The organism is Flavobacterium sp. MMS24-S5, from assembly GCF_050320125.1.
Lineage (GTDB): Bacteria > Bacteroidota > Bacteroidia > Flavobacteriales > Flavobacteriaceae > Flavobacterium > Flavobacterium tyrosinilyticum.
The window spans coordinates 519,043-576,713 of sequence record NZ_CP190016.1 but is presented as its reverse complement, the minus strand read 5'-3'; the positions used below and the strand labels follow the sequence as shown (position 1 = coordinate 576,713).

The following is a 57,671-nucleotide window of genomic DNA, read 5'->3' as shown; positions in this document are numbered from 1 at the left end:
GCGGTTTTCAATGCAACCGGAAAACGTGTTAGAGATTTACCAATTACATTAGATAAAATTATAGAAACCGCAAAGGTTTAAGCATAAAAAAACAATTACAATAATCCCTTTGAGAATAAGAACTTAAAGGGATTTTTTTTGTGAAATAACCTCATTTTTGTCATTTCGACGAAGGAGAAATCTTCGCGAGAAACTCGACAAAGAATGGATTATTACTGCGGAGCTACTTACGGAGATTTCTCCTTCGTCGAAATTGTAAAAGTTACTTATTTCGGTAACGTATTTATCATTTCAATTGGCTTTTTTCCATCAATTCCCTGATGTGGTCTTTCATGATTGTAATAATATAAATATTGCAGCAGTTCCTCTTTTAGTTCTTCTTGAGAATCAAAGTCAGTATCTCGTAATAAATCCTCTTCCAGAGTTCTCCAAAATCGCTCTACTTTACCATTTGTCTGCGGACGGTAAGGTCTGGTGTATCTGTGTACGATCCCAAGTTCCATAAGCATTCTTTCAAAAGGATGCTGATTTTTTACCTTGCTTGTTTTAATTCCAAATTCAGCTCCATTGTCAGATAATAACTCTTCAAATTTTATTTCATAATGGCTGCTTAGAATATTTAAGCATTTTAATGAAGCAAACATTACGGTTAAACTGGTTATATCGGGAACCAATTCTGCCCAGGCAATCCGGCTGTAATCATCAATTACACAGACTAAATACAGTTTTTTGTTTTCTCCGCGAATTATGCTTTTACTTAAGTAATGGCAATCAATATGACCCAGCTGTCCCATTCTTTCTTTGATTATTTTCTGATGATTCTTTTTAATCTTCGGAGTTAATCTATTTATTTTATGCCGTTTTAAAATATTATAAACTCCAGAATATGATGGTGTATGTTTTCCTAATTTGGGATTTAAGATACTAACAATTTCATATTTGTTGTTTCCTTTTTCTCTTAATTCAACTACTTTTTGCTCTATAAAAGGCAAAGGGCGCCTGGTTTTATATTTTGGACCTCGCTTTTGAGGCAATAAATCTACAGCCTTACCACTTTGCTTATAGCGGTTATAATACTTTAAAAAACTTTTTCGGCAGGTATCATTTGCTGTGTAAAAATCCATTGCTTTTTTATGCACTGGATGAGTCTTGTTTTTTACCTGCTCGTATTCTCTTATTAAAAAACGATATTTCTCTAAATAGTTTCTCTCTAATGTCGAATCCTGACTGTTATTTCTCATCGCAACAAAATTTATTAAAGTTAAATTTTGTTACCGAATTATCTAACCTTTACAGAAATGACAAGATTGCGTGATAAAGCTTTGAGATCTTGCATAAATCTTAATGTCTTTTGAAATTAAACAAAAAAAGTCGCAAAGCTTAAGAAAACTTTGCGACTTTGTGCCTTCGTGGCATATATCATTAAAACTTATTTAATCGTAATTGGTAATTCAACAGTTGTTTTATCCCATCCAATAACAAGATTTGTTACATTACCTTGAGTTGTAAATGCAATAGATAAAGCTTCAATCGTTTCGCTTACAGATTTAACAGGAACAGAAACTCTTACAACGTCTTTGCTTTCATCATAAGCATAACCACCCCATAAATCCAATTCTTTATTGATAATGATCGTCCATTTATCTTTTTCTGGAATAGCAAATAAACTGTAATATCCTGCAGGAACTTTTTTACCGCCAATAGTTACATCTTTGTAGAATTTAATCTCTGTATTTTCATTAGCACCAACTCTCCAGATTTCTCCAAACTTTACAACATCGCCAAAAATAGTTCTTCCTTTTGCGGAAGGTCTTGCGTAAGTAACTTTGATAACCGGATTTGGATTATCTGTTTTTTTAAATTTAACCGCCTTGTTTGGGAAATAAGAAATATCAACAGGGCTGTTGTCTAATGGAGCAAATTTCACCACTTCTTGTGCCTGAACTGTAAAGGCAGCAAACAATGTAACTGCCAGTAAATAAATTTTTTTCATAGGATTACAATTTTTAGAATAACTACAAAGTAAGTTAATAATGAAGAAAAATCATATAATTTACAGTTTGTTTTTTGTTAATGAATTGGTAACAGTTTTGATAAAACAATTCTATTTCCGATCCTATTTTCCGTAGAGGCGCACTGCAGTGCGTCTACACAGCGGCATTTACAATACGTTAGACGCACTGGAGTGCGTCTTCTACAGATAAACGTTCTGCTAGAATAATTTTTTAATATTCCTTTTTCTTTTTTGCATACCAATCCTGCATAATATAAAACGCTTTTTTCTTTTCACCATCATTTGAAATTAAGCCTTTACGATTGTAACCGTCCTGAATACCTGGAAGCAATCTTTTCGGAGATCTAAAATCAACCAAAATCCACGGACTTGTCCCGCTTAAGTGAGGAATTTTTTCAATCATTTTTAGATTCTGAATGTATAAATATTCCTGATATTCCTCTGTCCAACGTTCGTTTTTCTCTCCATGAAAGCCCGCTTTTGCATCACCTCCAAATTCAGAAACGAAAACAGGTTTGTTGTATGGTGTAGTCCAGAATGTTTTTTCAGCATTTTCTAAGTTACCGCCATACCAGCCTAAATATTGATTGAAAGCAATAATGTCAAGCGATTTGCCAATTTCGTCGTCAATCTTTCCGTTATGCGTTAATAAAGCGGCGCTAATTAACCTTGTATTATCCAATGATTTTGTATGATTGACCAAATTCGTGATAAAAGTATTTCGAGCGTCAGAAACTGGAGTTTCATTTGCCATAGACCAAATCACAATACTCGCTCTGTTTTTATCTCTTGTAATAGCAGCCGTTAATTGATCTTGGGCATTTTGATACGTATTTTTATTAGTAAATTCAACAGTCCAGTAAACCGGAATTTCTTCCCAAACCATTAATCCCATTTTATCAGCTTCTCTAACCATGTTTTCGTTATGCGGATAATGCGCCAAACGAACATAATTACAACCCAATTCTTTTGCCGAATTTAGTAAACGCAGCGCATCTTCTTCAGAATTAGCACGTCCGCCTTTTGCATTTTCTTCGTGAATAGAGATTCCTCTTAAAAAGACTGCTTTTCCGTTTAATAAGATTTTATCACCTTGCGTTTCAATTGTTCTGAAACCAATTTTGTCATTTAATTTTTTTCCGTTAAAGTCAATGGTAACATCATATAATTTCGGACTTTCTGGCGACCAGTAAGAGATCTTTTTCGCTGGAATTTCGAAGTTTAAAACTCCATTACTATCCGCTTTTCCTTTAAAATTGATTTTCAATTCAGGAATAGAAATTGAAATCTGATTTTTTGATGCATTCAAATTATTGATTTTGATAAAACCTGAAATCACATTTGCATTACCTTTTTTAAGCTGAATGTTGTAATCTTCCACAAATGAAGATTCCTCTTCAATTAAAATTACATCGCGCGTGATGCCGCCATAATTCCACCAATCTGTATTCACAGTCGGAACATCTTCTTTATGGCGTGTATTATCCACTTTTATAACCAAATAATTGTCTTTTGGCTGAACAATCGAAGTCACTTCGTAGTTAAACGGAGTAAAACCGCCTTCGTGAGTTCCTAGTTTCTTTCCGTTTAAATAAACATCAGCTTTATAGTTGATAGCGCCCAAATATAAAAACAGACGTTTGTTGGCTGCTAAATTATAATCGAAAGACTTTTTAAACCATACATTTCCTTCATAATATTTCAGTTCTGTAACCTGCGAATTCCAATCGCCAGGAATCGTAATTGTTGGCGATTTATCAAAATCATATTCTACCAATTCCTGTTTGTTTTGAGCATGGTAATTCGTAAAAAAGGCTCCTTTTGCTGGTTTTTCCTGTTTATCGTATTGGTCAAGGTGAAAGCTGTAAAAGCCAGTTTGGTAAGGATCGATAATGTAATTCCATGTTCCATTTAGCGAAGTGGTATTTCGGTTTTGAACATTGGAAATTAGATTTTGTGCAAATCCCAAAACAGAAAAGGTTAGGAGTAATGCGGTTAATAGTTTTTTCATTTTTGGTATTAATTTGTATTTGTTTGTTTTTGCCACGGAGATTTTTATTTATAGCCACAGATTATAAGGATGAAAATGATTTTATTTCACGCAGATTTTAAAAGATTTCAGCAGATAAACACAGATATTTATAATAATAAAATCTGCTATAATCTGCCAAATCTGCGTGAAATGAAAAAAAACTTTGCGCCTTTGCGCCTTAGTGGCTAGAAAATCTTTTTACTCAACTGGAATCTTCAAATATTCCCCTTTAAAACTCTGGTTCAACGCCGTCATTTCAATCGCATTGGCAGAACCATCAGGAATAACTTCGATAGAAGCCTTTCCGTTTGCCATTTTTATAGATTCGCTGCCTGTTGGAGTTCCTTGGTTTTTTAATGTTTTTCCGCCTTTTAGACATTGAAAATAGACACTCGCTTCATAATCCAAACAGCGTAAATTATTATTATCAATTGCAATTGCCGTAACCAGATAATTGCCGTTTTTTAATTTTTCTGATGATAATTGCAGCGAAGAAGCCGTATCATTTTTATTGAAACGATAATTGACTTTTATGGTATCAGAAACTGTTTTCCCATCTTTATTTTTACCAATGGCAATTAGGACATTTTCTCCTTTTTTAAAATTGACATCCCAAGTTAAACCATTTGCAGGATAAAGGGAAAGATTACGCTGTTTTTCTCCCAAAGATTTACCATCATGAAATAGCGTTACTTTTTCGCAATTGCTGAAAACGCTGATTGTTCTTGGCGTATTTTCTGGACCTTGACGTTCTGTCCAAGTATGCGATTCGATGTAAGCGAAAGGTGCTACCGCCCAATAACTTTTAAAAACATAATACGCATCTTTCGGAATTCCGTTTCGATCCGTAAGACCTTTTTGGTTCATATACGGAATATCATCTTCCGGACGTAGCGGCGTTGCAAAATCCTTAAATGCCCACTGAATATTTCCCACAAACGTTGGATCATTGTCGGATATATGCAAATGCCAGTCAAACAAATCAACTATATAGTTTTCGCTCCAATCACCAATTTGAGCAATGTTAGCGACTTTAGTCTGTACAATCGCTTCTTCCCAACCTTCAGCTTTTATTACATTTTCGCCAGTAACAGGATTTTCACTGTGACGCCCAACATGACTGTCTCCACCATATTCGGCATGAATAAAATGCTTGTATTCTTTTTTATAAACATCTATTGCTTTTTGGTAGCTTTTGTAACTTCCTGAATACCAGCCCGACCAAATAGAAGGAGAGAACACGTCTACAATATGTGAACCTTCATAATATTTTCTAATAGCCGTTTTTCTTGTCGGATCAAGTTTATGAGCAATATCATTCAATTCATTTAAAAACACATTGGTTTTATCTGCGTTATCTCCGTCAGGAAAATCAGGAAGCCAGTTGATTTCGTTTCCTAAAGACCAAATTATAATACTCGGATGGTTGTAATTTTGATTGATAATTTCCTCAAGCATATTTTTCGTATTCGTTTTCCAAACTTCATTTCCAATTCCGCCACGGCACCAAGGCAATTCATCCCAAACTAAAAGACCTAGTTCGTCACAAGCTTTGTAAATCTCAGGATCTTGCGGATAATGTGCTAAACGAACAAAATTAGCGCCCATTTCCTTAATCGATTTCATATCTGCCCAATGCTGTTCGTTGCTCATAGCAGCGCCAACTCCAGCTTGTTCTTCATGACGATGTGTACCGCGAATTAACAAACGTTTTCCGTTAAGGTAAAAATGGCCATGATCTTTAAACTCAAACCATCTAAAACCTACTTTTTCGGAAACGCTATCTCTAATTTGATTTTTTTCTGATAAAACAGCGGTTAATGCATATAAATTTGGTTTTTCAGTATCCCAAAGTTCAGGGTTTTTGATGTTTTCGAAAGTAATTGTCGAAGTTTTATCTGAAACCAAAACGGTTTTACTTGCCACTTTTTTCCCTTTCGGAGTTTTAAGTGTTACGGTTAACGATAAATCTTTTGAATTCTCAGGGTTTACAAAAGTAGAAACAATTTGCACCGAAGCTTTTTTGGCAGAAACCTGAGGAGTTGTAATTTTGATATTTTCGATATGATTTTTGTATTTCGAAACTAGCCACACATCGCGCGTGATTCCTCCGTAAATAAAGAAATCACTTTTTTGAGACGGAATAATTTCAATATCATAACTATTATCCACACGAACAAAAATATCGTTGTTTCCTTCTTTAATAAAGTTGGTAATGTCTATTGAAAAGCCAATATAACCGCCAATATGCGAACCAGCTTCTTTGCCGTTTACATATACTTTTGTGGTTACATTTGAACCTTCAAAGTATAATGAATAAACACGGTTTTTATCGATTTGCTCAATATTTAATTTCTTCTGATACCAACTGGCATCGCGTCTGTAACCAGGGTATAAATCGGTTGCATCTTCGGCGTTCCAAGTATGAGGTAAGTTTAAAGAAGTCCAGTTGGAAGCTTTTTGCGCTTCGTTTAGTTTTTGAGTGTCATTTTCTAAATAAAGCCAATTGTCATTGATGTTCATCTTTGTCTGAGCAAAACTGCTGCTCAGACAAATTTGAAACAAAACAAAAAGCGCAAAAATTGAAAATGTATTGTGTTGATATTTCTTCATGTGTGTTTAGGTTCAGAGGTTCAAAGGCTCAAAGATTTCAAGGTTCAGTAGTACAAAGGCAGAAAAGCTTTGCTACTTTGTTACTTTGCCACTTTTTCTTAATAGAGCTTCCAAAAAATAATAATCGGCGTAGATTATAGGTTCGTCAATTTCATCGTGTTTTGGCCAGTTTCCTGTACTGTGGTCAAAAAGAAAAGGTGCTTTAATTTTAGTATCTAAAATATAGTTATCCGTTTGTACCGAAGCCATCAGTTTATCGGCGAAAGCCAGATAACTGTCATTTTTGGTATAACCATGCAATTCATATAAAGCAGATGCCATCACCATTGCAGCCGAAACATCGCGTGCTGAATTTGGTATACTAGGATCTTTAAAATCCCAATACGGAATTCCGTCTTTTGGAAGGTTTTTATTTGTCATAAAAAACTTCGCAGTTGCTTCTGCTTGTTTTAGATAAGCAGGATCTTTTGTATATCTATACGACATAGTAAATCCGTAAACTGCCCATCCTTGGCCGCGTGCCCAAACCGAATCGTCATTGTAACCTTGAAGTGTGGTTTTCTTTCTAACCTCGCCCGTATTTGGGTTATAATCGATAACGTGATAACATGAATTGTCTTCTCTAAACTGATTTTTCAAAGTTGTATTGGCGTGTTTAATCGCAACATCGCGGTATTTTGGATTTCCAGATATTTTGGATGCTTCAAAAAGCAATTCCAGATTCATCATATTGTCGATGATAACTGGATAATCCCAAATTTCTTTGTTGAAATCCCAAGAACGGATAGAACCCACTTTTGGATTAAACCTTGTGCATAAAGTTTCAGCACCTTTAACAATTACCGCTTCGTATTCTTTCTTGTTTTCCACTTTCAGCGCTTCTCCAAAACTGCAAAACACTTTAAAACCTACGTCATGCGAATTACTATTGACACTTTCTTTTTTGCTGAAAGGAGTCCATTTTTGAGCTTGTTCTTTATATTTTGAATCGCCTGTTAATCGGTATAATTGCCAAAGATTTCCAGCAAAAAAGCCGCTTGTCCAATCTCTCGACGGCACTTTGCGAATCTCAAGAGTTTTTATATTCATACTTCTCGGCATAGACATCGAATCGACTGGATAATCGAGTAACATTTTATAACGCGTTTCTAGTTTTTCTGTCGCTGCTGAGATAGTTTTTGTTTGAGTATTAATTCCGGATTTGCACGCTGTTACCAGCGATGCAAACCCAAGAATTAAAGAAATGAAACTGACATTCTTCATATTAAAATAATATATATATATTGTGATCTTGATATTTAGACGCGGATTTGACGGATTCGCTATCGCGAACACGCTGATTTACACGGATTTTTTTATTTCACGCAGATTTGTACAGATTGAAGCAGATTTAAAATAGATTTTTTTGAATAATCTATGTTTATAAGATTATTGAAATTTTAAAATACGTTTAAAAATCTGCGTTCTCTGCTAAAATCCTTTTTTGATCTGCGTGAAACTAAAACATGATAATCATTGCAATAACAAATCAGTGGCATCCGCGTTCAATTAATAACCAGGATTATTTGGTTTTAAATTCGGATTAATAGCCAATTCGGTTCCTGGCAACGGCCATAAGTAATCTTTTTCAGGATTAAAATTAGCGTGAGGCTCTAAACCACTTGCTCCAAATACTTCAGGTCCCATTTTTAATCGTTTAATGTCATACCATCTAACGTACTCAAAGGCTAGTTCTAATCTTCTTTCATCAATAACCATTTTTCTAAAAGCATCTTTAGATAAACCTGGAGTAACATTTGCTGGGAAAGAAACCAGTTTTCCTGCTTTATTTCGAGCTCTTGCACGAACACGGTTTACATAACCATTAGCTTCTGTTGTTCCCGGATTAATTTCGTTTAAAGCTTCTGCTGCCGTCAGCAAAACTTCTGCAAAACGCATGGTAATGTAGTTGTGCTGCGAAGTTCTTCCATTAGCACCTGCTTTTCCTGGAAAACGGAAATATTTGGCAATGTGTGGGCGAGGTGCTTTTTCGTTATCGCTTGAAGGAAAGACTTGTAATGCTCCTCCCGGTTCGGTTTTCTTTCTGATGATGGTATCAAAACTTACCGCTCTTCTATAATCTCTCTGATCCCAAGTATTGAATACTTTTAAAGACGGAACGGCAACAGAGAATCCTTGTCCGTAACTATAACTGTCATCTTTTAACGATCCTGTAAAAAACGCGGTATAATCCTGACCGTAATTTCCTGATGTTAAGTTATTAAAGTCAATTGTAAAAAGAGGCTCTTTTAAAGAAGCTGTTTTAGTAGCGTTAAATAAATCCTGAAAATCAGCATCCAAACCTAAACCAAATTTAGCTTCGTTGGTAATTACAAATTTTGCTTCATCATATGCTTTTTGAAAATTTCCTAAAGTCAAATAAACAGACGCTAAATATCCTGCAGCAGTACCTTTTCCAGGAACAGCTTTTACTTTTGGTTTATCCTCTAGCCATTGTTTCGCAAATTCTAAATCGGCAATAATTTTTGGGTAAACATCTGCTTCTTTTGTTTTTCCAATCGAGTTTACCTGATTCACATCATTCACCACAAAATCAACATACGGAATATCACCAAAAAGGCGTACTAAATGATAATAAGCAAAAGCTCTTGCAAAATACGCTTGAGCCGCAATAGCGTTGACTTTTGCTGGATCGCCAGGTGTTTTTTTAGCGCCTTCAATCGCCTGATTTGCGGCTGTGATAATTACATACGATTGAGGCCAAAAGTTTGCCACAAGCGCATTGGTGTCATTCATTGACATATCGTTTACATCAATACGAGCCGCTTGCGTTGTTCTGTCGCCAATATCAGACATGTCGTCACGAAGCATAAGGGCAATTGTAAATTCTCTTCCCCAATAATTATTGTGACCAATGTTGGCAAAAGCACCATTTACAGCAGCCTGCAAATCGTCTGTATTATTAAAAAAGTTCTCTGGACGAATAATTCCTATTGGTTTTTCTTCTAGATCAGAACAGCTAAAAAACGCCATTGTTCCAAAGCAAAAAAGAGCTATATATTTTTTCATAATTGTTTTAGATTAAAATTTTAAATTGAATCCTGCTGTAAATGTTCTTACGTTTGGATATCCTCCATAATCCAATCCTAAATTGGTATTACTTCTAGAATTCGTGTCGTTCAAGTAATTCGTTTCAGGATCTGTTCCTGGATAATCAGTAATGGTCCAAAGGTTTTGTGCACTGATGTAAAAACGAACTTTGCTTAATCCCATTTTAGAAACAACTTTTTCATCTAAACTATATCCAATAGAAACGTTTTTTAAACGGATATAACTTCCATCATAAACAAATCTTGAAGTGATTCTTTTTGTTCTCGCTGCATTTGCAGGAACATTTGTATCGGTATGAGTTGGTGTCCAAGCATCTAAAACTTCAGTTGTAGCGTTGTTATTTCCAGAAGCTAGTTCCATCAAAGTATAGTTTAAGATTTGACCTCCTTGCGAACCTTGAAAGAAGATATTCAAGTCAAGATTTTTATAAGTGAAGTCATTGTTGAATCCGAAGATGAAATCTGGGTTTGGATTTCCGATGATTGTTTTATCTTGAGAATCCAATTTTCCGTCACCATTTACATCTCTAAATTTTTCACCACCTGCAACAGTTTCAAAGTTTCCTGGCAAAACTGCTTCACCTTGCTGAATTACGCCATCATAAATAAATCCGAAGAAAGAACCTACTGGCTGTCCAACTCTTAAAATTTGCGATTCTGTTGCTAAGAAATGCCCAGGAGCAGAGTTGATTAAAAGATCTTTGTTATCAGCCAATTTTAAAACTTTGTTTTTGTTTGAAGAGATATTAAAGTTTGTTGACCAAGTAAAATCAGAACCAATAAAGTTTCTGGTATTAATTCCTAATTCCCATCCTTTATTTTCTAATTCTCCCACGTTTTGAAGCTGAGAAGCAATTCCAGAAATTCCAGGAAGTGGCCTGTTGAACAATAAATCTTTAGTAATCGTTTTATAATAATCTGCTGTAATGCTGATTCGGTTATCAAACAAACCTAAATCAATTCCGTAATCTTGTTGGTATGACGTTTCCCATTTTAAATTCGGATTATCTAATGAAGTTAATTGTACCGCATTTGTAATCACGTCGCCACTTACGTAATAGATTTCAGAAAATCTAGAAAGAGTAGAATAAGCTCCAATCGAAGGGTTTCCTGTTGCTCCGTAACTTGCTCTTAATTTTAAGTTTGAAACCGTTTTATTATCTTTTAAGAAGTTTTCTTTACTGATATTCCATCCAATTGCTCCTGAAGGAAAAGTTCCGTATTTGTAGTTTTGACTAAAACTTGAAGAACCATCTCGTCTGGCTGTGAATGTCAATAGATATTTGTCGGCATAATCAAAATTCAACCTTCCAAAAGCAGAGATTAATTCAGTTTCAGATAAACCAGAATCAGGTTTCAAGAAAACAGTTCCAGCACCTAAATTTCTGTATGAATTCGTATTCGTCAGAAATCCTCTTGAAGCGGCATACGAATTTTCGTTTTTATTTTTCTGGTAAGAGTATCCTCCAAGAACTGTCAGCATTCCTTTGTCGATAATTTCGCGTTTGAAAGTCAAATAGTTCTCTGTCAAGAAAGAAGAAAATCTTGTGTTGTTTACAGAGGCTTCTCCTTTGATGTTTTTTCCAGCAATTAAAGTGGAAGGAATAAATCTTCCTGTTTGCGAATTATTATCGGTTAAACCTAAAGTAGTTTTAAAATCAAGATCTTTAGTAATTTGATATTGAGCGAAGAAATTGTTTCGGTTTACGATAGAAACAGTTTCCAAAATATTTTCCATTGCCGTTGCGTATGGATTATCAATATCGTCACCAATTGGAGCAGTTGTTGTATAAGTTCCGTCTGCGTTGTAAATTCCTTTATCTGGCATAAAACGATATGCAGAAGCAATTACACCAGCCGCACCAGTTCCTCCAGCACTTGTCTGGCTTACGATTCCTTCTTTGTTCTGCTTGCTTGTAAAAGTGTTTAAGCCTACTTTAAATTTTGGAGTTAAATCGGCTTCAAGATTACCTACAATCGTGTATTTGTCAATTCCAGAATTGATTACAACTCCATTTTGATTGAAATACGTTCCAGAAACATAATATCTTATATTTTCAGATCCGCCTGAGAAAGACAATTGCGTATTCGAAATCATTCCTTCACGATAAATTTCATCTTGCCAGTCTGTATTTGCAGTGCACCTTGCGTGTGCGTAGTAAAACTTTTTCTATAAGCCGCAAATTGATCTGCATCTAATAAATCTAATTTATTATTTACGGATTGAATAGAAGTCGAATTGCTAAACTCAATTACTGGTTTTCCTGGTTTTCCTTTTTTAGTTGTTACCATGATAACCCCGTTAGATCCACGAGATCCGTAAATGGCAGTTGCCGAAGCATCTTTTAAAACTTCAATAGAAGCAATGTCCTGAGGAGCTGGCATAGAAACACCTGCAAAACCATCTACGACAATCAGTGCATCTCCGCTGGCATTAATAGAAGTTCCTCCACGCACTCTAATTTTTGTTGGAGCTCCAGGTTCGCCACCATTATTGGTCATTACCGAAACACCGGCTGCACGACCTTGTAAAGCTTGTTCTGCATTTAAAACAGGAAAAGCCGTCAGTTCTTTTGCCGTTACAGAAGATACAGATCCCGTAATATCACTTTTCTTACGTGTTCCGTAACCTACTACAATAACCTCGTCAAGCGCTTTTGTATCTGGTTTTAAACTTACATTGATAACATTTTTGGTTCCAACTGGAACTTCGACCGATTGAAATCCTACGAAATTGAAAACTAAAACAGCATTTTTCTCTCCTACAATTACAGTATAATTTCCATCCATATCGGCAGAAGCGCCTACAGAGGAGTTTTTGATATAGACATTAGCACCAGGAAGCCCGAGCAAGTCTTCGCTGGAAGTTATTTTTCCAGTTACTTTTCGTTCCTGTGCATGCATCACGATATTTACCAGTAAAAAAGATACTAGAAAACACCATTTAAACGATTTGTTTTTGTGGTTTGTAAACATTCATTTTTTGGTTTTAGGGTTAATAAGTTAGATAAAGTAGAAAAGCAATAAACTCATTCCGATTATGATGATGACAAAGAAAATTTGCAGCAATAAGAATTTTGTTTTTTTGATTTTCATACCACAAATGTATAGGCCGAAAAAGAAATAGAAATACAAAAAAGGGTATCTAAAAATACAGATACCCTTTTTTAAGCCTTTAAAACACTAGGTTTTTAAAATTTATGATAATTAACCCTGCAAGGTTTTCAAAACCTTGCAGGAATACATCAGAAGGTTTTTTCGTAAAATTTGTCAGCATATTGAGATGGAGTTTCACCGTACTTTTTCTGAAAGCATTTGCTAAAGTATTTTGGATTGTTGAAACCGACTTTATAACTGATTTCAGAAACGGTTAATTTATTTTGTTCTAATAATTGAGCCGCACGTTTTAATCTGATTTCATGTATGAATTCATTTGGCGTGCAATTGGTCCAAGCTTTGATTTTTAAAAATAACATCGTTCGGCTTACGCCTAATTCTGAACAGAAAAACGGAATATCAAATTGTTCGTTTGAAATGTTTTCTTCTACAATCTTGAATGCTTTTTTCAATAATTCTTCATCTAGAGAAGAAACCGTAATTTCTGACGGAATAAAACTGTCTTCGCTTGAAAATTTGATTCTCAAACGTTCCGTTGTATTCAGAAGATTTTTAACGCGAAGCTTGAATTCCATTAAATTGAATGGTTTGCTAATGTAATCATCGGCACCACTTTCTAATCCTTCAAATTTGTAAACCAATGAAGATCTTGAAGTCAGCAGAATAACTGGAATATGACTGGTTTTGATGTTTTCTTTGATTCGTGAACACAATTCAGTTCCCACCATTTCTGGCATAATTACATCGCTGATAATCAGATTTGGAACAAATTTTAAAGCTTTTTCTAAAGCAATTTTACCATTTTCGGCTTCGATAATATTGTAGTCTTTTTTGAGTAGGTTTTTCATGAACTTTCTCAAAACTTTATGATCTTCAACAAGTAAAATAGTCTGTTTTTCTTCGTTGACAATTAAATCTTCGAGATCATCATTTTCTACAATTTCTGAAGTTTCTAATTGGGCTGTATATTGTGCAATATCGTCACTGATTTTAAAATCAGGAATAATTTCGTCGTCCAGAAGATGTTCACGCCCAAGCGGTAAAGTCACTTTAAAAATAACTCCGCCAGAAGGTTTATTGGTAACATCAATTTTTCCTTTATGAAGTTCAACAATGTTCTTAACGATCGAAAGCCCGATTCCTGTTCCTTTATTGTAATTCTTCTGAACCTGATTATGTGTCGGAACTTCAAAAAAGAGATCGAATATTTTGTCGATATGTTCCTCGGCAATTCCTACGCCCGAATCTTCAACGGCGATAAAAAGATTCTGCTGATTGTGGTTGATTTTAATTTTGATTGAACCGCCTTTTGGAGTATATCTAAAAGCATTTGAAATCAGATTATAAAATACGCGTTCCAGTTTATAGCGGTCAAAATAAACTAGAATCTCTTCGTTTTCAGTTTCAAACAAATACTCATAACCGCCATCTTTGGCGTATTCGATAAATGAAAGAAAGATTTCTTTGGTAAATTTGACAATATTTCCGTTTGCAGATTCCAGCGTAACCTGATGATTTTCCAGTTTTCTAAAATCCATTAAACGGTTAATCAAACTCAAAAGGTGATTCGCGCTTCCTTCAATAACCAAAAGCTTTTTATACATTTCGTTGGTTCCATTGTAATCGGCTAAAATTTGCTGTAACGGAACTTAAAATCAAAGTTAAAGGCGTTCTAAATTCATGCGAAATATTGGTAAAGAAATCTAGTTTCAGCTTGTTGTTTTCTTCAATACGCTGCGTTTCCAGATATTCTAGTTCGAGTTTTTGTTTCAATCTCGCTTTCGATTTCATAATCCAAATCAAGCCATATAAACCTAAACCAATTATGATTCCGTAAAGCATAAATGCCCAAATACTGCGCCACGGAGCAGGATTTACAATAACGGTTAAAGTCGTTGGAGCCTGATTCCAAACGCCGTCATTGTTGGCGCCTCGAACCTCAAAAGTATAAGTGCCCGGATTTTGAATCGCAAAATTAGCTTCACTGTTTTTAGTCGTTGTCCAGTTATTTTCCAAACCAACCAAACGATAACTGTATTGGTTATTTTTGGATCGAATGTAATTTGGAATCGCAAAACTGATCGAGAAATTTGCCTTATCATAATCCAAAGTGATCGTTTTAGTATAGCCGATGCTCTGTTCTAAGATTCCGTCTTTATCATGCGCATTTACTGTCTCGTTTTTAATTTTCAAATCGGTAATTAAAACCTGTGGAGCATACTTATTTAAGGAAATTTTTGTGGCATCAAAAAAAGTTGCACCCGACGGACTTCCAAAATAAAACTGATTGGAACCTACTTTTAAAGCCGAATTATCGTTGAATTCATTACTTGCCAAACCATCTTTCTGATCGTAAATAACAACCGATTTTTTAATTGTATTGTACTTGATAATTCCCTGATTAGTACTGATCCATAAGTTTTTATCATCATCTTCTAAAATCGAATGAATAGAGGTAATAACTGTATTTCCAATTCTAAGATTGATTCTGGTGAACTTTTTTCCGTCAAAAACATGAAGCCCTTTAGCTTTTGTTCCTACCCAGATTTTATTCTGAGAATCTTCAAACAAAGTCAAAATATCATCTCCCGACAAAGCCGAATGATCATAAAAGAAATGTTGTATTTGGTATTTCTTAGAATCAAAATTTTGAAGCGAAATACGATTTAGACCATTTTGTGTTCCGAGCCAGATTGAATTTTGTTTGTCGATCAAAATACTACGAACCATATTATTGGTCAGAAAAACAGGTTTAGAGATGTCATTTCCAATAATTTGGTAGGTTTTGTCTAATGTGTTGTAACGAATTAAGCCTTTGCCAAAAGTTCCAATCCATAAGATTTTATTTTCAGCTTTAAGAGAATAAACACCGCTTTCTTTCAGTAATTCGGTTAAATCAGATGCAATTCGGTTATCTTCGATTCTTTTTGAAATGGTATTGTAAGCCGATAATCCTTTCGAAAAAGTTCCAATCCATAAAATATGATCGTCTGCAAGACACATGGCCTTGATATCATTTTTATGAGTTTGTCCAGTTTTACTATTGATATAACTTACAGCTTCGGTAGTTGTATTGTAAATGCTAATTCCACCGCCTTCAGTTCCAAAATAAATGTTTTGGTTTTTATCTGCAATAATCGAACTCACCACATCAAAACTCATCGGAATCTTTTTAGAATTCTGATTGTAATTGGAGAAATTGACATTCGAAACGTCCCAAAGATTTACGCCTTTGTAATAACAGCCAATCCAAATAGAACCTTTTTTATCCATAAAAATAGATTTTACTTTGTCGATTCCGTTCGCATTATTGCTATTATTGATTTTTTGAATATTTTTCTCTTTACCTAAAATATAAATTCCGTCATAAGCGCCAACCCATAGAGAACCTTGATTGTCAATCACTAAAGAACGAATGTCGGTATTGATTTCGCGGTATTTTTCAGCCGGTAAAAAAGAAACAAAAGCTTTTTCTTTTAGATCGAATTTTAAAAGTCCTTTGTTTTTTGTCCCAACCCATAAGCTGTCATCTTTGTCCTCAATAACCGATTGAACGTTTAGTAAGTCAGTTGTGTTTAATGGATAATTTTTAAAAGATAATTTACCATTTTTTCGACTGGTCAATTGGCATAAGCCTTTTGTAGTTCCAATCCAGATTTCACCTTTTTTGGTTTTTAAAATGCTGAGAATATTATTGCTTGGAAGAGTAGAAGCATCATCATCAGAATGAAATACGGAAGTAAATAATCCTGATTTTTTATTAAAAATCGTTAATCCTTTTGAAGTTCCAAACCACATTTCGCCACCAATTTCTCTCATGCTCCAAACTGCATTATTGCTAATGGTATGATTGGCTTTGGTGTGAAGATATCTTGTAAAACGGTTTGAAATTGGGTCATAGCAATTTAGTCCATTATAAGTTCCTACCCAGATTTTTCCTGAATCGTCTTCTTCAATGGCTAAAATATCATTATTGCTAATCGAAAATTTATCAGTAGTATCGTTCCTGAAAATCGTAAATCGGCTTCCGTCATATTTATTAAGACCATCGCGGGTTCCAAACCACATCTGGCCAAATTTATCCTGATGAATGGCAATAACAGAACTCTGCGAAAGCCCGTCTGTTGTAGAGAAATTTTTAAGACGGTATTTATTTTGGGAAAACAAATTTCCGAAAACAAATACAATTGCGAGAAAAGCTATTTTATATTTCATAGCGTTTAGTTTTGTTTTTTTGCCACAGATTTCACAGATTATAAAGATTGTTTTTCTGTGTGTTGAAAATTAGCCACGAATTCACGAATTGTTCGAATTAATTTTTTTAATAATTCGTGAATTCGTGGCTAAAAAAAATCATTTTAATCTGTGGCAGATATTTTAGCCTATTTCAAACGTTTATTTAATTGATAATCGTACAAAGAAGGAATCTTCTCAATTGGTACATTCAAAAATTCAATATACGGATCTATGTCGTATTTGATTTCAAATTTTGAATTTCCGTGAACACCAATAATTCTGGCTAAAGCGCCGTCTTTCATCCCGTACAATAAAACTGGTTTTGATGTATCTGGATTTTCAACCTGAACATTTAAATTCCAAAATGTACTGAAAGGCCCGTGAGAAGGTTTCCAATAATCGGCTCCTCCGCCGCCAAACAAAGCGTAACTATTATTTTTGTCTGTTTTTACGTGAACGGTAATATTATCAAATAAATTTTGATGATTGGCTCCAGAGTGCTGATCTAGAAGTGGGTCAGTAAATATCTCGCAGTTTTGATACACATTTTTAGTCGCAAAAGTGTTGAAACTTAAAGGGTGAACGGCAGAATTATAGATTTTGAGATTCTTAACCAAAACATTATGCACGCCGCCTAAAGTTACGGTGTAATGCGATAAATGCGGTCCATCGGTTGTGATGTCTTGAATGGTAACATTAGCAACTTCTTCGGCTAGAATTCCGCTGTCGGCATTGGTAATTTTCACATCTTTAACCCAACTATTGAAAAGACGAGTCAAGAAAATACCATTATTGCCAGGTTCAACATGATGTGCAACTCTCGGAATATCAGGAAACGTAAAACGGAGATGCTCGATACCGACTTCATTTAAATGTTTCCACTCAACCAATTGTGCCTGATAACTTGGTTTAATTGAAATGGTTAAAGGTGTTTTTAAAGTAATTTTTGAACCAGAGATTTTAGTAATTACAACCTGTTGTCTCACAATGGGAAGTTTTGGAAATTTCCAATGATGCGAACCCGGTTTTACTTTTGCTCCTTGATATAAATCGTTGATGATTTCGCCATTTTTGCCATCTTTATTAAAAAGTTGCAATTCTACAATATCGCCGACTTTTAAACCTTTTATGTCAGAAACCGTAATAATATGTTCGCCCATTTTCCCCGAACTGACTTTCGCCAGCGGATTAGATTCTGGTTCGTATTTATCCAGATATGATTTTACACGTTCGCCCGGAACTTGTGTCCAAATAAAACCTCCAGACCAAGCATATTGCGAGAAAGGCAAATCAATATTGTTTTCTGCTTCACGCTGTCTTTTATCAAAAGTGGTTAAATATTCGCGAAGTTCAGCCAAAACATCAGAATCTTTAAGATACATCATCGGTCTTGGACAATAGATTTCAGTTCCGTTTTCGTTAGAACCTGCGCCACGAAGTACAAAATTGTTTCTTTCGATATAGAGAATTTCACTTAAGATAATGCGTCCAGCTGGTAATTGCAGAATGACATTTCCCTCAGCATCATTCGCGGCTTTAAAGGCTTTTAAAAGCGCTTTTGAATCGTCTAAATCGTCATTTGCTTTTACGCCAAAATCAACTGCATTGATAACTTTTCCATTAGTTTCAGGAATCTGGCTTTCGCCGAAATGATACCCCGCATAACTAAAATCTGGCAGATAATTCGTTTTTGAAGTAATAATTTTAGGTATTTCCTGTGCCAGCAAAGTATTTATAAAAAAGCCACAGGATATAAGAATGGCTTGGCGAATCATGGTTTTGTGGTTGTTTGTGGTTAGTTAGTTTTTTTTTGTTTTGCCACGAAGGCTCTAAGACGCTAAGATTTTTAAAGCTTTGTGTTTTTAGTCTCGCAAAGTCGCTGAGACGCAAAGTTTTTTGTTTCACGGAGATTTACAAAGATTTAAGCAGATAAACGCAGATAATTTATTCAAAAAAAATCGGCTATAATTTGTCAAATCTGCGTAAAAAAAAATCCTTTTAATCTGTGACTTTAAAAAAAAATGCGTCTTAGCGCCTTCGTGGCAAACAAATTATAAAGATCGTTTGATCCCTAATTCCAATCCTCGCAATTCTGCCAGACCTCTTAAACGGCCAATTGCAGAATAACCTGGATTTGTTTTTTTGTTTAAATCGTCCAGCATTTGATGTCCGTGATCTGGGCGCATTGGCAATTGACTGTTATTTCTTTTTTCAACTTCCAAAATGGCTTTTACCACTTCGTACATATCAACATCACCTTCTAAGTGATTTGCTTCGTAAAAACTTCCTTCTTCATCACGCTGCGTGCTTCTTAAATGAATAAAATTCATTTTATCGCCATGACGTCTCACAATTCCAGGCAAATCATTATCGGCACGGACACCGTAAGAACCTGTACACATTGTAAATCCGTTTGATGGAGAAGGAGCGGCGTTCATTAATTCCATCAAATCTTCTTCGGTACTTACGACTCTTGGCAAGCCTAAAATTGGGTAAGGAGGATCGTCTGGGTGAATCGCCATCAAAACGCCTTTACTCTCAGCAACTGGAATAATTTCTTTCAGAAAATGAAAAAGATTATTCTTTAAAGCCTGTCTGTCAATATGATTATAAGCACTTAAAGTAACCAAGAAATCTTCAACTGAATAAGCTTCTTCAGCCCCTGGAAGTCCAGCCAGAATGTTCTGCTGTAATTTTACTTTATCTTCGGAAGTCATGGCTTCAAAATAGCTTTTTGCTTTTTGTTTTTGTTCTTCAGAATATTCGTTTTCTGCACCTGGTCTTTTTAAAATAAACAATTCAAAAGCAGCAAAAGCATTAATGTCAAAACGTAATGCTTTTGACCCGTCTTCAACTGTATACGATAAATCGGTTCTTGACCAGTCTAAAACAGGCATGAAATTATAACAAACACATTTTATACCGCATAAAGCCAGATTGCGAATGCTTTCTTTATAATTTTCAATATATTGAAGATAATTTCCAGTCTGTTTTTTAATGTCTTCATGAACCGGAATACTTTCTACAACCGACCAAGTTAACCCAGAAGCACCTTTTTTAGGATCACCGTTTTCGTGTTCGATTTCAACTTTTCGCTTAATAATTTCGTCAATGCTCCAAACTTCTCCATTTGGAATATGGTGTAAAGCCGTTACAATTCCGGTTGCTCCGGTTTGTTTGATATCTTGTAAAGAAACAGGGTCATTTGGTCCGAACCATCTTAATGTTTGTTCCATTTTTTATGTTTTTTTATTTCCTGCAAGGTTTCTAAAACCTTGTAGGTATTTTAATTTATAATAATCTACAATTTAAACCTACAAGGTTTTGGAAACCTTGCAGGAGAGGGTTGAAATCTTAAATGCTTGTTGCAGCAAATCCGCCGTCAACTTTTAAGATTGTTCCAGTAACAAATTTTGACATGTCGCTGCACAAAAATAAAAGCGCACCGTCAATATCTTCTGGAGTTCCGAATCTTCCCATTGGCGTATGATCGATAATTTTTTCACCTCTTGGAGTCAGTTTTCCTTCTGGAGTCAATAATAAAGCACGGTTTTGTTCGCCAATAAAGAACCCAGGAGAAATAGCGTTTACACGAAGTCCTTCGCCATATTTTTGAGCCAATTCCACCGCCATCCATTGTGTAAAGTTGTCGATTGCCGCTTTTGAAGCAGAATAACCTACAACTCTCGTTAAAGGTCTTTGTGCTGAAGCCGATGAAATATTGATGATGTTTCCTGATTTCTGTTTCGCAAAAAGTTCGGCAAAAACCTGAGTTGGAAGCATAGTTCCGATAATATTTAAATCAATGACTTTTTGCAGATCATCGCTTTTCATATCGTAAACCGCTTGATCAGGCTGAATCGTTGCACCTGGCATGTTTCCTCCTGCAGCATTAATTAGAATATCTAGACGGCCGTATTTTTCAACAATAAAATCTTTGGCTTTTTCTATTTCTTCCTTATTTAAAACATTCGCCTGAACTGCAAAACCTTGTCCGCCGTTTGCTTCTATGGCTTTTACTGTGTTTTCGGCTTTTTCCAATGATTGAGAAACGATTCCGACAATTACACCTTGTTGTGCCAAGGTATTTGCAAATCTGCTTCCTAGAACTCCAGCACCACCTGTTATTAAGGCAATTTTTCCTTTTAAATTAAATATTGAATCCATTTTAATTTCTAATTTTCAATACTTTAAAATCCAAATTCCAATTTGGAAATAAAGTACATTTTTGTATAATTAATTTTTACTTTTTTGATTTATTTAGCCCCATCAGTTCGTATTGAGTTTGGAATTTGGGTTTTTAAATTTGGAATTTAACTTTTGATTGTTTCTATCAAATCCAAAACCCTTTTGGTTTCTTTTTCGATTGTCTCGTAAGCACCATATTCCATTACTTCTTTACTAATTAATTTGCTTCCCATTCCTACAGCAGACACACCCGCGTTAAACCAAGTTTCAATGCTTTCGCGTGTTGTATCAACGCCTCCAGTTGGCATAAAAATTAAGTTTGGAAAAACATCTTTGATGGCACTCATAAAATCTGGCCGTAAGATGTTTCCAGGGAAAAGTTTAATAAATTTTACTCCTGCATTTTCGGCTACGATAATTTCAGTCGGCGTCATGCAGCCTGGAGCGTATAAAACTTCTTTAGAAATTAAAAACGAAGCAATTTCAGGAACAAATCCTGGGCTTATAAAAAAATCGGCTCCTGTTAAATGATACGTTTCTGCTTGCGCTAAATTTTTGATAGTTCCAATTCCTAAAAGCATTCCTGGCATTTCAGCGTTTCTTACTTCAACCATTTTTTTGAAATTAGAAAGCGCTTCTGGACCGCGACTTGTATATTCTACTGCTCTAATTCCAGCGTTATAAAGTGTTCTTAAAATCGTGATGCTTTTGCTTTCCTTTGCATTAAAATACAATGGAAGCATTCCTTGTTTTACAATGACCTCAATCGAATTCTGAATAGTGCTCATGACTTATATTTTTACTTTAATAACGATCTTTTTCAGTGTTCCTTCACCAATCATTGCGGTATGAACATCTTCTGGAAACAGAATCGCAAATTGTTTCTCCTGCATTTCAAAAAAAGTATCTGGTGCATCATGAAAAAAACGAACGTCTCTTTCATCGTTATAATCGCCATTTGGGTTTACACATTTTTCTCTCGGTTTCCATGCAAAAGTTTCAGGTCCTTTAATCGAAATTTGAATATCGATGTTTTTATCGTGACATTCAAATCCTTTTACGGCTTCTTCTTTTGTATTTCCTTGTCCAACAATTACAATTAGTTTTAAACCTTCGCCAATTTCAAAAGCTCCTTCTTCTAGATTAGCAATGTCATTTTGATTTACATAATCAAAAGCTTTTTTGAAATTTGGATGCAGACCGTAGTATTTTGGTGCATTTTGTAATGAGTCTAGTATCATTTTAATCGATTATTATTTTTATTTTTCAGTGTTATATGTATATTTGCGTGTACGCACACGGTGTTTTACAAATGTATGCAAAAAGTGATGTAAAACAACTTATTTTTAATAAAATAAATTAATTTTACCCGACTGCTTTTATTTTTTTAACTTAAAAAGAATCAATATCATAACAATTAAAAAAATTGCCGAACTAGCTAATATTTCTGCCGGAACTGTCGACAGGATTATACACAAACGCGGACAAGTAGCGCAGGAAACCGTAGATAAGGTGAATGCAATAATTGAAGAGTTTGGTTATACCCGAAATATTTTGGCAAGTAATCTGGCACTGAACAAAAAGTTTCATTTTGCAGTTTTCCTTCCAAAATCGGAAACTTTGGAATATTGGAAAAGTCAAACTGACGGAATAGAAAAAGCAGCTTTGGAATTCAGTAAATTCGGAATCGTATTGGATTATTTTTTCTACGATTATAATTTGGCATCGTTTAAAGAATCGGCTCATAAAGTATTAGAATTTGATTGCGACGGACTTTTGTTTGCACCAATTTTTTACGAAGATTCTGTTCAGTTTTTAAAGGAATATGAAAAAAAGAATATTCCGATTGTGATGATCGATTCGAATATTTCTGAAGAAAACGAACATGCTTATGTAGGGCAAGATGCTTTTCAGAGCGGTTATTTAGCCGGAAGATTAATTAGTTTTGCGGTGAAAAATGAGCGACAAGTTTTAATTTTTAAGATTACTAGAGAAATCGAAAGCACTTCTGTGTATCAGCAACGTATAAAAGGTTTCTATTCGTATTTTCAAGACCACGATGAATTGACCAATTTTAAATTTTCTGAATTTACCTTAAAAGATTCCGGAATCGATCAATTGAGTTTAGAAATGTTTTCCGGCGTAAACAGCGTTTTTGTACCCAATTCTCGAGCGTATATTGTTGCCGAATTTTTAGAAAAAAACAATATAAAAGGTGTTAGGATCATTGGTTTTGATTTGCTGAAAGAGAATATCGAATATTTAAACAAAGGCGTAATTGATTTTTTAATCAATCAGAGACCGGAAGATCAAGGTTATATGGGTATTAATTATTTGTATAAGAAATTGGTTCTGCAAGAAGAGACGGAGCGAACGCATTATATTCCGTTAGAAATTATTTTGAAGGAGAATTATTTTCCTGTTAAGCGATAGTTTTTTTGCCACTACGGCACTAAGTTTTTTTAGTTTTACCTTTTAATCTCGCAAAGTCGCAGAGACGCAAAGTTTTTTGTTTCACGCAGATTTAAAAAGATTTAGGCAGATTTGTTTTAAATTAAAATCTAAATTAAATCTGCTATAATCAGCAAAATCTGCGTGAAATAAAATCATTTTAATCCTTTAATTTGTGGCTTAAAAACTTTCGTGTCCTAGCGCTTTAGAGGCATAAATAATTATTTCTTCACCTTCACAATCAAAGGATTATTAACCTTTTCCGCAAAAGAGCTTAAATATTTTTCCCATTCTTGTTTAGTTTGAAACGGACTTCCTTTTTTCCATCCAAAGCCAACATAATAAATAGCTTTATTGTTCTTAACAGCAATATTTCCGTACAGATTACTTAGATCTTTTTCGTCTGTTACATGATTGTCAAAATTGATTAAATTGCCTTTAGGAACAACCAATCCTGTGCCAATTTCAGAATCGTCGATTGGCTCCCAATAGCTTAGCCAGCCTTCTTTTAGATTTGTTCCGATTGTTCCTTTTTTGTCATGAAGCGTTAATCCAGCAGCAATTTGCTTGGTTCCCGTAATATTGATTTCAAAGCGAGAAAGCTGACTTCCGTAATCTAAACTGATTAATTTTGATTCCGTTATTTTATTGCCTTTTGCATCCCAATCGGCATAAGTCAGAATAAAACTCGTTCTGATAGGCCCTGTTGTAATGGTTTTCCAGCTGATGAAATTTTTAGAAAAATAATATTTTCCATCAACATTTACAGCAATTCCGCCCACACCGCGACTGTCACCTACGTGAAAATTATCCAAACCTTCGCCAGTATCTTTATGATACGTTCCGGTTCCGTTTGTGGCTTTTTCGTACCATTTATTAATAATTGGATAATCGACTCTTTTTAGCCAAGCATCGATTCCGCTAGTTAATGTTCCGCCTGGAATCTTATCTTCAACCATTTTTTGAGCCACTGGCCCGTAAGTTCTAAAAGCTACTTTGTTGTTTTCCCACGCATAGTCATCTGTGCGTTCTGGAACAAATCGGGAGTAGCAGCTAACGACTTTTGAAGCATTAGGGTTTGTACCAACTAATATTTCAAAATCCTGTTTAGAAGCAGCTTTGATTTTGGGCTGAAAAAGCAAAACATCTGCATTTCCGTCGCCATCATTATCTACGGTTTGAGTTTCTAAGAAAGTATTATTGCTAATGTCTTTTACAGTATAATTTTCAAGTTTCGAATCGGCATTTAATCCAAGTGACTTTTTAGTCAATTCGATGGTTTCAAATTCTCTGTCCACTTTTAATGAATTTGAAATTGTGATGATTTTATTCTGAGAAAAAGCAGCAAAATTAGCTGTCAGAATGGTTATGATAAAAAGATGTTTTTTCAAAATTCTTTGGTTTTAATATTTTAAAAAATAGGTTTGATAGGATTATAAAAGTACAAATTGAAACGGAATTGAAAATACAGAATAGGAGTAATTCTGTACAGAATGCTGAAAATGAGCAGAAAAGCTTTAGGAAAGAACTAGATTATTTTTTGTAATTTACATTTCCTGATTTTACTTCAGGAGGAATTTATAAATAAATGAAAATCAACAGAAATGGTTAAATGCATAATTTTCGATTGTGATGGGGTTTTGGTCGATACTGAGAAAATCGGCAACGGAATACTGCTGGAAATGGCACAGGAACACGGATTTGAAATGGAACTGGAAGATGCTTACCGTCATTTTAATGGCAGAAATCTAAAAGATTGTTTCAGACATATTGAAGAAACAATTGATCAAAAGCTTCCTGAAAATTTTGAAACAGAATACCGCGAAAAGAGTTTTGAAGCTTTTAAAACTCAGGTAAAACCAATGGATGGTATTGTAGAATTTATCGAAAAAATTGAAAGATTAAAAATTCCATATTGCGTTGCCTCTAGCGAACTAGTAGATAAAATTCGTTTGAATCTTGAAGTGGCTGGATTGCTGGATAGATTCGAAGATAGAATATTCAGTTCGTACCAAATTGGGAGTTGGAAACCCGAACCAGGAATATTTCTTCACGCTGCTGAAGTAATGGGTTTTGAGGTAAAAGAATGCATTGTTTTAGAAGACAGTAAAGCTGGTGTAAGAGCAGGAGTAAGCGGAGGATTTAAAGTGTACGGCTTTGCAAATGGTTTCAATAATGAAGATTTAAAAGAGGAAGGAGCAGAGCTTTTTAGCTCATATGAAGAATTAAGTGATAAGCTTGGAGTTTAAGATTTGTTTGTTTTGTTTCAAGTTTCACGTTTCAAGTTAAACCCGACAGGTTTTCAAAACCTGTCGGGTTTATTTGTACGAAGGCAGATTCTTAAGAACTTTGTCAAAGTTCAAAACTTTGACAAAGTTTAATTATCTAATTGGCAAATTTTCTAATTATCAAATTCTCTCATTAAAATGTAATTTGTTGCATTAAAATAAATTTTTATATATTTGAGTTTCGACATTCTCTTTTTTGGTTTGGTAATATTGAATAATTGTTATTACTACATTTAAAAAGGAATGTTTTTTTACCTAGAAAATGGCTTTTCCCAAAGAGTCTTTTTTAGGCAGTGATTTCCCAAAGTCACTTACTAACCTACAGACACAAACAGAATGATGAAATTTAAAACTAGAATTTTACTTCTATTCCTATTATTTTCTCCAATTATCCATTCCCAAATTAAAAAGATTGGTGTTCCTTTTATAGCCAATTATAGTCCGAAGACCTATAAAGCTGCGTCAGAAAATTGGGATGTTTTGCAAGATTCCAAAGGCATGATGTTTTTTGCCAATCATTTTGGTGTTATGCAATTCGACGGTGTGCGTTGGGCTATTGTAACACAGCCAGAAAACCGAAGCATGGTGCGGTCGATGACAATTGATAAAAGCGATAAAATGTATGTAGGCGCGCAAGGTGATTTCGGGTTTGTGATTCAGCTCCCAAATGGGCAATATCAATATACTTCTTTAGTAAAACTGCTTCCTAAATCGGCTCGAAATTTTGGGGATGTACTTCATACAGTCATTCGAAATAATGAAGTTATTTTTTTCTCTTATGAAAGGATTTTTATTTACAAAAACAACACAATCAAAGTCATAAATGCCAAAACCTCTTTTGATGATTTCTTCGAAGTGGGAAAAGAAATCTATGTTACAGACAATGGAAAAGGATTGTTAAAGCTGAAAGAAAATGAATTAATTCCAGTTGAAAATAGCCAGCAGTTTGTTGGATTGCAGGTTCGAAAGATTTTTCAAACCAAAAATGGACTTTTAGTATTAACTCAAAAAAATGGTCTTTTTACTTTCAATGAAAATCAAATAAAGCCTTTTGTAACCGAAGTTGATCCTTTATTAAAACAAAATCAGATTTCGGCAGGAATTGAACTTTCTGATGGATATTTCGGAATCGGAACCCGTCAATCTGGGTTGATAGTTATTGATAGTGAAGGACATTTGATTCAGCATATTGACAAACAATTGGGACTTCAAAACGAATATGTGACCAATTTTAAAATCGATAAGGAAGGCAATCTGTGGGTCACACTCAAAGGCGGAATTTCATTAATTCAGATTTCATCTCCTTTATCAAAAATTATAGATAGTTCTAATTCTGAAACCAAAATTTACTGCAGTCAGATTTATCAGAATAAATTGTATATCGGTACAGACAATGGTGTATTTTGGCTCGATTGGGAAGCTTATAAAAGTGGAAAAAGAGAAAATGTGACGTTTCAGTATGTTTCTGGAATGTCTGAAAATGTTTGGAATGTTGGTGTTTTTGGCAATTCGTTGTTAGCATTTGAAAAAAATGGCATATTTAAAATTAGTAGAAATTCCGCGAAAGCGTTGGCTAAAATTGATGGCGCTTGGCAAGGAATTCTAGTTCCGAATCGTCCTGATTTGCTTCTTGTTGGCGGTTATACTGGATTGTATCTTCTAAAACAAATAAACGGTTCGTGGGTTTTTCAGCATCGAATAAAAGGTTTTGAAGAAAGCAGCAGAATTATGGAAACCGATAAACAAGGAAACATTTGGATTGCGCACGGCTACAAAGGAATTTATAAATTGAAATTCAATGCAGTGTATGATTCAGTTGCTGATATTCAGTTTTATAATGATAAAAATGGATTTCCGTCGAGTTTGTTTTTGAATACCTTTAAAATCGATAATCAGATTTTGTTTGGAACCACAAAAGGCGTTTACAGACAAGATGTATCTTCAAAAAAAATGATTCCAGATCCCGTTTTCAAGAAATATTTGGGATTAGAAAATCATATCCGATTATTAAAACCAGATCAGCAGGATAATATATGGTACATTTCTGGTGAGAATACAGGAAAAATGAGCAAACAGAAAAACGGAAGTTTCAAGACAGAAGAACTTCCCTTTCGAAAACTTCGATACTTATATGTTCCTGGATTCGAAAATATTCAAACCACAAAAAGCGGTGATGTATTTTTTGGAACGCAAGAAGGTTTGATTCATTACAGTGCCATTAAAAACAAAAAATATCAAACGAAATATAAAGCGGTTATTTCAGAAGTAAAATGCATTTTTCCAAAAGATAGTTTACTGTTTTCCAGCCGTTATGATGTCCTTCCAAACAAAACGGGATCGGTAAATGACAAGCTTTCAACCGTATTAGCGTATTCTAACAATGCACTTCATTTTTCTTTTGCATCGCTTTGTTTTGAAGATGCTGATGCTACGAAATATGAATATTGGTTGGAGGGTTTTGAGCCAACGTGGTCAGATTATAGTCTTCAGACCGAAAAAGAATATACCAATTTGCCTGAAAACGAATATGTTTTTCATGTAAGGGCAAAAAACATGTATGATGTGGTCAGCGAAGAAGCTGTTTTTCGATTTGAAGTTTTACCGCCTTGGTACAGAACTTTTTGGGCATACTTATTTTATTTTACGCTTTATAGTATTGTAATTTATTTAATTGTGAGATATCAGAAATCTGTTGCTGAGCGTCAACGCCGTCAATTAATAGAGAATCAGGAAAGAGAATTGCTTCGAAGCCGTGCAGAACTTAACGAACAGAAACTGACATTCGAACAACAGAATATGGCTATTGTGCGAGAGAATCTCGAAACGACAATAAATCTTAAAAATGCTAAAGTAGCTTCAAATACAGTCAATTTGATTCATTTAAATGAAATTCTACTTTCTATTAAAGAATTGATCGGACAGATTGATAAGAAGAATGATCCGAATGTAAATTTCAGTTTGCTGACGAAAATCAATAAATTGATTGACCACGAATTGCAGGGAGACAAACATTGGAATGAATTTGAAGAAATCTTTAATCAATTGCATGATAATTTTATGCAGCGATTAAAATCGAGTTACCCAGAATTGACTCCGCGCGATATGCGATTGTGTGCGTATTTGCGAATGAACTTCAATACAAAAGAAATTGCTCCGCTTTTAGGAATTTCTGTTCGTGGTGTTGAAGATACCCGTTATCGCATTCGTAAAAAATTGCAGCTTCCATCAGATACAAACATCACGGAATTTATTCTCAATTTTTAATTTTTCTCGTTTAAGTGAAATTTTAAGTTATTTTATGCATTTCATCGATGATTTGTTACATTTCTTCGATAGTACCGTAGTCAAACCGTACTCAAAAATGTAAGTCTTGCCTGATTTTTTAGTTAATATTGCTTTGTTATTGTCGGAAAATACAAACTATTTTTTTTAAATGATTTGTATTGAAGAAATAACATTTACTAACTAAAACCTATTTAAAATGAAGCAAAAAGACTTTTTTTTCGGCCGACCACCGAAAAGTAATTCCTATTTATTAAAACAATTTTGCGTGGCAGTTTTATTCTTACTGCTGCCATTTCTTAAAACTCAGGCCTAATGTAATACGCTTGTCTGGTCTGATGAATTTAATGGCACCACGGTAGATTTGACCAAATGGCAAAGCATCTCAGGAAATGGCTGTCCGTCGCTCTGCGGATTTGGAAATGCCGAAGCACAGCGCTATGATCCGAATCAGGCGACAATTGTAAAAGAAGGTGCAAACAGTTATTTGAACATTCAGGCAAAGTATGAGCCGAATGCTTCATTTCCAGATCAGCCGTATGCTTCTTCAAAATTAACTACAGAAGGAAAATATTCTCTAAAATATGGAAGGGTTGAAGCCCGTATGAAGTTATCTAACGGACAAGGCGCGTGGCCCGCTTTTTGGATGCTTCCTGTAAACGGAAATTGGCCGTTTACCGGTGAAATTGATATTATGGAAGCCAAACACAGAAATCCGCAATCTGTAGACGGAACGATTCATTATGATGGAAACGGATATCATTTTACGGGTAGAAGCTATAGTTCTCCGACAGATTTATCATCAGATTTTCACGTTTATGCGGTAGAATGGGAACCAAATTTTATCAAATGGTTTGTTGATGATGTTTTATTTCATACAGCAACTCCAAATACGACGGTTAATGGCGGATGGCCTTTTAACGATAGTCAGTTTTATATCATTTTAAACCTTGCTGTTGGTAGCGCAGGAACGCCTTATACCAGTGTAAATGGAGCGGGAGTAGCGCCAGTTCCAGGTGATTTCCCAGCAAAATTACAAGTCGATTATGTTCGTGTTTACGATGGGAGTTTTAAATATGCGGTAGCAGGAGATAACAAAGTATACCAAAATGAAACTAGTAAAACCTATTCTGTAAATGCAATTGCGGGGGCGACCTATAACTGGACAGTTCCAGCAGGAGCAACAATTGCATCAGGACAGGGAACAAATTCAATTACTGTAAATTGGGGAACTACTGGAGGAGATGTTTCTGTGGCTGCAACGGTTTCTAGCTGTAATGTCAATACTTACAAACTAGCCGTTACAACCGAACCAGCATTGCCAGTAGAAAAAATACATGAAGATTTCCAGAGTAATCGAAATGTATTGTATCCTGTAAAAACGGGAGTTTTGACAGAAGCTGTTGCGAATCCTTCGGCTACAGGAATTAACACTTCTGCTTTGGTTGGAAAATACGTTCGAAATTCAAGCGAATTGTACGATGTTTTGAATATTAGAAACGTAACCATTACCAACGCGAATGATTATGTGTACGGAAGAAAAAGACTTTCGTTTGATATTTATACTTCGGCTCCTGTTGGAACAAAAATTTCTATGCAGTTAGAAAACAGCAATGTTACGACGGCAACCAATTATCCTTCGGGAAGACATAGCGGTTTTAAAGCTACTACAACAGTTCAGAACAAATGGGAAACAATTGAATTTGAGTTTGAAAAAGTAATCGATCCAAATACGAGCGCATTAGCGATTAATAATGTTGTAATTCTTTTTGAATCGAATTCTAATTCTGGAGCGACATATTATTTTGATAATCTGCTGACAAAAGCAGCGCCAGAGAAACCGATTATTGCCACAGATGTTTTGCAAAATTATGATGGAGCAAATAAAATTATAAAAGGAACTACAACAGGAACGTACTCTGTTGTGGCAAATCCAGGTTCGAATGCTGTTAACTCATCTGCAAATGTAGCGAAGTACGTTCGAAATGCATCTGAGCAATATGATGTGCTTTTCTTTAATACACAAACTTCAATTGAAGATGCGGGATTATTCAAAAGTCAGATCAATAAAATTATGATTGATGTTTATACAACGGCGCCAATTGGTACGGTTGTAAGCATGAATTTTGAAAATAGTGCGACTTCGCTTCCAGCCAATTATCCGACAGGAAGAAATAGCAATTATGTAGCCATTACAACCAAACAAAACCAATGGGAAACATTAACTTTCTACTATAATTCCAGTCCGGATGCTGGAACTTCGAATCTGGCAGTAAATCAAATGGTTTTATTGTTCAATTCGGGTTCGTACACAAGCGATACATATTATTTTGATAATATTAGAATTGGATCGACTAAGCTTCCAGATACTTTTACGCAAGGTGTAGTATATGAGGATTATCAAACAATTCATAATATCACGTTTAGAGATGCTATTGGAACGTATACGGCAAACACAGCAAATCCAAATGCAAGCGGAATCAATACTTCTTCGAATGTTGGAAAATACGTTCGCAAATCAACAGAATTGTATGATAACTTTTCATTCAATACAACATTAAACAACATTGGTGATTTTAAAGGAGGAACAAAAAAATTCGCTATGGATGTTTACACTTCTGCGCCAGTTGGATCAATTATTTCATGGCAGGCAGAAAGTAGTGCCTCAGTTCCGTCCAATTATCCAGTTGGAAGACACAGTATTTATCAGGGAGTGGTAAAACAAAGTAACGCTTGGCATACTATTACTTTTACGTATGTAAGCACGCCAGACGCTTCAACTCCAGATAATGATGTCAACCGTTTTGTTTTCTTGTTTGAACCGGGAACCAATTCTGGAAACACGTATTATTTTGACAATCTGAGGGCTTTAAATTTAGCCACTACAGAAACTCCAAATGTGAATTTAGCTTTGGCTAAAACAGCAACGGCTTCGACATTAGAAAATGCGACTTTTACTGCAAACCAAGCAACAGATGGAGATGGAGGTACAAGATGGGCGAGTTCTTTTGCCAATGCAACCGAATGGATTTATGTTGATTTAGGAAGTAATTATACGCTTAACAGAGTAGTTTTAAAATGGGAAGCTGCTTATGCAACTCAATATAAAATACAGCTTTCAACTGACAATGTTTTTACAGAAAATGAAACCATCAGTACACAAACGGCAAGCGATGGCGGAACGGATGATTTAGCGGTAAGCGGAACAGGAAGATATCTTCGCATTTTATGTACAGCAAAAGCTTTGGCTCCTTACGGATATTCATTGTATGAAATTGAAGCTTACGGATCTTCGTCAACGGCTAGAATGGCTTTGAATGTTGCAGAAGAGCCTCAGGAAGAAGAAACTGTTTTTGCAGTCTATCCGAATCCGACAACAAACTATGTTCAAGTTTCATCTCCTGAAAACTTAGACAATAAAGTGATCACGATCTATGATAACTCTGGAAATTTGGTTTTACAAAATAAACCTCAAGAAAATGTAAGTGTAATTGATGTAAGTCGACTTCGCAGAGGAATCTACATTCTGAACTTCAAATCAGATCAAAAGAGTTGGAGTAAAAAGTTAATTAAGAAATAATTTTTAAATCCGTTGGGTGTAATTCAAGGAGGGCAGACCAGTTGCACCTGGCGGATCATTTAGTCATTTTCAAATGACTTTAGTTTTAGAATCTAATTATTATGTAACCCCAAAATTATTTAGATATGAATAAAATTAGACTTCAAAGATTTTCTTTTTTGATGACACTTTTTTTAGTGTTTTCAAGCCTTATACATGCTCAAGGCCTGTACCATTTACGATTAGTAATAATTCGACATTTGCAGACAGCGACCTATATGTTGCGATTGTAGGAATCGATTATACCACAGGAAACCACGTTTGGGTCAATGCCAAGACAAGTCAGGTTTTACCCATGAATGCTTCTTATAATACTGTTACAGGACCCACTTACGGCGGAAACACATGACCAGGACAAAATTCTAAATATGCGGCTTGTTTTACAAAACTGAGTGAAATTCCAAACAAAACCTTCACTTTGCCATTAATTGCAGGATGTCGAGTTTTTATTTCTAAAGGTTCACAATTGTACTTTTACTTTTTTGGAGCAAGTGGCGCACCTTCGGGATATGCATCTCCAAATCCGCAGAACGCAACAGACCCAAATCAGGGAATTTTGTATGAAATGATCGAATTGACTAATAATCAATATGGTTTTTTCGGAAATCCAACAAGAGTCGATTCATACAAATATCCAATGGGATTGGAATTGTTTGGAGCAAACGGCTACCAAAAGAAAGTGGGTGATTTGAAAAAGCATGCTGATATTGTTGCCGCTTTTAAAGCTAATGTTCCAGCAGAATTTCAAGGCTGTGTGAACGATGCAACAGGCGAAATTACAGCACCTTCTAAAACTCCAGCTTATGCTGAAGGATCAGGGCCATACGCCAATTATTTAAAATTGTATATCGATGCGATTTGGAATAAATACAAAAATGAAGATTTGATTTTCTATGCCGGAGATGCGGGTGTTTTTAAAGGAAGAGTTATTGGAGAACAACTAGAAATGGTAGGACAATCTGGTGCTTTTGTTGGAAGAACAGGGCGTGTTCAAAATAGACCAACAACCCAAGAAGCGCTTGAAGGAAAAGGTGTTTTGGACAGAAGATTGGTTGATGGAGATTTAGACCTTGTAATTCAATCACAATTAACAGCAGCGATCAACCGACATGTTGTAAATACAACAACTGCAAATCCGGGACAGCAGAATTGGTATGATGCATCGAAATATTATCAAGTAAATCCAACCAATCATTATTCTAAATTCTGGCATTTACCAGGAATTAATATTGATAATTTGGCTTACGGATTTGCGTATGATGATGTTGCCGATCAATCGCCATCACTTCATTCGCCACAGCCAACAAAAGTCATTGCTACATTTGGCGGTTATTATGGGCTTACCACGCCTTCAGTTCCAGCTACAACAGATGTAATCACAGTTTACAAAGATTGTAACTACACAGGTTTTTCTGGCGGATTAACAATTGGAGATTATAATCTGGCTCGTTTAAATTCTTTAGGAGTTTTAAATGATGATATTTCTTCGCTAAAAATTACTCAGGGTTATCAGGCGATTTTATATCAAGATGATAATTTCGGCGGAGCTTCAACGGTAATCAATTCTGATAATTCTTGTTTGAATACGACTTGGAACGATAAAGTAAGTTCCATCAGAATTATTGCAAACGGAACGACAACTTTAGGAAACCAGACTTTCTTTCTTCAAAACAGAAATAGCGGTTTGTATATGGATGTTTGGAATTCGAGCATGTCAAACGGAGCAGGAATCAATCAAGGCGCTTTGAATTCTGGAAACAATCAGAAATTTACTTTTACGCATTTAGGTGATGGAATGTATAAAATTATTGCCAACCATAGCGGAATGTCAATGGACATTAATAACTTCAATAAAGCAAATGGCGCAAGAGTAGAACAGTATCCATACAATGCTACCACAAATCAGCAGTTTATTTTGGTTGCAACAGGCGATGGCTATTATAAAATTGTTGCCCGTCATAGCGGAAGAATTGTTGAGGTGGCAGGAGCAAGTACAGCTTCTGGGGCAATTGTACAGCAATGGGATAACAATAACCAAACTTGTGGACAATGGAAGTTAGTTCCAGCAACAAGTTCGCAGACTTCTGTATTAATTCAGGCAGAAGATTATTCAGCAATGAGCGGTATTCAAGTCGAAGCGACTACAGATGCAGGTGGAGGTTCAAACGTTGGTTATACAGAAACTGGTGATTGGCTGGCGTATAACAATATTAATTTCCCTACAACTGGTTCTTATTTAATTGAATATCGAGTAGCAAGCGGTGTTACGGGCGGAAGATTATCTTCTGATTTGAATGCTGGAGCTGTCGTTTTAGGAAATGTTGATATTCCGAATACGGGAGGTTGGCAAAATTGGCAAACCGTTTCGCAGACTGTAAATGTAAATGCAGGAACATATAATTTCGGAATCTACATTCAGAATACAGGAATGAATATCAACTGGATTAAAATTACAAAAGTAGCGGGAGGAACTGCACGAATGGCTTCAGTTGAAACTGTTGAAGAACCAGCAGAAACTGTTTTAAATGTTTATCCAAGTCCAGTTGAAAATACGTTGTATGTAACAACAGATCTTTCTGGAGGAAGTGTAAAAATAGTCGATTCACAAACAGGATCTACTGTAGCATCTCAAAAAATCAACAACAATAGTTTTGATGTTTCGCATCTTAGAAAAGGAATTTATTTTATAGTTTTTGAAAAAGATGGCAAACAAACCATCAAACGATTCATAAAGAAATAGTTTTAAAAAGTGATCTCAGGCTTTAGATCTTAGATAATAATTGAGTAGTGTTAGTTCTACTAAATTAGATTGCAAATCAAATCTGAAATCTAAAGTCTGAAATCTAAAATAAAAAAATATTCAACTCAAATAACCGTCCCATGTTTACGAGTTTATTAATCTATTAAAACAATTATTATGAAAAACAAATACAAAAGAATGCTGCAGAAATGCATGATTATTTTAGTGTTGGGCGCTTTTAATTTAGCCACAGCCCAGAAAAAAGTGATAGCTTACATTCCGAATTGGATTGACTTGAATGCTTTTTCGAGTACGATTCAGTACAGTAAATTAACGCATATTAATATTGCTTTTGAAAATCCTGATGCCAACGGATATTTGAGTTTTAATTCAGGAAGCAATGCAATAATAAATGCTGCACATGCTCAAAACATAAAAGTTTTTGTATCGCTTGGAGGAGGTTCAGTTTCAGAAGGCGGAGCAATTCGCGATAATTATTTCAATTTAATTACGCCAGCCAACAGAACGGCTTTCATTCAGAAAATTTACGATTATGTTGTAGCCCATAATTTTGACGGTGTAGACGTAGATCTAGAAGTGTCCAGCAATTAATGGTGATTATGGCGGATTTGTAATTGCTTTGGCTAATAAATTGCATGCTAACGGTAAACTGATTTCAGCAGCGCTTTCAGAAGGATATGGTGGTGCTAATGTACCTTCATCTACTTTTGCGGCTTACGACTGGATCAATATCATGGCTTATGACGCAACTGGCTGGGCGCCAAACAATCCAGGTCAGCATTCTCCTTACAGCATGGCGGTAAATCAGTTTAATTATTGGACAGGAAGAGGATTGCCAGCAAGTAAGGCTATCATCGGTCTTCCGTTTTATGGCTATGGTTTTGGAGCTTCTGCCAATCAGGGAATTTCTTATGCTAATATCGTAGCGCAATATCCTGGAGCTGAAAATTTAGATCAAGTTGGAAACACCATTTATTATAACGGAATTCCAACTATCAAACAAAAAACGACTTTTGCGATTCAGAACGCAGGCGGAGTTATGATTTGGGAATTGTCTCAGGATGCAACAGGAACGAAATCTTTGTTAAATGCCATTAATCAGGTAATTACAGGAAGTAATCCTCCTGCAACTGGAACTACAATTCAGGCTGAAAATTATAATACAATGAGTGGTGTTCAAACCGAAGCAACAACCGATACAGGCGGTGGACTAAATGTTGGGTATTGTGATACAGGCGATTGGATGGCTTATTACAATATTAATTTTCCAACATCTGGAGCTTATGTAATTGAATATCGAGTGGCGAGTGCAGTTACAGGCGGAAGATTATCATCTGATTTAAATGCAGGAACTATTCAGCTTGGTGCCATAAATGTTCCGAATACAGGAGGATGGCAAAACTGGCAGACGATTACTCAAACGGTAAACGTTAATGCTGGAACGTATAATTTCGGTATATATGTTCAAAACACAGGGTTTAATATAAATTGGTTTAGAATTACAAAATCGGGTTCAGCGGCTAAATCTGCTCCTGCAAGTTCAGAACAATCCATTGCGAGTTTAGAAATTTATCCGAATCCGACTGAAAGTCAGCTTTTCTTTAGCACAGAGGTTTCTGGCGGAAATGTAAATGTCATCAACACGGAAGGCGGCGCGACTGTTTTTTCTCAAACCGTAAATAATAACAGTATTGATGTATCGACTTTAAAAACAGGAATTTATCTGATTTCGGTAGAGAAAAACGGAATAAAAACGGTAAGACGTTTTATTAAAAAATAATCATAACCCATTTGCCATAATGGTTTTAGATACATTAAATTTTAGGTTTTAATGTGATGAAAAAGGCTGTCTATTTAGACTGCACCCAAAAGTTTAGACAAATTAATAATTAAGTTTTATAATAATGAGCTCGATATTGTATCGGGCTCATTGCTTTTAGATTAAGTTTTATTCTGTCATTATTATAATAATTAATATACTCAATAATCTCCTGTTTTAATTGACCAATGGAACTGTATTTTTTAAGATAAAACAACTCTGATTTTAATGTTCCAAAGAAGTTTTCAATAATTGCATTGTCAAGACAATTTCCTTTTCTGGACATACTCTGTTTAATTCCTTTTTCTTTTAATAAGTATTGGTACTGTTTCATTTGATACTGCCATCCTTGATCAGAGTGCAGCGTTAAATTAGTATTGTCGGGTATTTTCTTAAATGCTTTTTCAAGCATCACAGCTACCTGTTTAAATACAGGTCTTTCAGCCAGTTCATAACTAACTATTTCTCCATTAAACAAATCAATTATTGGTGATAAATATAATTTTTTTCCTGAGACGTTAAATTCAGTTATATCGGTCGCCCATTTTTGATTAGGTACTGATGCTTTAAAGTTTCTGCTTAGAATATTTGGGGCAATCCTGCCTTGTTCTCCTTTATAGGATTTATATTTTTTAACTCTGATGAGGCTTTTTAATCCCAACGATTTCATTAGTCTTAAAACTGTTTTATGATTGATGATTATCCCTTGAAGCTTTAACTCACTAGTGATCCTCCTATATCCGTAACGCCCCTTATGCTTAGAATAAATTGATTTTATAAGTTCTTTTGCTTTTTTGTATTTATCAGCTGTTTTACTCTGTTTTTGATAATAATAAAAACTGCTGCGCGCCACATTACTGCAATTTAAAAGTAATTTTAAATCATAGCGATGCCTTAATTCCATTATGACTTGCGATTTTTGGCTTTTTCTTCGGCTTGAATTAAGGCTTGTAACTTTTTTAGATAATCAATTTCACAGCGTAATGCTTCATTCTCCAACAGAAGTTCTTCTTCCCTGGTTAAAGGTTTTTCAGATTTACTTTTTTTATCTTTAAAATCACTCATAGATTTTGGCCTCCCTTTTGGTTTTAGTTTTAATCCTTCTAAACCAAAATTAGCAAAATCTTTTTTCCATTTAAGGATAATTGAATCCGAAGGAATGTTAAATCGCAAACGAGCTTCTCTTAAAGATAATGAATCCCTGTAAATTGACTTTAAAACCTTTAATTTAAAACCAATCGGATAAACCTGATTTTTTCGTGACATTAAACCTGCCCTTCCATATTCCCTGTAAAAACTCACCCATTTGCGTATATTAGATTTGCTGGTTCCTTTCTCGCTAGATGCTAATGCAAATGAATAATGTTTAACAACTACTAATTCTACACACTCAAGTTTGAATTCATAGCTGTGCTTGACTTTTCTTTCCATAAAAATGCCCCCAAATAGCGTCTAACTTTTTGGGGGCAGTGCAATTTGGACGGCCTTTTTTTATAATGAAAGCTTTAAGTTTAACCGCAAAGAACGCTAAGGTTTACGCAGAGTTCATTAAAGACGTTTTTTTGTAACGCAGAGTTCACAAAGATTTTACGCAAAGTTCGCAGAGTTTTTTTGAGCTAAATTTTGTAAAAATATAAAAGGTCACAAAGCTTTACGGATATCGTTTTTTGGAGCTTAGTGAATATAGCCTGCGGTTTCAACCGCAGGAACACAATGCATATTGCCTATCCGTAAGTACCCGCGGTTGAAACCACGGGCTATGTTAAAATTTAGTTTGTTAAAATTATTTTTTCTGTAGATCTAGAAGTCATAAAGCTTTGCGAACTTTGATTTGTAAAATCTTACTCAAAATACTCTGCGAACTTTGCGAAAAACCTTTGCGCTCTTTGCGTTAAAAAAAACATCCTTAAAAAAAAATCACTTCACGCTCTTAATCGCGCCATTTTTCAAATCAACTGTAAAATGATCTGCTGGAACTTCGTGCATGAATTTATTGAAGATAATCAGGAATAACTTCATCTGTTTTTGTAGTGGAGTATCTTTTGAAAGATCAGCATTGGAACCTTCTAAAAATAAATCAGACAAAACTTTGTATTCTTTTGCTCTTTGAATTCCAACATCAGCAAGAGCTAATTCATCTGCGCTTCTAAAACGATAAAAATCTACTAGAAGATCATAACCCGTCCAATTAAAGTTTTCTTTTTTGAGATTATTCTGAATTAGGATTTTTTCCGATTTATCTTCAGCTTCTTTCCATTCCTTTTGAAACTGTTCTTTATTTTTTAGAATAAAATCAAAATCTTGATTCGATTGCATATTGGCTAAAACCAGTAAATCTTTTGCAGAAACATTCAATATAAAATCTTTGAAAGCAGAAGGCCAATCGTCTTTTAGGAAACGAAGTCGAACTAATTCTTTTAAATGAAAATCGGTAAAATCATGATAGTTTTTTGTTTTTAAAATATCAATATTCCAAATGTCTTGCATGTTCTGACTTTCCAAAAACTGATATTCCATTTTGTATAAATCAAAAAGTTCGTTGTATCTCGGAACATTGTCAATAGTAATGGTTTGAATATCTACGAGATTATCTTTTTTGAAAGTCAATAATTTATAAGCGGGAATATAAGCCGCAAGCGATGGTGTCTGAATGTTAACCAAAGTATTTCCTTTTGCAGAAGTTCTTACACCCGTATCGTTGATATGCATGTGGCCTCCAAAATGAATCTTTAATCCTGCATCTGCAAATACTTGCGCTACTTCTTCAACAGGAACACGGTTCAACTGCCATTTGTTTGGACAGCAAGTAATTCTTTAATTTCCGCGGAAGCATCATCATTAAAATCAATCATAGGGAAATGACTGAAAGCGATTAAAGTTTTTCCTTGTTTTTTGGCTTCCGCCGAAATGGTTTCAACCCATTTTATAAGGTGTTTTTTATTTGTAAGTACATTATTGTAACCTGTACTGGCTTCGCTGTAATTCTTAGAATCTTTTTCTGTAGAAGCATTTTTCTTCGGAATATAAACATTTCCGTCAATTGCCATTAACCAAAGTCCATCGATTGGTTCTACAACGTAACTAACATCTGGAACTTCGTAACCAGGTGTGACTTCATAAACACGATTTTCTAGTGTAGCACTTTCTAAAGCCTTTTCGAATGTATAATTTTCACTTGAATAAGTAGAAAATGGAGTTGCCCAGAATTTGTATTTTTTATTCGGATGAAAACCAAAATTCTGAAGCTGATCTGTAATTCCTAAATAACCCATTTTAGCAATATCGGCAGTAACAACTACTGGCTGTTCGATGTTTAAATTGGGCTTATAAAGGCCTTCTTTGCTATAAATGGGTTGACTTTTACCTTCTTTTCCTAAGAAATCTTCTTTTCCAGATTCTTGAGCAAATGGCCCAACCGGATCATGATTTCCTGTGGTGATGAAGAATTCTATTCCGTATTTTTTGGTGTATTGTTCTAATATTTTGGCTAAACCGCGAACGTTAATGGGCTGGCCGTCATCGGTATAATCTCCAGGAAGTGCGACGTATTTGATTTTTCGCTTTGCGATATCTTCTAATGCGGCTATAAAGGCAAAGTAATTTTCATTGAAGATACGTGTAGAATGAAGCTGAGAAGACATGGTTCGAACCAAAACATATTCTCCCGTTTTCGGATTTATAACGCCTTTATAATCTGAATCTGAAAACTGGCCGAATAAATCCTGTAAATGCACATCTGATAAAAATGCGATTTGTGTTCCGTTGAGGTTTTTTACTTTTTGTGCTGATGCATTATTGTTGAAAAAAACGACAAAGAACAGTATATGTAAAAATGTATATCTTGAATTCATAGGTTTTGTTTTTTTAACCGCAAAGAGCGCTAAGATTTACGCAAAGTTCGCTAAGATTTTTGAGCATGATTTATAAAATAAATAAGTTCACAAAGCTTTGTGGATTTTGCGCTTTTTAAAAAGAATAATTATGAAACATAGCCTGCGGTTTCAACCGCAGGAACACAATGTATAGCATCGCTTTCTCTACATTTCTAAACGAGCATCATGCATGTTTTCTCCCTGAGCTTTCCCGCGGTTTCAACCGCGGGGACACAATGTATATCGTCTCTCTGAGCGTTCCCGCGGTTGAAACTGCGGGCTATATTTACAAACTACATACATAAAACTTTGCGAACTTTACGTTTATAAACATAACCTTAAATAAAAATCTTTGCGAACTTTGCGTAACTCTTTGCGCTCTTTGAGGTTAAAATTATTATTGTTTCAATTTTCAGGTTTCCCGTTCCAGAAATAACTTGAAACTTGAAACCTGAAACAAAAAATAGCTATTTTCCAGTAACAGGATTATTTCTAACATAACTTCCATCATCGTATTTAATTTGGTACGGTGAATTAAAGAAAGTGCTTGGCAGATAATAATCGGTTGTGATGATTTGTGCACCTGATTTTTTAGCTGCTTCAAAATGCGAATAATCGTTAGCACGCGCTTCTTTGGTATCAGAATCTGCTCTTGTTCTTATTAAGTATCCCTTTTTTACTAAATCTTCAATCTGTGGATCTTCAGAATTATTTCTGAACAAAGCTGCGGCTTCTGGTTTTCCTGGTTCGGCGTTTATGAAAACGGCGCGTCCCTTAAGGGACGGATGATTCAATGCGTACAAATCTCTTTTAGCGCCGTTGTTATCTAATAAGAATAAAAATCGTCCTTTTGCTTCTTTTAAAGTTGGCCAGTTGTCATGCAAAACGGCTTCTTCGAGTGTTTTATATTTTCCTCGTACCATATCTGGCGTAATCAGTTTGTTTTTTCCTAATTCTTTTCGAATTACTTTGTCCATTTCATCAAAAACGGCCGCAGTGAAATCTTCTGGTTTTGTTCCGAAGAAATTAGCATCGCCGTCTTTTGGCTCTAAAGTGATAAAAACGGGAATATGATTTGGATTGGCATCAGACCATTTTTTTAGTTCCTGCAAACAGATTTCGAAAGTGTAGCAAGAAGTTCTAAAATCGATATCAGGCATGTGGAAAACCTTAAAGCCTGGTTTTTTCATTAATCCATCTGGGTCGTACGTTTCTTCAGATTTTGCGATATCCAAACCTTTGGGGTGTGCATATTTTCCGCCTTTCGCGTCAGCAAAAATATCAATTTCCAGATTGCGTAGACCTTTGTTTAATTGATCTGTAATACTAATATGAGTGTATTGCAAACCTTTAAGTGAACGAGTAGTGTCTCGTGCCTGAATGGTATTATATAAGTCCGTTTCGATCGCGTAACGGTAACTGTTATGCGATCCGATAACCTGAAGCTGGTTCATTTTCAGATTGTCGTTTTGAGCCTGAGCGCTTAAAGCTCCTGCTAATAATAAAGTGAACAAAAATGGTTTCATAATTCTAAAATGTAATTGATACTGTTGATTGGGACGCATCAAAAGAAAATTGCATTTTTTGAAAGTGACTAAATTAAAGTCTGCTATTGGTTTTTATGTTAGATTAAAAAAAAGAAATCGCAAAGACATTCCTATTTCTGTCTTGAAAAAGTAGTATTAATACAACAAACGTGTTTATTTATTAATTTAAAGATAACCTTGACGCAAAAAGCATTGGCTTTTCATTTTATTATTTTACGATATTAAAAAGCCTGTAATTACAATATGAATAATCCTGAAATTTTTGAACAAACGTATAATCAATATTGGAAAAAGCTTAACGCGTTTTCTTATACGATGACTCAGGATAAAGACTTGGCGCAGAACATCGTTCAGGATGTTTTTGTTGATTTATGGGAAAGAAAAGAAGAGCTGAATATTCAGGCAATTGAACCTTTTTTGTTTCGCGCTGTAAAAAATCAAGTCTTTAAACATTATCAGAACAATCGTTTTGATAAGACGATTTTAGAAGAAAAGTTCGAAGACTACATTATCGACAATTTTTCGACAATTGATCCAGAAGTGATGGATCTGCTTTATTCATTATTAGATAAACTTCCGGAGAAAAGAAAAGAAGTTTTGCTGATGTATAAATTTCAAGACATGACAATCGATCAGATTGCAGAAGAACTTGGAATTTCGAAACAAACCGTTAAAAATCAGATTTCATCGGCGGTAAAACAACTTCGTGAAGGCTTAAAAGACTTGGCTTGGCTCGCTCCATTTATTATTTTCAATCAAAAATTTTAAAATAACTTTCGCTTGATGTTTTCATAATATTTGGCAATAGTACGATTTCGAGATTCTGGTACTTATTCATAACAATAAGTATTTATGATAAAAAGAATCAAACATAGTTTAGAGTATTTGCTGGATAAAAGTTCGCGAGGAAAAACTTCATCGGCAGAAGAAAATTTATTACATGATTTTGCTTTCAGCGAATATCAAAAATCAAAGTGGGATAATGATTTTATGGGAAATCCAGAAATCGAGTCTCAAAATATGTATGATGAAATTCAGTTAAGAATTGGAAAGAAGAAATCTTTCCGTCCTTATTTAAAATATATAGCTGCTGCCAGCATTCTTTTTCTGCTTGGTTTAGGATTTTTCTTGAGATCAAATGTTTTAAACCAAAAACAAATCACATTTAAAACGTCATCGATTCCCAAATCTATCCAATTAAGTGACGGTTCGAAAATTTATCTGGCAGCAAACTCATCATTTCAGTATCCTGAAAAATTTGAAGGCGATCAAAGAACGGTTTCTTTAGTAAAAGGAAACGCGTTTTTTGAAGTTGCCAAAGACAAAAAGCATCCTTTTATTATTCATTCTGGCGAAATTCAAACCAGAGTTGTAGGAACTTCATTTCACATTCAATTATCAAAATTAAACTGTAAAGTGATTGTAGTAACTGGAAAAGTAAATGTGTCTGGAAAAGGGCAGAGCGTTGATTTAGTACCGAATCAGGAAGCTTTATTTGAAGGTCAAAAATTAACCAAACAATTGGCCGATAAAGCATTTTTGGTGAATTGGTACAATGAAGATGTTACGTTAGATCAAACCACATTAAAACAGGTTATCACCATTTTACAATATAAATACGGAGTTTCATTTGAGTATAACAATAAACACGTATTAGCAATGCCGTTAACGGTATTCATTAAGAAGGACGCGACATTAGAAAATGTTTTGGAACAAATAAATTATATCACAAACCTAAAATTCAAAGTCTATGGCGAAATAGTAAAAGTGGATTAAAAACAAAAAAGCAGTTGCGGGAACAACTGCCATTAATAAATTAAGCATCGTAAAAACAATTACTTAAATCATGTATTTTAAACCTTCTTATTTAAATCTAAAGAGTTTTGTCTTTTTAGTTCTAGCTTTACTTGCCTTTCAGAGCGGTTATAGTAAAACTTTATTAAAAGAGCCAAAAATAGCAAATAAAATAGAAAAAGCGACTCTTGTCTCTATTTTTTCAAAATTAACAAAGCAGACAGACTACAAATTTAGTTACGGACAAGCCATAATTGCTGATAATACGGCTTATACAGTAAATTATAATACAGAGTCTATTACGGCGATTTTGAATGATCTTTCTAAAAAAGCCAATTTCAATTATAACATTAATGGTAAATTAATTTTAATTCAAAAAACAGCTGAGCCAAAAGCAGTAAATACCAAAGCAATTGAGAGAATTAAAATAAAAGGAAAAGTCGTTGATGAAAATAAATTGCCTATTCCTGGAGCATCTGTAATAGAAACGAGCACTTCAAACTCAACAGTGACGGATTTTGACGGTGTTTTTGAGCTTACTGTAGGAGAAGGAAAAACAATCGATATTTCGTATGTAGGATACAAATCTAAAACGGTTCCTGCACAGAGTGGTTTTATGACAATTCAGTTAGAGCCAGCTACTGCAGAATTAAATGAGGTTTTGGTTGTTGGTTACGGAAAACAATCTAAAAAAGACGTTACGGGAGCAGTTACGCAATTGGAAGCGGCTAACTTTAAACAAGGAGTAAGCATTTCGCCAGATAATTTAATTCAAGGAAAAGTTGCGGGTGTTCGTGTGGTGAGTACGAGCGGTGAGCCTGGAGCGGGAGTAAATGTAACGATTAGAGGTGTTGGATCTATTAGAAGCGGAAGTACACCTTTGTTTGTTGTTGATGGAATTCCATTGTCTAATGACGATGTGAGCCCATCGGGAACGAATGTTGGTTTTGGTAGCTCGCAAGCTAAAAATCCTTTAAACTTTTTGAATAATAGTGATATCGAATCGATTACAGTTTTGAAAGATGCATCTGCTTCTGCAATTTATGGAGCAAGAGGTTCTAACGGAGTTGTTTTGGTAACGACTAAAAAAGGAGCAAAAGGAGATGGAACTCTAACTTTTGATTCGTCTTTGGGGATTTCTACTGTAGCAAATAAATTGGATGTTTTGAGTGCAGGTCAATATAGAAATGCAATTAAAGATAAAGCTTTTGATCACGGTGGGAATACAGATTGGCAAGATGTAATTTTTAGAGAAGCTATTACAAAAAGTAATTCGCTAGCATTTTCTAAACAGACAGAATCAGGAAATTACTATGCTTCTGTATCACAATTAGATCAAGAAGGTATTATTAGAAACAGCAATTTTAAACGTTTGACAGGAAGAATTAATGCTGCTGAATCCTTTTTAGACAATAAACGTTTAAAATTAAAATTTAATCTTACGGCTAGTGAAACCAAAGATGATGGTGTTCCTACAAGTGATGACGGAGGTTCTAACGGACAATTGCTGGTACATACCTTAATGGCAAACCCAACTAGATCGGTTTTTGATGCAAATGGAAATTATACCAATTTTAATATGAATGCGCATTACAATCCAGCGTATTTGTTAAGCATTTATACCGATCAGACTCGTACTTTGAGAGTTTTAGGAAACTTTGAAACTTCTTTTAGAATCGTGAACGGATTAGAGTATAAATTGAACCTTGGTATCGATCGTTCGATGTCAGAGAGAAATACTACTATTTTTCCAAACTTAACAGATTTGAATCCGAAAGGGAAATATGTTCAGAATAATTTAGATTCTAAAAACTCTTTGGTAGAGCATTATCTGACTTACAATTTAAATTTGGATAAACATAAAATTGAAGCTTTAGGAGGTTTTTCATATCAGAAATTTGAAAGATCAGGAACAAGTTTTAGTATCGACGGAATTTCAAACCAAGGTGAAGGCGTTCCTCCTTCAATAAATCCAGGTTTCAAAGGTACTCAATCTGGAACAACAGGTTATGCGCAGGAAAATGAATTGCAGTCTTATTTTGGAAGATTAAATTATGGTTTTGATAACAGATATCTTCTAACAGCTTCTATGAGAGGTGACGGATCTACTCGTTTTGGTAAAAACAACAAATACGGTTATTTCCCATCATTTGCTTTAGGATGGAATATTGCTAACGAAAGTTTCTTAAAAGAATCTTCTACTTTAAACAACTTAAAACTAAGAGCAAGCTGGGGACAAACAGGAAACCAAGAAGTTGAAAATAAAATTACGCAGGCAAGTTACTCATTATCTGGAGCTGATGGATATTATTTATACGATGATTTAAATCTAGTAAATGGAGTTTCGGTAAACAGAACACCAAATCCTGATTTGAAATGGGAGGTTGTAACGCAATTCAACGTAGGTTTAGATTTCAATTTATGGAATGACAAATTGTACGGAACATTAGATTATTTCAATAAAACCACTACTGATGCGATTTTGAATGTTCCTTCTCAAGCTTTGAGTCCAACCACTACAATCTGGACCAATATTGACGGTAAAATTATCAATAAAGGTATCGAGTTTATGTTGGGTTCAAAAATAGTAGATACTAAGAACTTTTCTTGGAATATTGACATGAACGGAGCAACATTAAATAACAAGATTGAAGATCTTCCAGTTTCAGAAATCTTAACAGGAACAATTTCAGGACCTGGACAATCTGGAGTAAATGCAAATATTTACAAAAGCGGTTATGCAGCTGGATCTTTCTATTTATTGGAACACATTGGTTTTGATGCAAATGGAGGAAACATTTTTAAAGATCAGAATGGAGATGGCAAAATTGATAACAGCGATAGAATTATTATTGAAGGCGCGCTTCCAACTTTCTACTACGGATTTAATAGTGATATGAGATACAAAAACTTTACGTTTTCGTTCTCTATCATCGGACAAACAGGTGGTTATTTATTAAATAATACAGGTTTAAATGCATTAAACATAAACAACTTAGCATCAGATCGTAACGTGGCAACAGGTTATTATGAGTCTGGGGCAAATGCTGCAAACTCACCAATCTTGTCAACTCTTTTCTTAGAAAAATCAGATTTTATTAGATTAAACACAGCTCGTATTGGTTACAACTTCGATTTGAAAGGATTAAACTGGATCAACGGATTAACGCTTTATGTAACAGGTCAGAACTTAATTACGATTACAAACTATACAGGTTACGATCCGTTAATCAACAGTCCGAAATCAAACGGAGGAAATCAATCTATTGGTATCGATTATGCAAGTTATCCAACTTCTAGAACATTCAGTTTTGGAGCAACTTTAAAACTATAATTATTATGAAGACAAATACAATTTTTAATATAAAAACATTAGCGCTATTTTCTTTTATATGGCTTTTTGCAAGCTGTACCAACCTTGACGAAGTTGTTTTGGATGAGGTTTTAGGAGAAGATGCTTCAAACCCTGCTGGAGCTCTTGCGGCTGCTTACGACCGTTTAGGAGACGGAACGTTTGTAGATCATGGAGGAATTTTTTCTTTGCAGGAATACACGACAGACGAAGCAATTTTGCCAACACGAGGAAGTGACTGGGGAGATGGCGGAAAATGGAGAGATATGCATGAATTTACATGGAAATCTGATAATGCTGTTGTAGTGGATAACTGGAACAAATTGACAAACGGAATTACGCGTTCGTTAACTGCAATTCAATCAGTAGAAGAAAGTTCAATTCCAGAGAAGAAATTGTTTTTAGCGGAAGCTAAAGGACTTTTAGCGTATTATTTGTACACCACATTAGATTTGTACGGACAAGCACCTTACAGAGATCCGATGAACCCAAATGCGCCTTTACAGATTTTAAAAGCCGATACGCAAATTGATCAGCTAATCAAAGATGTTGAAGCTCTTCTGCCAGATTTAGCAGAAATGGGAACACAGCAAACACATCACGGAAGATTTACAAGAGAAGCAGCTTATGGATTCTTAGCTACCATGTATTTGAACCGTGCGGTTTTTAAAGATCGTTTTAATGCGTCTTCAAGTTTTAATTTTACTGAAGCTGCCGCAACGGGTACAGGAACAGATATGGATCGTGTAATTTATTATACTTCAATATTGATTGATTCAGGAAAGTATTCTTTAGAAAGTGATTATTTCAAAAACTTCGCGAGAGACAATGATAAAGGAAAAGAGTTGATTTTTGCTATTTCTCAGAAGATAGATTACATCAGAAACGGTTCTAACAGTTTTGCTTATGTATGTATGGAGCGTAACCAGAGAACATCTGCAGCTAATAGAGGAACAAACGCGGCTTGCACAACTCCTGAGTTTTTTGCGACATGGAATGGAAATCACGATGATCCGAGATTTCAACAGAAATACCAATATGCTGACGGAACTTGGTTTAAAAATGATGGTACAGATGTAAGCGTTCCAGCAACAGATATCGTTCCGAAAAGTGCTAATTTACCTTGGTTCCACTTCAATAGAGGAATTGAATTTGGACCTCAGTACGGACCAATCTTATTGTCGTCTGGTTCTTTGGAAATGGTTAACGGACGTATTAAAGTTTCGCCATTATACATGGAAAAAAGCACAACGACAAGAATGGATTTTACACCTTCTTTGACTTTCAAAAATCCGGCTCAGGCAGTTTTTGCTCAGAACGAAATCAATCAAGGAGCACGTATTTTCAAATATGAATTCGATCCAGAAGGAGGAAACGGAAACAGTAATGTTGATATTCCTTTATTCCGTTTAGGAGGAATTTACACGATGAGAGCCGAAGCTTATTTCAGAAAAGGAAATACAGCTCAAGCTATGGATGATTTGAACAAATTGCGTACAAGCAGAAAAAGAGAATCTCTATACGGAAGCACTCCAGGTAAAGCTTTGACTGCAATCGATCAGACTGTTTTATATAACGAAATTGGTTTTGAATTATACTGGGAATTATACAGAAGACCACAAATGATCCGTTTCGGGAAATTTGATCTTTCAGGAACCGCAAAACCAGCTTCAGAACCATACAGAAGAGTTTTCCCAATTCCGCAGTCCACTATTGACGTGACTAAAGAATTCAAACAAAATCAAGGATACAATTAAGTTTGTGTGTTAGTTTATTTTTTATTTTTTTTCAAAAAGCCTGTTTCAAAAAGCAGGCTTTTTCTTTTAAAGACGCTAAGGTTCTGAGACACTAAGATTCTAAGTTTTTTTAAAATCTAGAGATGCACGGCAGTGTATCGAACGTAAAGTATATAAATCTTAGTATCTTAGTATCTTAGTATCTCAGAACCTTAGCACCTTAAAAAAATATAATAAACGAATAGTTAAATGTAAGTGTTATCTGATTGATAATGAGTATATTTGAGTATGTGTTGAACATTCTTAAAATGTTTAAAAATGAACAGTATAAAATAACTCAAAAAGAATAAAAATCATGATACATCAAATTGATACCACAGATAATATTGTTGCCTTTAGAGCATTGGCAGAAGTAACAAAAGAAGATTTTTTGACTACAGTAACTCCAGCGGTTGAGCATTTGGTAAAACAAGTCAATGAAATTAATTTTTTATTGGTCTTAGATACAGACATTAAAAATTTTACACCGGGCGCATGGCTAGAAGATGGGCTTTTGGGACTTAAGCATTTAGGAAAATGGAATAGAGCTGCAATTGTTACCGATACAGAAGAAATCATCTCCTTTACAAACGGATTTAGCTATATTGTTCCAGGTGAGTTTCGTGGTTATAAAAAAGCTGATTTTAATAAAGCATTAAATTGGGTTGAAGGAAATATTTCTTAATCCCCAACTTCTCAAAAATAAAAAAGAGCGCTTATTACTTTATAAGCGCTCTTTTTTATGATAGTTTATTTAAAACTTTAATGATTGTATTCGATACCACTGCTTGCCTGCGCATCAATTTTTTCTTTAGATACTTGACTGTATTTTTTATAACAAGCTGATGCTAAAATTGGTAATGCAAGACCGCCTACAACAGCACCTACTTTTTTATGCCCCGTTTGTTTTAAAACTGCCGCTGCAACAAGAGCACCGACACCAGCACAAACCATTTGTTTTACTGACAGATTTAACGGTTGCTTTTGAGGTTCAATTCCGTGTAATAATGGGTCTATAAAATTTAAATTCTCCATAATGCCAATTAATTTTAATTATACTTATTTGTTATTTTTTAATTTTTACTGTTTTCAGTGTCAGTTTCACTTTCAATTTTCTCAATTTCGACCTTTTCCTTTTTTATAGCTTGGCGCAATAGAGCAAAAAGACTCATATAAACATTTGCCATAAAAACTAGAGAAAACCCTGCCAAAATATATCCTCTCCAATCATTTAACAAAAGTTTATAATCGCAGATAATTAGAAAGGCAATTGTAACATAATGACTAAAGCAATATTCACAGGTAAGGAGATAGAAAAACTTTCTTGACAGAATAAATTTGTCATTTTTAGAATGTTTGACACACCATTCATGCGGTTCTCTAAAAATCTCTTCATGTGTGACAGTCCAGCTGATGCAGGCAATCGGAATTGCTAATACAAAAAGCCAGACAATTTGAACTGCTATAGACATAAATTAATGCTTTACAATTTACGATAATTTTTGCTATTCTCTAGGATGGTTTTCAGGATAATGTTCGGCGTCAAAATCATTCAATTCTTCATCCTTATCCAAATCTTCCTCTTTTTCACGATCTTTTTCGTAATCTAAATCCGGATCATAGTCATCGTTTAAGTCATCTTCCGTGCCGTCGTTTGTAATGGCATCATCTTCATTGATGATTCTTTCCTCATTCGGAATGTTTTCTGAACGAATAGTGGTATTCGGTTCAAAATCGCCTTTTAGATGCGTAGGATCTTCAATAAACTCTTCCTGATATTGATACGGATCTTCATCTCGTGCATAATTGTCATTATCAACTAGCGTATTTTGTTCGTAATAATCGGGATCGCTTTCGCCAAATTCTCGGTTATCATTTTTTTTCAAAACTTGTTTAAATTCGTCTTCATTAGAATAAGTACCATCTACAAGTGTGTTTTGTTCGATATAATCAGGATCAAATTGACCATAATCATGGTTATGTTGCTTTTCCATAATAGTGTTTTTTTGATTTGTTATTTTATTTTCAATATTGAATCTTCACGACGAAGACCTTTATTAATCTTTACAGTTTTAACTGTTATCCATGTCCTTAGCTTTTCTTTAAATGAGCTATTTTCGGCTTTTAATTTTTTCTGGCTTGTACTTTTATAAAGTCACTAAGAAAAGCTGTATTTACAAAATTACCCTGTAAATAGATCAGAAACCTTATATGAAAAAACATTATAGTTGCATAATTAACAGTTATTTATATTATAAATGTTGTAAGAAATTATGTAAGGCAATTGTGTTTAAACAATCTACTTTTGAGATGAAATGAATGTGCAATTAAATTTAAATCGATATGGCATCAGATAAGGTAACGGCATGTTGTAAGGCTTTAATAGAAAAGAATTTAACAATAGCATTTGCCGAAAGTGCTTCGGCGGGAAAAATGTGTTATGAATTTTCAACAGTTTTTAATTCTGGAAGAATCCTCATAGGAGGAATGGTTTGTTATCATTCGTCTATGAAAGAAGATTTGCTTCATATTCCGTGGGGAACAATTGAGCAATACAGTGCAGAATCTGCAGAAGTGACCAAGTTAATGGCACAGAACTTTTACCGTTACATTAATTCCGATATCTGTGTGGGTTTAACGGGATTAACTACACCTGGCGGAAGCGAAAGTGAATCTAAACCTGTTGGGACTATTTTTATCCATATCATTTTTGGCGAGATACAAATTGCCAAACGTTTTGAGTTTAAAGGAAATCCAGAAGAGATTATTAATCAGGCAATAGATGTTGTAGCCGATTTGATTTTGAGGGAAATTTAATAAACCAATCAAACGTCCCTACGGGACGACAACTACGTAAACATTTTTTTTTCTACCGATGAGATGTTCCTAGCGGAACATTTTTTTTACGCTAATGGATTGAAATTTTTAAAATTTCTTGATTGATAAGATTCGAAGAATGTTCCTGACGGAACATTTTTTTTGTCTTAAACTAACACTCAAATGACTTTTAGTAGCTATCCAAAAAAATAGAATGTTTAAAATTTACATCACTAAGAGAAAAAATGTTCCGCTAGGAACATCTCATCGGTAGAACTTTTAATGATGGATTATTTTTTTCGTTCCGTAGGAACGTTTGGTTGGTTATGGCAAATACATACACACAATTGCATATACAATTTGTATTTGCGGTAAAATATAGAAAAGCATTGATTGCAAAAGATTGGAAAGACAAATTACATCAATATATTACGGGTATAATTCAAGCCAATAATCATAAAATGTTATGTATTAATAGTATGCCAGATCATATTCATATTTTTATTGGGATGCGTCCTACACAATCCATTTCTATGCTTGTTCAAAATATAAAAACAGAAACCAGCAAATGGATTAAAGAACAAAAAATGTCGCCAGATTTCTCATGGCAAGAAGGCTACGGAGCATTTTCATATTCAAGAAGCCACATTGCAAATGTCATTAGATATATTCAAAATCAAGAACAACATCATAAAAAAGAAACATTTTTAGAGGAGTATCAAAAATTATTGAAAGCATTTGAAATAGAATTCGATTATCAATATATTTTTAAAGAACCAATTTTATAACGTCAAACGTCCCTACGCGACGAAATTAATATGTACATGTTTTTTTACTACCGATGAAATGTTCCGATGGAACAATATTATGTAATTTTTAAAAAATGTTTCATCGGTAGAAATTAAATCATTATTTAGTTTTACATTCAGTAGGAACGTTTGATTAATATTGTTTAGGCTATTAATGCAAAATCAACATATAAAAATATTAAAATGAAATTAAGAAAAGAAATAGAGCCTCAATTTGATATTGCTGAAAAACTATATCCACAAGTTCTAAAACTGATTTTAGATTATACTGAATTTTGTGATGAAAATGGAGATGAAGAAAATATAGAATGTAAAAAACTGGAAGAAAAATTACATCTATTAACTGGCAAAGATATGACGCAATTCAATCTTTGGGAATGGTGGGAAGAAGATGGGGCAGAAAATCTTGCTTTTAATATCTCATTGCCAAATCCAAAAAAGCTAAATAATATAAGCAAAAATGAATTGTTTGAAATAGTAGATCTTATAAAAACATTTGAAGAACCAGAAGATAATACTTCAGAATTTATTTCAACATTTTATAGAAATACAATTTATGGCAACGGTTATTTTAAGAAGTTTTTAGAGAAGAATTTTAAAAATTACAAACCTAATTTATTCAATAGAAATAAAGACAAAAACGGTAATTACTTCGAATACGAAGTTCATGAAATTGTTGATATTCTTTGGTAAAATTATGTTCCATCGGAACATTTCATCGGTAGAAATTCAGCAATCATTCATTTTTTACGTTCCGTAGGAACGTTTGATAAATTGAGATTAATTTAAAATGATGATCAATCAAACGTCCCTACGGGACGAAACGAACAATCTATTTATTTTTTTTCTACCAACCAAATGTTCCGATGGAACATGATTTCAATATTCTTTTATTTATTTTTAATATAAAGCGAACCATTCTTTATTGTCTTTTTATCCAACAAACCTTGTTGATTTAATTTCTCTAAAATAGAAGTGGCCTCAGAAGTTGATTTATCTAAAATTACAGCATACTCTTTTGGAGCTAATGTTGGGAAAATCTCAAACAAATCTAACGGATTTTCATTTTTAATGGTTTTCTTTTTTGCATCGGGAAATAATGCTAATAAAGCATTTTCATAAGCAGCATAAGGTTTAGAACCGTAAACAGTTAATTGGTTATTATCGGCATCAGCCAAAAATAAGGTTGGGAAACCTCGTACTCCAAGCGTTTTGGCTAAATTTAAATCTTCTTGAAAAAGCTTTTTGGCTTCTCCTTCATAATTGGTTTTTAGTTTTTGAACATCCAAACCAGCAATTTTTGCTGCTTCGGCTATGTTTTCCCATTTGGCGATGTTCTTTTTGTTTAGATATAATTCTTCGCGAAGAACACGCATAAATTTTACAGCTTTTTCTTTACTCTGTATTTGAGCCGCTTTCATAGCAATGCAAGAAGGATAAGAAGAATCTAACGGGTCTTCAATCCAAACATTTCCGTCAATCGGCATTTCGTAATACAAACTCGCTTCATCCCAATGATGTGCAACGTCAGAAGGTTTGCTTATTCCGCCACTGTTATAACTCCAATCGGGTAATAAACCGCCCATTCGGTAATCAATTTCAAAATAATCGCCATATTCAAGTTTTAATTTTCTAAGCTGAGGTTCAATTCCCCAACAAGAAGAACAAATTGGATCTGTGTAATAAACAATTTTTACAGGTTTATTTTCTGTTGAAATATTTGTAGTTTCATTCGATTTTTCGCCGAAAGGCATTTCACACATTCCGCTAACAGGATCACATAATAACGGATTTATTTTTTCTTCACTCATTTTTGAATTTGTTTGCGACTGGCAGCTTGCACTGCAAATCAAGATTAATAGTAGCGACAGTATTTTCATAGAAATTTTTAAAATGACTCCCGAGTTTTTTAATTTACTGCAAAGTTCATCCGAATATCATCGCCAGTCAATTAGTCAAAAAAAAGTGACTAGAAAAAAACAATTTTGAGGAATTGTCTATTCTTCTCAAAAAAAAATAACCTTCTAGTATTAAGTAGTTGCAATCTTACACCGTTTTTGTGTATTTTCACATTTGATTAAATCTACAGCCAAAATGAATTACATTCAAAAAATTAAACGCCTCTATAATTTGTCTGAAAATGAAAACTACGGATTTTCAGAAAATCAAATCCTTGATATTGAGAAAAAATTAGAGATTAAACTTCCTTTAAAACTCAAAGAATACTATTTGGAATTAGGGAAAGAAGAAAACCTTAATTACAGTTTTAAAAGACTTTTGAAACCTGAAAATGAAATCGGATTTTCAGATGATGATTTTCTGGTTTTTTACGAAGAAAATCAAAATGTTGCTTTTTGGGGAATTAAAAAGGAAGATTTATCAAAGGAAAATCCTCCAGTTTACGGCAATTACGATACAATCGAAAAATCGGATTGGGAAATCGAAACTCAAACAACGGAGAACTTTTTTCTACTAATGGCAGTTTTCAGCGGTACATTGGGCGGACTTCAATTTAATGGAAATCATTTTGGAGAAATTGATTCGGAAATTGTAAAGCTAGTTGAAGAAAATTATACGCTTGTTCCTGAAATCAGCAGAGAAAATCAAAAGGTATATACAGATGATTTTTATATTGTAATCAGTTTGTCATTCGATCAAGAAAACAATTGTACGGCAGCTTTTATTGGATCAAGCAATAAAGAACGGTTTGATGCCATTCTGGAGAATCTTGATATCGATTGGTCCTATCTTTCGTATGACGATGAAGAAGCTTATGAATATGATGAAACAGAATAAATATGTGGTTCAGTAAATTTACTTTTTTCGATAAGCAATCAGCTTTAACAGAATCGGTTTCAGAAGATTTCTTTACCAAATTATTTTCAAAAGATGAGTTTGACAATTTTCCTGATATCGAGAGTTTGTATCCAAATGGTAGAGATCCAAAATATTTCCCTATTCCTCAACAGCTAAGGCTTCCAAAAGAATATATCGAACTTTTGCAGTATTCAAACGGTGGTGGAATTATAAATGGCGAACGTGAATTTGGCTTTTTTTCGTTAGAAGAAATTCGCCAGATGTATATAAATTACGGATTTCCAATTTGGGCGCCGGCATTTCTTCCAATAGCTTTTAATGGTGGAGGGAAGTTTTATGCTTATGATCTCAGAGAAAACGAGGGGTTTCCGATAATTCTCATTCCTGCTGGAAATCTTGGATATGATGATGACTGTTGGGTATTTTTAGGAAACTCGCTAGAAGAAGTCTTGAGTAAAACCACAAATGTAGAAGATGAGCTGGATCTGCTTTATCCTCAAAAAGAACGATCAGAAAATGAGATTCGATACAGAGAACTCCAACTTGAATTAAAGGAATTAGAAGAAAATAAATCAAAAGGAAAAATTGATTTAAAAACTTTTCTGCTTTCGAAAAAGCGAATCGAAACGGATTTAAAGAAATTATAGGAAAAACGAATAAAAATATAATGAGAGAATTAAACTATTTAGTAAAAATAGAAGGTAACGAATCGCTTTTAGAAAGATTCATTGAAGCGATTGATAATAATACAGTTACAATTGATAAAGCATATCCAAATCCTTATGTATTAGATTCGGGTGAAAAATTTCTATTATCATCCATAATTGAATATTTTTTCCAGACCAGACCTTTCTCAAAAGAATTTTATATTTCATTTGTCGAAAAACTTAGAAAACTTACTGGATTTGATAGTTATCGTTATACATTAGGATTGCAAGCAGACGAATTAGTTTTTAATAGTTTTGAAAGAGTAAAAAAAGGCAAATACAAGATTTTTATACCCAAAACAACAGAAGAGATTCCAGAACCTATATTGACGGAAGAGGAAAAAGAGCTTTTAAGTTTTATATGCTATATTGCCGTTTCTCATATTAAATACGGGCCAAGTTATGCCACGGTTACTGCAAATGAGTATTTTGATGTTGTAACAGAATTGGGGTCTGACGAAGTAGCTCAATTAAAGAAAAACGGAACAGGAAAACTTTCAAAAGAATTGAGTGCACACAAAGACAATGATTTAACAGCTAAAGCCAATGATGTTTTTGCAACAATCAATATAAAACTGATTACAGAAACAGAAGAAAGTTATAGAAAAGCATTACACTTTGTAAATAATCTGCTGAAGACCGATTTTCCTA

At 34.5% G+C, this 57,671-nt stretch carries 43 protein-coding genes (2 of these 43 only partly in view); 19 read left to right on the top strand and 24 right to left on the bottom strand.

Annotated elements, in window-relative coordinates; genetic code table 11:
* Positions 1-81, top strand: the 3' portion of a protein-coding gene (locus ACPWTF_RS02455) for a xanthine dehydrogenase family protein molybdopterin-binding subunit (RefSeq protein WP_427874256.1). Its footprint begins 2,124 nt before the window's first position; the window shows 81 of its 2,205 coding nt (coding positions 2,125-2,205); its start codon lies off the left edge, out of view; the stop codon is at positions 79-81.
* 185 nt (positions 82-266) lie between these two features.
* On the opposite strand, the gene ACPWTF_RS02450 is transcribed toward ACPWTF_RS02455, so the two are convergent.
* The 15 genes from ACPWTF_RS02450 to ACPWTF_RS02380 form a co-directional block, all read right to left on the bottom strand.
* On the bottom strand, positions 267-1,241 hold the full coding sequence (locus ACPWTF_RS02450) for an integrase core domain-containing protein (protein WP_427874255.1): 975 nt from the start codon (positions 1,239-1,241) through the stop codon (positions 267-269).
* 188 nt (positions 1,242-1,429) lie between these two features.
* Entirely contained in the window at positions 1,430-1,993 is a 564-nt protein-coding gene (locus tag ACPWTF_RS02445) for a DUF2911 domain-containing protein (protein ID WP_427874254.1), read from the bottom strand.
* Between the two features lie 232 nt (positions 1,994-2,225).
* Complete coding sequence (locus tag ACPWTF_RS02440) at positions 2,226-4,025, bottom strand: glycoside hydrolase family 2 protein (protein WP_427874253.1); 1,800 nt, start codon at positions 4,023-4,025, stop codon at positions 2,226-2,228.
* 219 nt (positions 4,026-4,244) lie between these two features.
* Positions 4,245-6,659, bottom strand: a complete 2,415-nt coding sequence (locus ACPWTF_RS02435) for a glycoside hydrolase family 2 protein (RefSeq protein ID WP_427874252.1) — start codon at positions 6,657-6,659, stop codon at positions 4,245-4,247.
* A gap of 72 nt (positions 6,660-6,731) precedes the next feature.
* The gene (locus ACPWTF_RS02430; protein WP_427874251.1) at positions 6,732-7,922 is read right to left on the bottom strand and encodes a glycoside hydrolase family 88 protein; all 1,191 of its coding nucleotides are present in this window, start codon (positions 7,920-7,922) and stop codon (positions 6,732-6,734) included.
* A gap of 285 nt (positions 7,923-8,207) precedes the next feature.
* On the bottom strand, positions 8,208-9,728 hold the full coding sequence (locus tag ACPWTF_RS02425; RefSeq protein ID WP_427874250.1) for a RagB/SusD family nutrient uptake outer membrane protein: 1,521 nt from the start codon (positions 9,726-9,728) through the stop codon (positions 8,208-8,210).
* A 12-nt stretch (positions 9,729-9,740) separates the two neighbouring features.
* Entirely contained in the window at positions 9,741-11,867 is a 2,127-nt protein-coding gene (locus ACPWTF_RS02420; RefSeq protein ID WP_427874249.1) for a SusC/RagA family TonB-linked outer membrane protein, read from the bottom strand.
* Positions 11,864-12,745 carry a TonB-dependent receptor plug domain-containing protein gene (locus tag ACPWTF_RS02415; RefSeq protein ID WP_427874248.1) on the bottom strand — a complete coding sequence of 294 codons (882 nt, stop codon included), beginning with the start codon at positions 12,743-12,745 and terminating at the stop codon, positions 11,864-11,866. The genes ACPWTF_RS02420 and ACPWTF_RS02415 overlap by 4 nt, the downstream gene beginning before the upstream one ends.
* A gap of 269 nt (positions 12,746-13,014) precedes the next feature.
* Positions 13,015-14,490: a hybrid sensor histidine kinase/response regulator transcription factor gene (locus ACPWTF_RS02410; protein WP_427874247.1), complete on the bottom strand. Its 1,476-nt coding sequence runs from the start codon at positions 14,488-14,490 to the stop codon at positions 13,015-13,017.
* Complete coding sequence (locus ACPWTF_RS02405; protein WP_427874246.1) at positions 14,483-17,101, bottom strand: ligand-binding sensor domain-containing protein; 2,619 nt, start codon at positions 17,099-17,101, stop codon at positions 14,483-14,485. Before ACPWTF_RS02405 ends, ACPWTF_RS02410 begins: the two co-directional genes overlap by 8 nt.
* A gap of 167 nt (positions 17,102-17,268) precedes the next feature.
* A complete protein-coding gene (locus ACPWTF_RS02400; protein ID WP_427874245.1) occupies positions 17,269-18,897 on the bottom strand; it encodes a hypothetical protein in 1,629 nt (542 codons plus the stop codon).
* Between the two features lie 276 nt (positions 18,898-19,173).
* Positions 19,174-20,358, bottom strand: coding sequence for a mannonate dehydratase (gene uxuA / locus ACPWTF_RS02395; protein ID WP_427874244.1), 1,185 nt, complete (start codon positions 20,356-20,358; stop codon positions 19,174-19,176).
* A gap of 118 nt (positions 20,359-20,476) precedes the next feature.
* Positions 20,477-21,289 carry an SDR family oxidoreductase gene (locus ACPWTF_RS02390; protein WP_427874243.1) on the bottom strand — a complete coding sequence of 271 codons (813 nt, stop codon included), beginning with the start codon at positions 21,287-21,289 and terminating at the stop codon, positions 20,477-20,479.
* Between the two features lie 146 nt (positions 21,290-21,435).
* Positions 21,436-22,098: a bifunctional 4-hydroxy-2-oxoglutarate aldolase/2-dehydro-3-deoxy-phosphogluconate aldolase gene (locus tag ACPWTF_RS02385; RefSeq protein WP_427874242.1), complete on the bottom strand. Its 663-nt coding sequence runs from the start codon at positions 22,096-22,098 to the stop codon at positions 21,436-21,438.
* Between the two features lie 3 nt (positions 22,099-22,101).
* Entirely contained in the window at positions 22,102-22,551 is a 450-nt protein-coding gene (locus ACPWTF_RS02380; RefSeq protein ID WP_427874241.1) for a YhcH/YjgK/YiaL family protein, read from the bottom strand.
* 121 nt (positions 22,552-22,672) lie between these two features.
* Between ACPWTF_RS02380 and ACPWTF_RS02375 the strand changes: the two genes are divergently transcribed.
* Entirely contained in the window at positions 22,673-23,743 is a 1,071-nt protein-coding gene (locus ACPWTF_RS02375; protein WP_427875726.1) for a substrate-binding domain-containing protein, read from the top strand.
* 239 nt (positions 23,744-23,982) lie between these two features.
* On the opposite strand, the gene ACPWTF_RS02370 is transcribed toward ACPWTF_RS02375, so the two are convergent.
* A complete protein-coding gene (locus ACPWTF_RS02370) occupies positions 23,983-25,152 on the bottom strand; it encodes a DUF4861 family protein (RefSeq protein ID WP_427874240.1) in 1,170 nt (389 codons plus the stop codon).
* A 213-nt stretch (positions 25,153-25,365) separates the two neighbouring features.
* Between ACPWTF_RS02370 and ACPWTF_RS02365 the strand changes: the two genes are divergently transcribed.
* From ACPWTF_RS02365 to ACPWTF_RS02340, 6 genes are all read left to right on the top strand, one after another.
* Entirely contained in the window at positions 25,366-26,010 is a 645-nt protein-coding gene (locus ACPWTF_RS02365) for an HAD family hydrolase (RefSeq protein WP_427874239.1), read from the top strand.
* Positions 26,011-26,385: 375 nt separating this feature from the next.
* Complete coding sequence (locus tag ACPWTF_RS02360; RefSeq protein WP_427874238.1) at positions 26,386-29,313, top strand: triple tyrosine motif-containing protein; 2,928 nt, start codon at positions 26,386-26,388, stop codon at positions 29,311-29,313.
* A gap of 382 nt (positions 29,314-29,695) precedes the next feature.
* Positions 29,696-32,911 (top strand): family 16 glycosylhydrolase, encoded by a 3,216-nt coding sequence (locus ACPWTF_RS02355; RefSeq protein WP_427874237.1) that lies wholly within the window; start codon positions 29,696-29,698, stop codon positions 32,909-32,911.
* 457 nt (positions 32,912-33,368) lie between these two features.
* Complete coding sequence (locus ACPWTF_RS02350; protein WP_427874236.1) at positions 33,369-35,690, top strand: beta-1,3-glucanase family protein; 2,322 nt, start codon at positions 33,369-33,371, stop codon at positions 35,688-35,690.
* Positions 35,691-35,867: 177 nt separating this feature from the next.
* On the top strand, positions 35,868-36,302 hold the full coding sequence (locus ACPWTF_RS02345; RefSeq protein ID WP_427874235.1) for a glycosyl hydrolase family 18 protein: 435 nt from the start codon (positions 35,868-35,870) through the stop codon (positions 36,300-36,302).
* Positions 36,303-36,330: 28 nt separating this feature from the next.
* On the top strand, positions 36,331-37,491 hold the full coding sequence (locus ACPWTF_RS02340) for a carbohydrate-binding protein (protein WP_427874234.1): 1,161 nt from the start codon (positions 36,331-36,333) through the stop codon (positions 37,489-37,491).
* 109 nt (positions 37,492-37,600) lie between these two features.
* On the opposite strand, the gene ACPWTF_RS02335 is transcribed toward ACPWTF_RS02340, so the two are convergent.
* The 4 genes from ACPWTF_RS02335 to ACPWTF_RS02320 all read right to left on the bottom strand — a co-directional run bounded on the left by ACPWTF_RS02335 (position 37,601) and on the right by ACPWTF_RS02320 (position 42,928).
* A protein-coding gene (locus ACPWTF_RS02335; protein WP_427874233.1) for an IS3 family transposase occupies positions 37,601-38,961 on the bottom strand; the annotation gives its coding sequence in 2 pieces (ribosomal slippage) (positions 37,601-38,478 and positions 38,478-38,961; 1,362 coding nt in all).
* 486 nt (positions 38,962-39,447) lie between these two features.
* Positions 39,448-40,314: a hypothetical protein gene (locus ACPWTF_RS02330; RefSeq protein WP_427874232.1), complete on the bottom strand. Its 867-nt coding sequence runs from the start codon at positions 40,312-40,314 to the stop codon at positions 39,448-39,450.
* Positions 40,311-41,381, bottom strand: coding sequence for a metallophosphoesterase (locus ACPWTF_RS02325; RefSeq protein WP_427874231.1), 1,071 nt, complete (start codon positions 41,379-41,381; stop codon positions 40,311-40,313). Before ACPWTF_RS02325 ends, ACPWTF_RS02330 begins: the two co-directional genes overlap by 4 nt.
* A 488-nt stretch (positions 41,382-41,869) precedes the next feature.
* The gene (locus tag ACPWTF_RS02320) at positions 41,870-42,928 is read right to left on the bottom strand and encodes a phosphatidylinositol-specific phospholipase C1-like protein (protein ID WP_427874230.1); all 1,059 of its coding nucleotides are present in this window, start codon (positions 42,926-42,928) and stop codon (positions 41,870-41,872) included.
* A 264-nt stretch (positions 42,929-43,192) separates the two neighbouring features.
* On the opposite strand from ACPWTF_RS02320, the gene ACPWTF_RS02315 reads away from it, so the two are divergent.
* The 5 genes from ACPWTF_RS02315 (at position 43,193) to ACPWTF_RS02295 (ending at position 50,555) form a co-directional block, all read left to right on the top strand.
* The gene (locus ACPWTF_RS02315) at positions 43,193-43,717 is read left to right on the top strand and encodes an RNA polymerase sigma-70 factor (protein ID WP_248727239.1); all 525 of its coding nucleotides are present in this window, start codon (positions 43,193-43,195) and stop codon (positions 43,715-43,717) included.
* A gap of 84 nt (positions 43,718-43,801) precedes the next feature.
* Positions 43,802-44,725, top strand: a complete 924-nt coding sequence (locus ACPWTF_RS02310) for a FecR family protein (protein WP_427874229.1) — start codon at positions 43,802-43,804, stop codon at positions 44,723-44,725.
* A gap of 70 nt (positions 44,726-44,795) precedes the next feature.
* Positions 44,796-48,077 carry a SusC/RagA family TonB-linked outer membrane protein gene (locus ACPWTF_RS02305; protein WP_427874228.1) on the top strand — a complete coding sequence of 1,094 codons (3,282 nt, stop codon included), beginning with the start codon at positions 44,796-44,798 and terminating at the stop codon, positions 48,075-48,077.
* 5 nt (positions 48,078-48,082) lie between these two features.
* Entirely contained in the window at positions 48,083-49,852 is a 1,770-nt protein-coding gene (locus ACPWTF_RS02300) for a RagB/SusD family nutrient uptake outer membrane protein (protein WP_427874227.1), read from the top strand.
* Between the two features lie 334 nt (positions 49,853-50,186).
* Entirely contained in the window at positions 50,187-50,555 is a 369-nt protein-coding gene (locus ACPWTF_RS02295) for an STAS/SEC14 domain-containing protein (RefSeq protein WP_095930732.1), read from the top strand.
* Between the two features lie 77 nt (positions 50,556-50,632).
* Here ACPWTF_RS02295 and ACPWTF_RS02290 read toward each other — a convergent pair whose 3' ends face one another.
* Genes ACPWTF_RS02290 through ACPWTF_RS02280 form a run of 3 tightly spaced genes read right to left on the bottom strand, consistent with a single transcriptional unit; the run spans position 50,633 to position 51,864 of the window.
* Complete coding sequence (locus ACPWTF_RS02290; protein WP_250836394.1) at positions 50,633-50,905, bottom strand: PrgI family protein; 273 nt, start codon at positions 50,903-50,905, stop codon at positions 50,633-50,635.
* 38 nt (positions 50,906-50,943) lie between these two features.
* A complete protein-coding gene (locus ACPWTF_RS02285) occupies positions 50,944-51,342 on the bottom strand; it encodes a hypothetical protein (RefSeq protein ID WP_250836393.1) in 399 nt (132 codons plus the stop codon).
* Between the two features lie 33 nt (positions 51,343-51,375).
* On the bottom strand, positions 51,376-51,864 hold the full coding sequence (locus ACPWTF_RS02280) for a hypothetical protein (protein ID WP_427874226.1): 489 nt from the start codon (positions 51,862-51,864) through the stop codon (positions 51,376-51,378).
* Between the two features lie 349 nt (positions 51,865-52,213).
* Between ACPWTF_RS02280 and ACPWTF_RS02275 the strand changes: the two genes are divergently transcribed.
* The 3 genes from ACPWTF_RS02275 to ACPWTF_RS02265 all read left to right on the top strand — a co-directional run bounded on the left by ACPWTF_RS02275 (position 52,214) and on the right by ACPWTF_RS02265 (position 54,189).
* Complete coding sequence (locus tag ACPWTF_RS02275) at positions 52,214-52,687, top strand: CinA family protein (protein ID WP_320493777.1); 474 nt, start codon at positions 52,214-52,216, stop codon at positions 52,685-52,687.
* Between the two features lie 326 nt (positions 52,688-53,013).
* Positions 53,014-53,475 carry an IS200/IS605 family transposase gene (gene tnpA, locus ACPWTF_RS02270; RefSeq protein ID WP_427874225.1) on the top strand — a complete coding sequence of 154 codons (462 nt, stop codon included), beginning with the start codon at positions 53,014-53,016 and terminating at the stop codon, positions 53,473-53,475.
* 204 nt (positions 53,476-53,679) lie between these two features.
* Entirely contained in the window at positions 53,680-54,189 is a 510-nt protein-coding gene (locus tag ACPWTF_RS02265; protein ID WP_427874224.1) for a hypothetical protein, read from the top strand.
* A gap of 197 nt (positions 54,190-54,386) precedes the next feature.
* On the opposite strand, the gene ACPWTF_RS02260 is transcribed toward ACPWTF_RS02265, so the two are convergent.
* A complete protein-coding gene (locus ACPWTF_RS02260) occupies positions 54,387-55,307 on the bottom strand; it encodes a DsbA family protein (protein WP_427874223.1) in 921 nt (306 codons plus the stop codon).
* 283 nt (positions 55,308-55,590) lie between these two features.
* Here ACPWTF_RS02260 and ACPWTF_RS02255 point away from each other — a divergent pair, with 283 nt between their 5' ends.
* The 3 genes in view from ACPWTF_RS02255 to ACPWTF_RS02245 are tightly spaced (at most 20 nt apart) and all read left to right on the top strand, a layout consistent with a single transcriptional unit that may run on beyond the window.
* Positions 55,591-56,292 carry an SMI1/KNR4 family protein gene (locus tag ACPWTF_RS02255; protein WP_427874222.1) on the top strand — a complete coding sequence of 234 codons (702 nt, stop codon included), beginning with the start codon at positions 55,591-55,593 and terminating at the stop codon, positions 56,290-56,292.
* Between the two features lie 2 nt (positions 56,293-56,294).
* Positions 56,295-56,960, top strand: a complete 666-nt coding sequence (locus tag ACPWTF_RS02250; RefSeq protein ID WP_427874221.1) for an SMI1/KNR4 family protein — start codon at positions 56,295-56,297, stop codon at positions 56,958-56,960.
* 20 nt (positions 56,961-56,980) lie between these two features.
* A protein-coding gene (locus tag ACPWTF_RS02245) for a DUF6138 family protein (RefSeq protein ID WP_427874220.1) crosses the window boundary here: on the top strand, positions 56,981-57,671 show its 5' portion. Its footprint extends 659 nt past the window's final position; the window shows 691 of its 1,350 coding nt (coding positions 1-691); it begins with the start codon at positions 56,981-56,983; the stop codon falls past the right edge of the window.

What these genes read in the sequence shown, in the direction of transcription:
- ACPWTF_RS02345 (WP_427874235.1), top strand. Translation starts at nt 35,868, where the DNA reads ATGAAAAACAAATACAAAAGAATGCTGCAGAAATGCATGATTATTTTA.
- ACPWTF_RS02400 (WP_427874245.1), bottom strand. Translation starts at nt 18,897, where the DNA reads ATGATTCGCCAAGCCATTCTTATATCCTGTGGCTTTTTTATAAATACT.
- ACPWTF_RS02410 (WP_427874247.1), bottom strand. Translation starts at nt 14,490, where the DNA reads ATGTATAAAAAGCTTTTGGTTATTGAAGGAAGCGCGAATCACCTTTTG.
- ACPWTF_RS02305 (WP_427874228.1), top strand. Translation starts at nt 44,796, where the DNA reads ATGTATTTTAAACCTTCTTATTTAAATCTAAAGAGTTTTGTCTTTTTA.
- ACPWTF_RS02445 (WP_427874254.1), bottom strand. Translation starts at nt 1,993, where the DNA reads ATGAAAAAAATTTATTTACTGGCAGTTACATTGTTTGCTGCCTTTACA.
- ACPWTF_RS02385 (WP_427874242.1), bottom strand. Translation starts at nt 22,098, where the DNA reads ATGAGCACTATTCAGAATTCGATTGAGGTCATTGTAAAACAAGGAATG.
- ACPWTF_RS02275 (WP_320493777.1), top strand. Translation starts at nt 52,214, where the DNA reads ATGGCATCAGATAAGGTAACGGCATGTTGTAAGGCTTTAATAGAAAAG.
- uxuA (WP_427874244.1), bottom strand. Translation starts at nt 20,358, where the DNA reads ATGGAACAAACATTAAGATGGTTCGGACCAAATGACCCTGTTTCTTTA.
- ACPWTF_RS02310 (WP_427874229.1), top strand. Translation starts at nt 43,802, where the DNA reads ATGATAAAAAGAATCAAACATAGTTTAGAGTATTTGCTGGATAAAAGT.
- ACPWTF_RS02255 (WP_427874222.1), top strand. Translation starts at nt 55,591, where the DNA reads ATGAATTACATTCAAAAAATTAAACGCCTCTATAATTTGTCTGAAAAT.
- ACPWTF_RS02435 (WP_427874252.1), bottom strand. Translation starts at nt 6,659, where the DNA reads ATGAAGAAATATCAACACAATACATTTTCAATTTTTGCGCTTTTTGTT.
- ACPWTF_RS02295 (WP_095930732.1), top strand. Translation starts at nt 50,187, where the DNA reads ATGATACATCAAATTGATACCACAGATAATATTGTTGCCTTTAGAGCA.
- ACPWTF_RS02405 (WP_427874246.1), bottom strand. Translation starts at nt 17,101, where the DNA reads ATGAAATATAAAATAGCTTTTCTCGCAATTGTATTTGTTTTCGGAAAT.
- ACPWTF_RS02360 (WP_427874238.1), top strand. Translation starts at nt 26,386, where the DNA reads ATGATGAAATTTAAAACTAGAATTTTACTTCTATTCCTATTATTTTCT.
- tnpA (WP_427874225.1), top strand. Translation starts at nt 53,014, where the DNA reads ATGGCAAATACATACACACAATTGCATATACAATTTGTATTTGCGGTA.
- ACPWTF_RS02315 (WP_248727239.1), top strand. Translation starts at nt 43,193, where the DNA reads ATGAATAATCCTGAAATTTTTGAACAAACGTATAATCAATATTGGAAA.
- ACPWTF_RS02325 (WP_427874231.1), bottom strand. Translation starts at nt 41,381, where the DNA reads ATGAATTCAAGATATACATTTTTACATATACTGTTCTTTGTCGTTTTT.
- ACPWTF_RS02320 (WP_427874230.1), bottom strand. Translation starts at nt 42,928, where the DNA reads ATGAAACCATTTTTGTTCACTTTATTATTAGCAGGAGCTTTAAGCGCT.
- ACPWTF_RS02415 (WP_427874248.1), bottom strand. Translation starts at nt 12,745, where the DNA reads ATGTTTACAAACCACAAAAACAAATCGTTTAAATGGTGTTTTCTAGTA.
- ACPWTF_RS02265 (WP_427874224.1), top strand. Translation starts at nt 53,680, where the DNA reads ATGAAATTAAGAAAAGAAATAGAGCCTCAATTTGATATTGCTGAAAAA.
- ACPWTF_RS02260 (WP_427874223.1), bottom strand. Translation starts at nt 55,307, where the DNA reads ATGAGTGAAGAAAAAATAAATCCGTTATTATGTGATCCTGTTAGCGGA.
- ACPWTF_RS02300 (WP_427874227.1), top strand. Translation starts at nt 48,083, where the DNA reads ATGAAGACAAATACAATTTTTAATATAAAAACATTAGCGCTATTTTCT.
- ACPWTF_RS02290 (WP_250836394.1), bottom strand. Translation starts at nt 50,905, where the DNA reads ATGGAGAATTTAAATTTTATAGACCCATTATTACACGGAATTGAACCT.
- ACPWTF_RS02440 (WP_427874253.1), bottom strand. Translation starts at nt 4,025, where the DNA reads ATGAAAAAACTATTAACCGCATTACTCCTAACCTTTTCTGTTTTGGGA.
- ACPWTF_RS02420 (WP_427874249.1), bottom strand. Translation starts at nt 11,867, where the DNA reads ATGATTTCGAATACGCAATTGTCTTTCTCAGGCGGATCTGAAAATATA.
- ACPWTF_RS02430 (WP_427874251.1), bottom strand. Translation starts at nt 7,922, where the DNA reads ATGAAGAATGTCAGTTTCATTTCTTTAATTCTTGGGTTTGCATCGCTG.
- ACPWTF_RS02390 (WP_427874243.1), bottom strand. Translation starts at nt 21,289, where the DNA reads ATGGATTCAATATTTAATTTAAAAGGAAAAATTGCCTTAATAACAGGT.
- ACPWTF_RS02380 (WP_427874241.1), bottom strand. Translation starts at nt 22,551, where the DNA reads ATGATACTAGACTCATTACAAAATGCACCAAAATACTACGGTCTGCAT.
- ACPWTF_RS02365 (WP_427874239.1), top strand. Translation starts at nt 25,366, where the DNA reads ATGGTTAAATGCATAATTTTCGATTGTGATGGGGTTTTGGTCGATACT.
- ACPWTF_RS02450 (WP_427874255.1), bottom strand. Translation starts at nt 1,241, where the DNA reads ATGAGAAATAACAGTCAGGATTCGACATTAGAGAGAAACTATTTAGAG.
- ACPWTF_RS02250 (WP_427874221.1), top strand. Translation starts at nt 56,295, where the DNA reads ATGTGGTTCAGTAAATTTACTTTTTTCGATAAGCAATCAGCTTTAACA.
- ACPWTF_RS02280 (WP_427874226.1), bottom strand. Translation starts at nt 51,864, where the DNA reads ATGGAAAAGCAACATAACCATGATTATGGTCAATTTGATCCTGATTAT.
- ACPWTF_RS02285 (WP_250836393.1), bottom strand. Translation starts at nt 51,342, where the DNA reads ATGTCTATAGCAGTTCAAATTGTCTGGCTTTTTGTATTAGCAATTCCG.
- ACPWTF_RS02425 (WP_427874250.1), bottom strand. Translation starts at nt 9,728, where the DNA reads ATGAAAAAATATATAGCTCTTTTTTGCTTTGGAACAATGGCGTTTTTT.